Origin of the sequence: Nostoc sp. 106C, assembly GCF_002154725.1 — a bacterium.
GTDB lineage: Bacteria > Cyanobacteriota > Cyanobacteriia > Cyanobacteriales > Nostocaceae > Aulosira.
Genome location: NZ_MTAW01000221.1, coordinates 57,672 through 115,342, shown reverse-complemented (window position 1 = coordinate 115,342; position 57,671 = coordinate 57,672). Strand labels below are relative to the sequence as shown.

Genomic DNA, 57,671 nt, shown 5'->3' with positions numbered 1-57,671 from the left:
ATCACTCCAGCTACCAGCATAGAGTTTACCTTTTAAAATACCTGCTAGTTCTAAAGAAAGTAAATTCACGCAAGCAGTAACACCAGAACCACAATAAACTAGAATTTCCTCCGCAGTTGCTATCTTTTCCCAGCGACGGCGTTGTTCTATTGGGGAAAGTAAATATCCTGAAGAATTTGTGACTTCCTGCCAAGGATAATTAACAGCACCAGGAATATGACCAGCAATTTTATCAATTGGTTCTCGTTCACCTCGATAGCGATCGCTCTCTCTAGAATCTACTAAAACTATCTCTGGCAAATCTTTTTTATTTTTTATAGTTTTAATATCTACTACTTTATCTGTTTCGATTTGCGGAACAAAGCTAGCAGTCTGAAGTTGAGGAATAATATTTGTAACAGGATAACCAGCTTTTTGCCATCCGCTAAATCCGCCATCTAATACCGCCACTTTTTTATGCCCTAAATAGTGCAACAGCCACCATAAACGCGCTGCAAAAGCAAACCGGGAATCATCGTAAGCTACAACCAAAGTTTTTTGGTAATGCACTCCGATTTTTGATAACTTGTCAGCTAAATCGATGGTATTGGGTAAAGGATGTCTCCCACCATGCTCTCCTACAGGGCTGGAAAGATCCTGGTTCAAATCTAAATAGTAAGATCCCTGTATATGGCTTTGTTGGTACTGCTGTCGTCCTAGGTGGGGATCGGCAAGCGAAAAGCGACAATCGACAATCACAACTTGCGGATCGTTGAGGTGTTGCAACAGCCATGATGGCGAAACCACTATTTGGGAGTCAGACATAAACAATTACAAATTATTATCCGGTGAAAAATTATCATGCCAGACTTTGACATATTTGTACCACAACCAACGGCAGATGGTTCCTTCACCTTTACTTCTCAAGAGTTTGGCGAAGCTTTTCACAGTCATTATGGAGCCAAGCAGGAGAGTTTTCTCAAGTTTGCAGTACCTACTCAGCTGGCTGCGCGTGCTCAAAAACCAGTCTTGCGGCTGTTGGATATTTGTTATGGTCTAGGATACAACACAGCAGCGGCTTTGCAGACAATCTGGGAAGTGAATCCCAATTGTTATGTTGAACTTATGGCTTTAGAATTCAATCGGGCTGTGCCACAGGCTGCGATCGCCCATTACTTATTTGATAACTGGCACTACAAGTATACCGATATTATGACTCAGTTAGCTTTTGAGTACCAAGTGCAGCAAGAGCATCTGAAGGCTGAGTTAATCATTAGCGATGCTAGAAACTCAATTAAAATTCTCCGAGAGCGAGGTTTTCAAGCAGATGCAATTTTTCTCGATCCCTTTTCGCCGCCACAGTGTCCTCAGTTATGGACTGTGGAATTTATTCAGCAAATAGCTTTGTGTTTGCACTCAGATGGTATGCTCTCAACTTATTCCTGTGCTGCGTCTGTACGTACAGCTTTATTAACAGCTGGCTTAACGATAGGTTCTACCCCACCAGTAGGAAGGCGATCGCCTGGAACAGTAGCGGTTCATCAGGGATTTTCTGGCAACTTAGCACTTCCTCCACTTTCCCAGTCTGAACAAGAGCATTTGCTGACTCGTGCTGCTATTCCCTATCGCGATCCTCAATTGAATGACCCTGCTGATGTTATATTGATGCGACGAAAACAAGAGCAACAAGCTTCTTCACTAGAGCCTACCTCCCGTTGGCGAAAACGGTGGCTTTTTGGAAATACAGCTAAAAATTTTCGGGAAGCAGACTCGTAATTCGTCGTGCTTAGACGCAAAGCGGTGTTAGCGCAGCAGTAGCGACAGCATTGCGCTGGGGCGGGTTCCCCGACTTGTAGATTCCTCCGGGAGGCTTCCCGCAGGGTAGCAACTGCTGAACCCGTTCGTCGAAGACGTTCCCGTTCCCCGAAGGGGTTCCCGCAGGGTAGGGTAGGGCTTGTCCTCACCTTCAGGATGAAACAAAGCTAGGAATCGATTGAGTATTTATGCTTAAATAAAAATCGCTTTGTTAAGAGACATCGCAGGTATTCGCCTCATCTTTAATTTTCCACTACAAAAAAATTCATTTTTGATTCATGGGTTTTTTGCTATATAACTTGCCCTCTTTGCATAAAAATAGGCTTGAATTCTTGGCTTAGGTAAACTAGATTCTTTATAGTTGAAGAAAACCCACGGAGTCATTAGTCAGTGAAGCGACTTAATTTTTTTATAGTAATCAGGATCATTAATTTTTGTGTTCTAAATCACTCAACCATAGCTACTATTTAGTAGATAATGCACTAGACTCAATTGGCACAATTTTTTATATCTTTAGAAAGATATAAAAAATTTCAATTTTAGTCCTTACTTAGAAATAAATTGAGAAAAAATAGCAAGTTTTGAGAATGTTATCTTAACAAATCTCAGTAAAAACTTAAGCAATTTGCTTTTATGTAAATGAGAAGATTAATAGTTTAAAAACTATTTAAATTTTTTCAAAAATTATTAAAAAAATAATGTATCTGATGCAAAGAAAGATGGATATGATAATTACCTAAAGTTTGTGGACTATTCTTGGAATACAAACTACTAATAAACTTACAATTTAAAGAAATTGACACTGTTAACTTTTATTGAAAAAACTGGAGCAGTTTTGTGATTCAATGGGAACCCAAGCATACAAACTCTGTCGAAAAAAATGCTGAAGGGTCTAACCCCCTAAGCAAATTGACGAATATAAGTTCAAATCATGCCCTAGAATTACAAAATGTAGAGGGTGATTCAATGGGCTTATCTAAAGGAGAGTTTATGCTTGAAAAAACCCCAGCATTGCCTTCTTGGATGAAACAGCAAAATGTTAATACTGAGGAGGAATCATTAGACTCAAGATCGCTACAATTTCAAGGTTCTAAAGTGAATGGCTGGGATTGGGATCTGCCGAAAATTTTAGTAGTTGATGACCATGCTGCTAGCCGGATGACTGCTGTTGCACTATTGGGTATGGAAGGGTACGAAGTCATTGAAGCTGACAGTGGTTCTATGGCAGTGAATCTGGTTACAGACAAACAACCAGATCTGATTTTGCTCGATGTGATGATGCCAGGAATGGATGGGTTTGAAGTCTGCCAGATCCTCAAACAAAATGAGCATACCAGGCTAATTCCGGTCATTTTTATTACTGCTTTAAATGACAGGCGATCGCGTATCCGCGGTATCGAAGTAGGAGCAGATGATTTTCTCACCAAACCCTTTGATCGTGTAGAACTAGCAGCGCGTGTTAAATCCTTAGTACGGCAAAAGCGTTTGAATGAAGACTTAGACCATGCAGAACAAGTATTGTTTTCCGTTGCTAGGGCAATTGAAAGTCGAGATCCTAATACTGGCGACCACTGTGAACGGTTAGTAAAACTAGGACAAGCTTTTGGTGAATACCTCAATCTCTCACGTAACCAAATTAGAGATTTGATGTGGGGTGGTTATCTCCACGATATTGGTAAGGTAGGTATACCTGATGCTGTGCTACTAAAAAAAGGCAAACTCACTACCGAAGAGTGGGAGACTATGAGACTGCACGTTTCCATTGGGGAAAAAATCTGCCAGCCACTACGTAGTATGCGAGGTGTAATTCCGATTATTCGCCATCACCATGAGCGCTGGGATGGGTCCGGCTACCCTGATGGACTCAAAGGTGATGATATTCCCTACCTAGCACAAGTGTTTCAGGTCCTCGATATTTATGATGCGCTGACAAGCGAACGACCATACAAAAGGAGTTTTACCTCAGAGGAAGCACTTACTGTCATGCTAGAAGAAACTAATTCTGGGTGGCGGAATCCTGAACTCATGCTGCAATTTGCAGATTTTATCAAAACAAAAGGTTGTTAGTGGTACAAAGCAGTACCAAGAACAAGGGGCAAGGGAGCAGGGGAACAAATGACAAATGACTCAAACCTAGTTGCCCATTGTGCTATCAAGCATAGTAGCCCCACTAAGCTGTGTTTCATTCAGAACTCATATCGGATGACGCTACGCGTAGCTTGGTACAAGTTCTCTTTTGGAGTACGCTTAGCACAATCACAGGTGTTTAACTGGACATAATATCAAGTGCAATGAAGTCTAGGTTGAATTTAGCTTAGAGTATGATAAACATCAAAAAGTATTTCAATAAAACTTGATGGATTCTCTCTCCACTTTCACTTCCGATGCGATCGTTGCAGGCTTTCATGCTCTGTCTGAACCTTTGCGGCTGAAGGTCTTGGAACTGCTGCGCGAGCAAGAATTATGTGTGTGTGACTTGTGCTCGACTTTAGGAGTTACACAGTCAAAACTGTCTTTTCACTTAAAAACTCTCAAAGAAGCTGGGTTAGTGAGATCGCGTCAAGAGGGACGCTGGATTTACTACAGCCTGAATTTGGCTCAATTTGTTGTCTTAGAGCAATATTTATCCGATTATCGCCGCTTAATTAAAATCTTACCTGCCCGCCCCTGCTAAACTTCTCAAATAATCCATCAATTTTTTTTGATTAATTTTTATATACTGTAGTTGACATCAACCCTATATATCAACTTTTCTTGAAATAAGCGATAGACAAACTTAGCTACAACACATGGTGGAGATGTCAATGCAAGCAAAAGTTAAGCAATTGGCGATCGCGCTCTTGACGCTGGCTTTAGCAAGCAGTGGTAAGTTTCTGTGGAATAAGTGATGACGACGAAAACCATTTCCAAACAGCTTTCTTTTCTTGACCGCTTCCTGACCTTATGGATTTTTCTGGCAATGGCTGTTGGGGTTGGCTTGGGCTATTTGCTGTCTGGAGTCGAAGCATTTATTAATCAGTTTCAGGTAGGAACAACCAATATACCGATCGCTATTGGTTTAATTTTGATGATGTACCCACCCTTAGCCAAGGTGCGGTATGAAGAGTTAGGCGATGTATTTCGCAACGGAAAAATTCTCGGTGTGTCACTAATTCAGAATTGGATTATCGGGCCAATTCTGATGTTTGCGCTGGCGGCTATCTTCTTACGTAATTATCCAGAATACATGACGGGATTGATTTTGATTGGATTAGCCCGTTGTATTGCGATGGTAGTTGTGTGGAGCGATCTAGCACGAGGCAATACTGAGTACACAGCTGGATTGGTTGCTTTCAACAGCATATTTCAGGTTATTTTCTACAGTCCTTATGCCTGGTTCTTTATTACTGTGCTACCTCCCCTATTTGGATTGCAAGGTAGTATCGTTAACGTCAGTATTGCCGAGATTGCTCAAAGTGTATTCATCTATCTTGGTATTCCCTTTTTAGGCGGATTTTTGACTCGTTTCTTTTTAGTAAAGGCGAAAAGCAAGCGCTGGTATCACGAGGAATTTGTTCCTAAAATTAACCCCATCACATTGATTGCTTTGTTATTTACAATCGTCTTCATGTTCAGCTTAAAAGGGAATTTAATTGTTCAAATTCCCTTGGATGTGGTTAAGATTGCAATTCCGCTAATTATCTACTTTATCGTCATGTTTTTGGTCAGCTTTTACATGGCGTGGCGAATCAAGACGGACTATTCCAGAGCCGCAAGTGTAGCATTTACAGCCGCAGGAAATAATTTTGAGTTGGCGATCGCGGTGGCGATCGCAGTGTTCGGCATTAATTCGGGTGCGGCTTTTGCAGCTGTCGTTGGTCCCTTAGTAGAAGTGCCTGTATTGATTAGTCTTGTTAATGTTGCTTTCTGGTTCCAAAAACGTTATTTCTCAGCACCTGAATCCAGAACTTTATAAATTTAACGACATTACTAGAGGAATTGAAGCATGAAACGCGTCATGTTTGTCTGCAAAAAGAATTCTGCACGCTCCCAAATGGCGGAAGGCTTTGCCAAAACACTTGGTAAGGGAAAGATTGAAGTCACTAGCTCTGGATTAGAAGCAAGTCTAGTCAGACCAGAGGCGATCGCTACTATGAAAGAAATTGGCATCGATATTACCGATCAACAATCTAAACCTCTGAGTGACTTCCAAGCGGAAGACTTTGATGTCGTGATTTCTCTGTGTGGTTGTGGCGTGAATTTGCCGACAGAGTGGGTGAAGCGGGAAGTATTTGCAGACTGGCAATTGGATGATCCAGCCGAACAACCTGAAATTTTCCCCAGAGTGCGCGATGAGATTAAAGAACGAGTCACTCAACTAATTGAATCACTGACAGAAGAATTTACACCTGTTGGATAAGCAATTGCCATGACTCACCTATTTAAAGATAGGCTGACAGGATGACAAAGCGGCTGAAGCAAAATCTTTATGAAATTGTTTTAACCAACAATTGCTTAAATGCAGGCTTTTGGGAAATTCCACTTTTTACTAAAAAGGATAATAATAAATCTCTTTACTATCAAAATTGGTTTACTTTCCCTTTAGGACATTACAAAAATATCTTTGAAAATATCAATAAAATTTCTTATTGGTAGTATTGGTGGAGATTGGAACACTGGCAAGAACCAAGTGGTTCTATTATGAGAATTAATCTGCTGAGATAGGTAATTAATTAAAAAGAAGCTAATGTTAATTTTCCTTTGGATGAAAGGCTCATCTCATTAGGAGAGCAAAATAGAAAATCAGAACTACATTAACTAAAAACCTTATAACTTGGAGAGATTTTTATAGCAATCAACAAGAAATTAGATTTGCAGCTTTTCAACCACCTGGATTTTATAACTCTGACCAACCTTGGAATACTCAATACTGGAGAGTTGGTAAATTTGAAAAAGCGATTTTGAGGAATGTTAAGCCTGTTAATAATGATGAAAATTTACAGGAGATTGAGTTGTTATTCACTGATACCAAGATTGGTGAAAAAAACAGATTATTTATCAGTGGGATTAATTTTGAAGAGTTGCCTAGATTGCCAATTTCAGATGAAAGAAATACTTTAATTGCTCATTTTTTGGTGAATTTAGAATAAATATACCAATTCTAAAACCTTCGTGATAGACAAAATACCCGATTTCTTTGAGAAGTCGCGTATCTGTTGCTTTCATACGCAGTTTATTATAGCTATTTAATCAAATATTACTGGCTTTAGTAAAGCTATCCACATATCTGACGGATCTGCATAGTAATCAATTTCCTCAACTTTATAGCGATAATTTTGACAGCCATATTGCAAAATAATATAATCACTAGGTTTAATACCTTTTCCTGTTCCGGTCATATAACCCTCCAAGCCTCCTTGCAGTGTTTCAAATATGTAATCTTTTCCCCGAATTAATTGGCTATAATCGTGTATTTTATGCTTTTGTTTTGATTCATTTAATATAACTAGTACTGGTAATAAACCACTGAATAAACTGAAGCTAAAATTAATACCTGTCCTAAAAATAGACATAGTAAGTTCTCCAAAAGATTATGTTTACAAAAAGGGTTTTAACTAGGTGAATATTAGGTTATTACAGCAACTAAGCTAGAAAAGAGGTTGTGTAAAATCTAATTAGAGATAATAACTTTGAAAAACTTTAATCTAAATAAGAGTCTATCTAATTAGAAACAAGCAACTGCGCCTATATGTGCCAAAAACTGAACTAATACAGCTCAGTTAGTCCTGTTTATTTTTCAGATAACCCTTAACCCCTATCAAAGTTAAGGAATATAGAACCCAAGTCTTATCTGCACCCTATTGCAACATAAACTCAAAAATTATTAGCAGTTCTTTAGGAACACGCTCAAAAAGAATTCCAGGATTAGCATTTATAATTTGGAATTATTTTTTAACTTGAATTTGTGAATTTTTTAATTCTTAGTACATAAAATTTTTATTGTTGCTTATGCCCCATACATAATGGAAAATAAAAGTAGAAACCTATTACTAGCTAACTATATACCCTTCAAGATAAAGTGCAAGCTTAATAAATAGTTTACAGTAATAGCGATCTCACCGTCTACTGTAAAATTACTAAACTATTATGTGCAACAGATTCATATATAGCCTCATATTTGATTCGTGAAATTACTCGTAGAGGCAGGCAAGGGGAAACAAGGGAAACAACAGAAATAGATAGATGAGTAGGTCGCTTTTTTTTTAATTAAATAGGATTCCTCTATGCTTCTATCCTGGAAATTGACATATTGATTAATGTACTAATGTTTGATGTGTTTGGAACATTACTAGTATGTATTTTAAATAACAAAAAGACTTTATTTTGGGCTTACTTTTTCCAGGGCAGTATCTACTTGCTTTAGTAAATCTTCTAGTGTAGAGGAATTATCTAATACAACATTTGCACGAACCGCTTTTTCTGCGATAGGCATTTGGCTCTTAATCCGAGCTTCTGCTTGTTCTTGATTTAAGTGATTACGATGTATTAATCTTTGCAATTGCTGTGACTCAGAACAAAACACTACCCAAATTTCTGTAACTAAAATATCCATCTGTGATTCAAACAGCAGAGGTATGACTAATACTAATGTTGGCGCAGAGGATTCAGCAATTGCTTTCAAAAAGCGATCGCCTACATAAGGATGAATTAAATTCTCTACCCAATTTCGTTCATCTGGATGAGTAAAAATAATTTCGCCAAGCTTTTGGCGGTTCAAGTTGCCATCTGGGAGTAAAATTTGTGCGCCGTAACGTTGTGCGATCGCACTCAGAATAGGGGAACCTACAGACACTGCATCTCTAGCATAAATATCTGCATCCAAAATCGGCAGATTGTAAGCGCTAGCTAAATAATTAGCGACAGTGCTTTTACCTGTAGCAATACCTCCAGTTAAACCGATAATACGTTTACTCATTTGTCATTTTTATTTGTCATTTTTTCAATTTAATTTGTCATTTGTAGCCCATGTAATCAATGCTTGGGTTAACCCATCTAAAGTATATTCTTCTGCCTCTACATCTACTCTGCCGATTAAATCATGACAAGTTTTCGACGTTTGAGGGCCAATTGAAGCGATACCGACTCCGGCTAAGACATCCGAGTTATGTACAAATCTGTGGTTAATCAATTGGCAGAAAAATTGCACAGTTTTAGAACTAGCAAAGGTAATTATATCTACCGCTTGATTTTGCAGCGCTAATTCTGCGGTTTGAGGGATGCTGCTGGGACAACAAGATTGATATGCTGCAACTTCTATCACCTCTGCTCCCTTAGCAGTTAATTCCTTAACTAAAACTTCTCTTCCACCGCTTTCAACTCTAGGAAATAAAAGCTTTTTCCCAGATAGTGCTTCTGGAAAGTTTTCTACTAAAGAATCTGCGACAAAATTAGGAGGAATAAAATCTGGTTGCAAACCGCGTTTTTTGAGACTTTTGGCGGTTTTCTCGCCAACCACAGCAATTTTGACATGAGCTAATATCCGCGCATCCTTACCCTGTACGGTCAATCTGTCAAAGAAGTAATCTACACCATTAGTAGAGGTGAGAATTAACCAGTCGAAGTCAGCTAAATTAGCGATCGCTTCATCTAAAGCATCCCAACTCGAAGGCGGGCCAATTTCTAGGGTTGGCATTTCAATGACAGTTGCGCCTGCTGCTGTGAGGCGATCGCAAAATTGGCTTGACTGTCCGACGGCACGTGTGACTAAGATTGTTTTACCACGCAGAGGAAGCTGAGGGTTGCCTGACATAGTTGGAGGGCTGGAAGTTTTAGCTGTAGTTAAGTTCTCTGAGGATATTTTCTCAGGTTGTAAGTAATTGCGTAGTCCGACAACCTCACCAATAATAATCACCACTGGCGAAAGAGATAAGCCAGCTGTTTGTTCTAAAATATTTTCCAGTTGGGCTGTCCGAATTTCTTGATTGGAAGTTCCTGCCCAGCGGATGATGGCAATAGGTGTGAGGCGCGATCGCCCTTGCCGGATCAATCGATGTACAATTTCTGCTAAATGTTGCCCACCCATCAAAATTACCAAAGTTTCTAGGCGTGACAGCGCTTCCCAGTCTAAAGCATCTGGTTCATGAGCTGTCAGCACTGCAAAACAACGGCTCAAAACTGGATCTGTGAGAGGAATTCCTGCTAGTAACGGTGCTGCTAGGGCGGAAGAGATTCCTGGTACAACTTCAAATGCACAGCCAGATGCTTTCAATGCTTCAATTTCAGCAGTACAGCGCCCAAAGATAAACGGATCGCCTGACTTGAGTCTGATAACTTGTTTGCCTTGCTGGCAGTACTCTACTAATAACTTATTAATCTCAGCTTGTGGTGTACTGGGTTTACCACCACGTTTACCGACATCTAGCTTTAGACAATCAGGTCGTACACATTGCAACAATTGTTCATCTACTAGGGCATCGTATACCAATACCTGAGCTTGCTTCAAGAGATTCTCAGCTTTTACCGTTAGGTATGCCACATCTCCTGGCCCTGCACCTACGAGGTAAACTTTGCCCATTGCTTCATTCATGGCTATTTGTGGTTTGCCTTGAGCATCGAGTTTTAGGATTGATTTGATTTAGCGTTCATTTTATCTAGCAGTTGCGTGATTTTCTCAGCCTTTTCTGGTTGACGTTGTTTCCGCAATAACTCTTTAGCTTGTTGCAGATTAGTTTTAGCCGCTTCTGGCTGTTCTTGCTGCATCAGCACATTTGCTAAACGCAAATAAGCTTGAGGATTTTTAGGACTGCGACGAATTACATCTTCAAACCATTCTTTTGCTTCCTCAACTTTGCCTTGCTCTCTTAAAACATCTCCTAACAGCAAGCGAACCATATCATTAGTAGAGTTGAGAGAAATTACTTGCCGAAAAGCAGCTTCTGCACCTTGGTAATCTTGCTGTTGATAAAGATTGACACCTTTTTGGAAAAAATTTGAGGTAATCAAGGTTTTCCCAGCAAAATAAATGAGTAAAGCAATACTGGAAACTACGACAACAATGGCAAAGATATCATTTGTTTGAAAGGTTTCGAGCATTTTTTTAAGCCAAAAGGCAGGCAATTGGGAAAATCAAATATTCAATGAAAAAAAGTTTCCAAATAAATTGGTAGAACTGAGCGATCGCACTTTTTTCTTGCAAGTCTACTGCCAAACTCCGCACCCACATCAAACACAGCACTACCAAATGAGTAATCACTAAAAACAGTGAATTAACTGAGGCTAGATGCACCACTCCCACGAGAATCATCCCCAAATAGCAAAGAGTTAGCACCCAAAGAGCGAGATTAAAGACTGCTCGTGGCCCGAGTTGGATCGTCAAAGTATTGATATTGTATAAGCGATCGCCTTCCATATCGGGGACATCTTTAAAGATAGCGATCGCAAATGTAAAGACCAAAATAAATACCGTCAGCACCCACACTGGCGGTGGAATCGATAGGCTTTGTTGCGCTAGCCAACTAAAGTGCAGAAATAGCCCTAAATTAACAATGGTTCCCCGCACTGAAAAGATACAGAAAGCTGCCCAAAAAGGAAAACGCTTCAAGCGAACTGGTGGTAAAGAATATGCAGTGCCAATTGCTAGACTAATAGCCACCATCCCTAATAAAAAAGGGCCATTCAGCCAAGCTACTACCAGTGCCAAAACACCAGCAATGGCAACAATTAATTGTCCTTGTGTCTTTGAAAATTCTCCTGATGCTAGCGGTAGATGAGGCTTATTAATTTTGTCAATCTCAATGTCTTCCAATTGATTCAGCCCCACAATGTAAACATTGCCACATAAACAGGCAATCCAAGCTCCCAAAACAGGGAAGAGAGAGAAATGACGATTACCAACAGCAACAGCAATTAAATACAAAGCCAACACACTCAAACTGGTGCCAATAATTGTGTGTGGACGGGAAAATTGCCAAAAAGCATAAAACCAGCGACCCCACACACTAGAAGACTTTTGCCTAGAAAACTGATTCATGCTCTACTTATTCCCGCACAATAATCCAAACCGAATCAACCCGCGTTGATAACCCCGACGCATTAAACCTAGTGATAGCGCCCCAACAATCGTCGTCCAACCAGAAGTTAGTAACCCCCAAATAGCTTTGGGAGTAAATGCCGAATCAATCACAAAATCCCAAAATGGAGCTACAGCCCGTGACCAATCAGCAGTGCGAATATTTTGTAAGGGAAGTTGCGTGGCGATCGCGCTATACTCTGGAAGCGAAATTACATAAGGTAAACAATACACTCGATAAATTTCTTGCAAGTGTTTTTGTTCATCATCTGTCAGTGGTGTGCTATCAATCGGGCGATGACACCATGTCACCATAATCAACATGCCACCAGGTTTAAGCACTCGATAGCACTCGTGCATAAACTTGGTTTTATCTGGCATATGTTCGCCACTTTCCAAAGACCAAACCAAGTCAAAAGTGTTGTCCTCAAAAGGCATTGCTTGAGCATCTGCCACCAAGAATCGACTTCTAGCACTTAAATTAAGCTCTTGAGCACGTTCTGTAGCTCTAGCGGCTTGCACTGGACTCAGAGTAATCCCCGTGGCCCTAGCATGAAACTTTTCTGCTAGGTACAGAGAACTACCTCCAATACCACAGCCTACATCCAAGATATTCTCTGCTGTTTCTACCCCTGCCCAATCAAGCAGTTCTTCGATTAAATCAATTTGAGCTTGACGGCGGTCTTTTTTTTGCGTGCCATCTGGCCCGTAGTAGCCGTGATGCATATGTTCACCCCAAATGTCTTCCCAAAGACCAGAGGAGGCATCGTAAAACTGTTGAATTTGTTGGTAAAGTGTTGCACTCATGAAGAAAGCAGTGTTAAGACAACGCAGAATTTAAATAAACATATTCGTAGGCTACCATGTGTGTTTTTAATTAAATAAGGGTGTTTTTGATTTTAGGGAAGGTAAACGCCCTACATACCTCCTTAGCAAAATTTATGGATCTAACCTTGGTATGACTGTTTCCCGCACAATTTGTTTAGGATTTTTAGCTGTTATCACTGTGGGAACTATCCTACTGATGCTGCCTTTTTCAACTAGTAGTGGGAATTGGAATGACCCAATTGTGGCGTTATTTACATCAACATCCGCAGTTTGTGTGACTGGTTTATCGGTAGTTGATCCTGGCAGTTATTTCTCCTTTTGGGGTCAATTATTTATTGCGCTGTTGGTTCAAGTTGGTGGTTTGGGCTACATGACAACAACCACCTTTTTGATTTTGCTAATTGGGCGCAAGTTTGATTTACGAGATAAAATAGCGATTCAACAAGCTTTAGATCGACCAGGAATGAGTGGTAGTGCTCAAGTTATTCGCTCGATTATTGCCACCACCTTAATTTTTGAAATTACTGGCGTGTTTTTACTATTGCCAGCTTTTGTGCCCAAGTATGGTTGGAATCAAGGACTGTGGCTAGCAATTTTTCATAGTATTAATGGTTGGAATAATGCAGGTTTTAGCCTTTTCAAAGATAATTTGATTGGATATCAGTCATCTTTTCTAGTCGTTTTCACAATCACAACACTAATTATTTTTGGAGGCATTGGTTATCAGGTAATTTTAGAAATGTACCTCTGGTTACGCTTAGGTGCAAAGCGACTTATTAATAGACAACGCATACTTAAAAAAACACCTTATCAAGTATTTTCCTTAGATTTTAAAGTTGCAATTAGTACTACTTTACTCCTTTTATTTATTGGGACAATTGCTTTTTTAGTTATCGAGTTTAGAAACCCAGAAACATTTGGAAAAATGAATTTAAGTGAACAGTTATTATTAGCTTGGTTTCAATCTGTTACTCCTAGAACTGCTGGTTTTAACACCATTGATATAGGCAAAATGACAACTGCTGGTTTATTTATTACCATTGCACTGATGTTTATTGGTGCTAGTCCAGGTGGTACAGGTGGTGGCATAAAGACCACAACTCTGAGAGTGCTCACCAGTTGCACCCAATCAATTCTCCAAGGTAAAGAAGAAGTTTTATTATATGAACGTAAGATAGCAATAAATTTGATTTTGAAAGCTGTAGGTGTGTTAGTTGGTTCTGTGGCAACTGTGATTTTGTCTACTATTTTGATTGCCCTTACAGATCCAGAATTGGATTTTATTCAAATTTTATTTGAAGTAGTATCAGCCTTTGCCACAGTAGGTCTTTCAACTGGTATTACAGGAAGTGTCTCTATTGCTGCCAAACTCATATTAATTATCACAATGTATATTGGACGAGTTGGGGTTCTACTTATAATGTCCGCTATACTAGGCGACCCGCGCCCAACCCGAATCCACTATCCCGAAGAAAATTTATTAGTAGGATAATCACAATCAATATATTAATACCGAGATGATAATAATATTAAAGTGATAACCTGATAAAATTTACAATATTAGGCAAAAGTATATTTTTGAATTAACTCAGTATAACTTTTTTGCCCTAGACCTAGGGAGCGCTATTAAGGATAATACTTGTGAATCTGTCAGCATTAAGTTTTTTTCGCAGTTTACGTAAAGATAACGATCAATTTGCTGTGATTGGTTTAGGTCGATTTGGTCGCTCTGTTTGTGCGACAATGCATCAATTAGGTTACGAAGTCCTAGCAACAGATATTGATGAAAAGCGAGTATCTGAAGCACTGACAGAACAGATAGTTGCTCATGCTTTACAGTTAGACTCGACAGAACCTGCTGCACTAAAAGAAGCAGGAATTTTTGAATTTGATACGGTTATCGTGGCAATTGGCAACTATGTTCAAGAAAGTATCATCACTACTTTAAATGTAAAAGAGGGGGGTGTACCCCATGTAGTTGCCAAAGCTTCTAGCGAAGTTCACCGCAAGCTGTTGAAACGAGTGGGAGCAGATCACGTTGTTTTTCCTGAATACGAAGCGGGTTGTGCCCTTGCACGCACACTTACCAAACCATCAATTTTGGAGCGATTTGACCTCGATCCAGATAACAGTATTGTAGAGTTGATTGTTCCTGACGAATTTCACGGTAAAACTATCACCGAACTTCAACTGCGTAACCGCTATGGGTTGAATTTGCTGGCTGTGAGTCAGGATGGTAAATTTCTCATAAATCCTGACCCCACTAAGCGTTTAGAGCGTGGTTCGGCAATGGTAGTTATTGGCCACAACAAAGATATTAATCGCTTGCCAATTTAATCTAGAATATCAACTCTTGCCGCAGGCTATTTTTATTTACATAAGCAATTAAGCAGAATACACAAAATTAATTCCTAGCTTCATAAATATAAGCTTTGATTATCCAAACTAAACATCGATTAAGTTAAGGAAAATATATTTGCACAACTGCTTAAATAGTTTTTAAGGTCAATTAATCGTTGAAATCCTCAAATATGCATTCCTAAAACTTTGAAGTTTTGGGTGATTTTAAATTGACAAGTTTCACATAAATTGTGAAAAAATACTGCATATTGCACCAAGATTAATTTCGATTGAATATATACACTTCCATGACGCCAAAAAACAAGAGATTTATCAAACAGCGATCGCGGACGTTTTTATGTTGCTAACAATCCATCCACACCATCATTTTGTGGCAATAACATCAATGGATCTATAGTAATAAATATCATACAGAATCCAGATTTCTCTAACCTAACGCAAGCAACTGGATCTGGTACTCCATCTAACTCCTATAACTTTGTTCGCTTCCGCGCCAAGGTGAAATAATCATAAGAGGGAGCAGGGGGAAATTTATTCTTGTCTTCTTTATCCCCCTTCTCCTACCTGCCAAGCCTCGACATCCGATTAGCGGGGACTCATAGAAGTAGGTTGTGGTTCCAAAACTGGTACATAACCAGGATCGCTTTGAGTTGCTTGCGGAACTTCTGGTTGATTTGGCTGTTGTGGCTCAGTTTGTTTGAATAAGATAGTTCTCGTAGTTGCAGCCGCAGTAGGAGTAGATGGTTGACTAGCTTGAGCTTTTTGTACTGCTTCTTTTTGAGCAATTTGCAGCATTAATTGGTCAATTTTATCGGTTTGCGCTATTTGACCTTGGTTTTGGTACTCTTTGCGGGCACGTTTCAAGGCGCTGTTGGCTTGTTTCATATGACCTTGATTGTACAAAGTCACGCCCAAATTGTAGTAAGCCAAAGCATTTTTGGGATTCTGACTAATAGCTTGCTGGTAAACAGCAATAGCCTCAGATGATTGACCTTGAATTGCCATCAGACTTCCCAAATTATTGTAAGTTGCGGCATTTTCGGGATCTCGTTGCAAAGCTTGTTTGTAAGCAGCGATCGCTTCTTGCATTTGACCTTGCTGTTGTAGGGCGATCGCTAGGTTAAAATAAGCATTCCCATTGCTGCCATTGAGGTTGATTGCTTGCTGGTACGCGGCGATCGCTTCTGGGATTTGCCCTTGTTCGTAAAGTGCCAAACCTAGGTTATACTGGGCTGCTGCCATTGTTGGATCGATTACCAAGCTTTGACGATAAGCGGTAATAGCTGCTTCTCTTTGACCTTGTTGGTGCAATGCTAACCCTAAGTTATAATAAGCCTCGCCGTAATTAGGATTTAAGCGAATCGCCTCTGCATATTCTTGTACAGCAACATCCAGACGGTTTTCCTGTAAGAGAATATTACCCAAGTAATTCCTTGCTATTCCCAGGTTGGCATCTCGCCGCAGCGCTTCGCGGAAGGCATATTCTGCGCCTTGTAAGTCTTGGCGGTTATAACGCATGACTCCCTGTTGGAAAAAGCTAGCTGCTTCCAGATCCTTACTGACAACGTTCTGGGCCAAAAGCTTGCTTCCTGGTAAATTAATCATTGTTGGTGCAGCTAATACCAAAAATGCAACGGAAGTCGAAAGCAACTGCCGATGAGCACTCCGGTGCAGCGCTACTTGAGAAAAACTGCGAAACCACTGGCGAAGTTGATGTTTGTTAAACATGAGTGGCAGGCCTGTACTTATTGTTAGATCCTTATAAGTCAGAGTACCCACCACAACATGAAAAATTAAAAGTCAAATTTAAAGATTTTAAATACCTCACTCAGAACTTGAATTTCTGACTGCTTCTGGCAAAATTAACATGGCATCGCCAAAAGAATAGAAACGATACCGAGCAGCGATCGCTTCTTGGTATATATTTAACAATTTTTCTCTACCAATCAAAGCACTCACTAACATCAACAAGCTAGAGCGTGGCAAGTGAAAATTAGTAATTAAACCATCTACTACCCGCCATTGATAACCAGGATAGATAAATAAGTTTGTCTTACCACAATATGGTTGTAATGTCCCAGATTGCGCTGCCCCTTCTAAAGCTCGTACTGCCGTTGTGCCCACAGCAATAATCCGACCACCTGCTGCTTTAGTAGCCTTAATCTGCTCTACTGTTGAGGCGGGGACTTCAATCCATTCTTCATGCATGTGGTGGCTAGTGACATCTTCCACTTCCACTGGGCGAAATGTTCCCACCCCAACGTGCAGTGTAATAAAAGCTTGATTAATGCCGCGATCGCGCAACTTTTCTAGTAATTCTGGGGTAAAGTGTAGTCCTGCCGTTGGCGCTGCGATCGCTCCTGGATATTTGGCATAAACAGTTTGATACTGTTCGTCACCAGCTTCAGATGCACTGATGTAAGGCGGTAAAGGTACTTCACCAAATACCTCTAACAATTGCACTAAAGAAACTCCCTCTGGCACTTCAAATTGCAATAGCCGTCCCCCAGTCGCCGGATCTGTTTCTAGTACCGTAGCTGTGAGGGAAGAAGGGGATGAGGCAGAATTTGCTCCCCCACCTCCTCTTGGTTCAAAAATAATCTTTGCGCCTTTTGTGAAGCGTTTTCCTGGTTTGACTAAAGCTAACCAACAGTTATACTGCCGTTCCTCTAACATTAACACCTCAATTTCCGCACCAGTAGATTTACGACCATATAGCCGAGCCGGGATAACTTTTGTATTGTTCATTATCAGTAAATCGCCTGGCCGTAAAAATTCTGGCAGATCGCGGAAAAGATGGTGTATACTTCGGGAATTTACTACTAGTAACCGGGAGCTATCTCTAGGTACTACTGGATTTTGGGCAATGAGTTCGGGCGGAAGTTCGTAGTCATACCCAGCTAATGAACAGTCTAAGTTCACATTTTCGACTTCTCTTTTCGAGGTATAGTTCAAATTTTCCTGTGTTATTTGTTGCTTCATTGAGATTGAGTCTGCATTCATAAGCCTGTTTGAGCTTTCCTGATTGATGAAACTCCTGGGGATCGTTGCTCAATTTAATTCCTAGATTTTAAGATCGATACTATTACGTAACACGGAAACCCCGATATAAAAATTGGGTAAAACTCCCTATCTAAAAACGGGGGCTTTTACCCTACCGGGATCTAGCATTTATTGACGAATATAGAGATGTAGGATTGGCTTTGATCCCAAGCACCAACATGGAATACTTGTATTACCTGGCAAATGCCAGTCTAACTCTGAGGGTCGTTCAATACCTGCATGGCAGACCCCAGATGCCTGTTTCCTTCGTCACCGTAATTCATCAAATAGATGGCTGGGTGGTGAGGATCAAACTCAAAGGTCAAGTCTCACCTCAGGTTGATGGTGACTTTCGCGCTTTTCTCAATGAGTTAGGAATTAGCTACGAGCCACCAATGAGGGTGCAAATGGCACTTTGGAGTTTAGAAGCGGGGCAGTGTCCTGTAGACGTAATGCGTCGCTACCAAGTAGCCATTGTTTCTCATGGTAGCCCAGAAAGAGAGGAAATTGAGGCATTCCGGCAACAGTTTGTTCGAGGATTAGGCTACTGTCCCGAAACATTAGCGTAATCACCTTTGACTATAAGGAAATACCACAAAATAAATTAATCCACAAGTAGGGGCACGGCATCTCAAGACTTCGTTTATATAGATATCTTATTTACGCCGTGCCCCTACAATTTGGGGAGCAATTACGCGTTATCAACTACAGAGTCGAAAGCGGCAGGAATGTATTCTTGGAGTAGGAACTCGTAACCAGCTACTAATGAACTGGCTAGAGCTTTCTGGGTAAATGTTACTTCAGAAAACTTGTTTGTAATCCTTTGGCAGCAGACAATAGCAACGTCAAATCTGCATGAGTAATCTGCCTTTTCCGGGTAATTAGCTAAAAACATCTCAGCGGTACGCCAAAGTTTTGTTTGCTTTTTGGGAGTGATAGCACTTTTTCCCCCTAAATCCCAATTACCTGGACTACGAGTTTTAACTTCCACAAATGCCAAGGTTGAGTGATGGAGAGGGACAGAGTTAATTGGCTCCTGTATTCCATCATATTGGGCAATAATATCGATTTCTCCCCAACGGCAAAAAAAGCGACGATGGAGAATTAACCAACCTGTAGATTGCAGCCATTGTGCTACTAGGTCTTCACCTAGGTCACCAATGTCGGGATAATGAGATGCAGGAGGGTTCGCCATTGTCTGAAAATATGATGAATAAGAGATTAAGTCTTCGGATCTGGAAAAGTGTACTCAGTGTAGTGCTTTGGGGATTACTTGGCATCACCGCAATTATAGGTTGTGCGCCCACAGCTTTGGCGCTCGAATACAACAAAGAAATTTTGGTAGAATCTGATTTCTCTGGACGAGATTTAACAGACTCTAGCTTTACTAAAGCTAATCTCAAAAAGAGCAACTTCAGTAAAGCCAACTTGAGCGGTGTTAGCTTTTTTGCCGCTAATCTAGAATCAGCAAATTTCGAGGGAGCTAATCTCACCAATGCTACTTTAGATTCGGCTCGCTTTATTAAAGCAAATTTGACCAATGCAGTATTGGAAGGTGCTTTTGCAGCGAATGCTAAGTTTGATGGTGCGATCGTTGATGGAGCAGATTTTACTGATGTACTGCTGCGTCCGGATGAGCAAAAAAAATTATGCCGGGTAGCTAAAGGTGCTAATCCCACAACAGGGCGGGATACTCGTGATACTTTGTTTTGTCCTTAGTAGTTGATTTAATTAATTTTGATGGGCTGCGAGATTCTCGACTTCTACCCATAGGCTAGCCACCTTTCGGGTGTCAACAAGAAGTTAGAAATCTAACTTGGGAAATATAAACACAGAAGCGGTCTATCAAGAAATTTACAAATATGTCAAAAAAGAATGAAACCACCCTTCTTTTGCTAGCTTTTGTAATTACGATTGGGCTAGTTGGAAGTGGTTTTTGGTGGTTTGCCAAATACTCTGGTATTGCCACCAGTCTACTAAAAACCAGCAATAATACTTCAACTGGGTCAACTCATTCCCAATTATCTAATCCTCAGACCTTTGCTCAAGTTCAAAATGTTCCTAGGGGTTTAATTAGCTACGGTGGTAGTACCACTTGGGCACCTATACGTAAAGAAATTGACCCAGTAATTCAAAGCGTCTGGCCGCAGTTTCAGTTACGGTATACTAACCCTGAAAAAGAAGCACCTAGTTCTGCAACAGGAATTTCAATGTTGCTGAAAAGTCAACTGGAGTTTGCCCAATCTTCTCGTCCACTGGCCAACAATGAGTATGAAGAAGCGCAAAAACGTGGCTTGAAGTTGAGAGAAATTCCAGTGGCTATTGATGGACTAGTAGCAGTTGTCCATCCTAGTTTGGACATTCCTGGTCTGACTGTAGATCAATATGACAATATCTTTGCTGGCAAAATTACCAATTGGCGAGAAGTTGGCGGGCCAGACTTGAAAATCCAGCTTTATGGCAAACAGGGCCGAGATAGTGGCGATCGCTTCAAACTTACACTCACCACAACCGAGGCTATACGTAAAGTCGCTACCGATCCGGCTGGGATTTATTGGTCTTCTGCAACGCTATTAGTACCACAGTGTGGTGTTAAACCATTACCGATAGGTCGTCAATCTAGCAAACTGACTCCCCCCTACAAACTCCCTTTAGTATCAGCTTCGGAATGTCCAGGGAAGCGTAATCAAGTAAATAATGATGCTTTTCGCAATGGTGAATATCCCTTTAGCCGCCGCTTGGTGGTGGTTGTGAAAGAAAATGGACAATTTGAACAACAAGCAGGGGAAGCTTATGCTAACTTGCTATTGACAAATCAGGGACAAGAGTTGCTCGATAAAGCAGGATTTGTCAGACTTCGCTAAAATTGCTGTTCTGAAAATGGCAGCGATCGCCTTAAACCAAGCGAAAGATAAACGGGTAGCGATACAATACATCGCGATCGCTCAAAATTTTGACAATAGCAATAATTGGCATGATGATACTGATAGCCCACAAGGCAATCAACAGCACAATCCCAATCCCCACCAGAGTCAGCAATCCAAAGATCAGTGCATAAATATAAAGGTTGATGTGAAAATTCAGAGATTCTCTGGCATTGTCTTTCACAACGGGGTCGTTGCTGATTAACAAAATTGCAATTGGTATGCCAATAGATACAATCGTAGAACTAAAAAATATCGCTCCATGACTGAGAGCAGATAACAGCTTGCGTTGCGGGAAGTCTTCCATGACACAATCCCTCCAGTTTGGCTAACCCCTCGATTTTACGATCACAACTTGCGATCGCCATCATTCTGTCAGAATATATCTTTAACTAAAGCATCTAAAACTATACCAAAGGATTTAATTTTTTCTGCCAAAACCACCCCAATACACCTAAACCTAACAACAAGGGTGTCAACCAATCACCCCACCGCACATATAAAGTTTGGGTTTGCCGTTGATAAATAGTTTCAGCATGGGTTTGGTAGCTATTATATCCAGATATCCACAAAGTTCTACCGTGAGGATCGATAAACGCTGAGTACCCTGTATTAGTCGCCCGCACTGACCATCTATCGGTTTCAATTGCTCGCATCATATCCTGTGCATGGTGCTGAAATGGCATTGCGGCAGTATAATGAGCATCATTAGAGGAACTGAGGATAAATTGCCCACCCGCAGCCGCTTGACGGCGAAATTGTGCCGAAAAAGCTGAGTCGTAACAAATACCAGCGATCGCTCGACCAAAAGGAGTATCAAATAGCTGATTGGGTGAACCCGGAACTTGGTGTTCATCCAGTGGTGACAAGCGCTGAATAATTTGACCTAAAATCGCCTCAAAGGGGATATATTCGCCCAAGGGTACTAGCTTGGTTTTGTCGTAGCGGCTAAAAACTTCTCCGTTACCAGTATAAGTAAACAAGCTATTTGTATAGCTGCGTCCTCGTTCTCCAAAAGCACCAATCCAAGCAACCACGCCTTTTTCCCGGATTGCTGAAACAATCGGAGTTTCGCTCAAGTTACGCTGGAAAAAAGGTAAGGCTCCTTCTGGGGTAAGGACTGCATCTACACCTTGATCTGCTAAAGTTAAATAGCCATCGGTGTAACCTGCGATCGCCCGACGCAAACCTTCTGGTCGCAGTTTAATGATGTTAGGAATATTACCTTGAACAATTCCTACTTTTAAAGCTTTTTCTGGGGATTTGCTGAGGGGAATACTGTATAAGCTAAAACCGATGAGGTGTAAGGTAATGAATAATCCAACAGCGATCGCTAAATATTTATGAGAGTAACTCTTCGCTTGCTGGCGGTGAAGCCACGCCTCTGCAATTAAGCCATTCACGGCAACAATTGCGGCTGTAATAGCACTCGGTCCAGTCAGTTGACCCAGGTGTAAAATTACTAGATTATGCGGACTTTGTGTATAAGAAAGAGAACTCCACCATAAAGCACCAGCACTCCAAAGTCCTTCTAGCGCGCACCAGATAGCTGTGCCAATCAGCACTCGCAAAAGTGGTTTTGAGCTAGCTAAACGAAGCATTAAAGCCGCCCAAACAGCGACTATTGCTGCCCCCCAAAGAGTTACGAATGTCCAACAGAAAACGGTAATTGCCAAACTCGCCAGCCAAGGAACACCCAACCAATTCATCGGATGGATGCCTGTAATCCAAAATAAAGCTAACCCGTGATAACCAATACCCCACAATAAAGGTAAAAGGAAGAACTTTCGCCTTTTTCCTTCTAATTGCCTACTTTGTTGAACAACTAAAACCCAAAGGGGGGCAAGGGCAATCCAAGCTAGGAACCAAGCACCCACAGGGGCTACAGTCAGCCCCATCAATACCCCAGCGATCAAGGATAAAGCGTAAAGGTTAAAGGATAAAAATAGTTTTTTTGCTTGATACTTCATAATATTTCTTGCAAAAATCCGAATAAGAATAAAAAACCACAGATGAACACCGATCTTTATCTGTGTTCATCTGTGTTCATCTGTGGTTCGATATCTAAAAAATCGACTTATGCCAAAGGTCTATACTTCATTCTGCCTCTTCTAATTCACCAGTATCGCCAGTATCAGGAGGAACTATTGCTACTCCGGTGATGGCATCATCTTCGTCTAGACGCTGTACTCTCACGCCTGTTGCCGATCGCGATTGTATGGAAATCGCATTTACTGCCTGGCGAATAATAATACCGCGATTTGTGACCATCATGATTTCATCATCGCTGTTGACAATCTGCAAGGTGGCTAATTTGTCTTTGGTTTTGCGGTTTTTGAATTTGGTTGCCATTAAGCCTTGACCGGCTCGATTTTGCAAGCGGAATTGGGCAACTGGTACGCGCTTTCCATATCCACCCATCGTAATTACCAAAACCCAAGGTCCAGTACTAGCGTTAGCTGGGACTTCTGTGGATTCTTCAATTTCGATTTCTTCGATTTCGATGATTTCTTCGATGTCGCCTTCTGTTTCTGTAACTGTACTCAAGGTATCAAGAATTTCTGCTGGGAGGATATCCATACCCACCAATTCATCCCCAGCTTTCAGTTTCATGGATTTTACACCACGAGTCGCCCTACCTAGAGGACGCAGTTGTTCATGGTTACAGCGAAAGTGAATTGCCATCCCATGACGAGAACCCACAATTACACTGTCTTCTACCTTAGCGCGTCGTACCCAGCGTAGTTGGTCGCCTTCTTCTAAGGAAATCGCAATTAAGCCGTTGGCCCGGATATTACTAAATGCTTCCAATACCGTTTTCTTGATATTGCCACCTTTGGTTAGCATCACCAAGAATTCTTCGCTGCTAAATTCGTCAACTGGGACAATGGAAGTAATTTTTTCTTCCTTGGGAATCGGCAACATTTGCACAATTGGCGTACCGCGACTAGTACGAGAACCCACAGGAATTTGATAAGCTTTCAGGCAGTAGACAACTCCGCGATCGCTAAAGAATAAAATACTGTCGTGATCGCAGCAAGTGAGGAAATGTTCAATGGTGTCATCATCTTTGACCTTGGCCCCGGCTTTGCCTCTAGTAGCACGGCTTTGGGCTTCAAAGGTGTTGACTGGCATCCGTTTGATGTAACCTTGCTCTGTTAGCAAAATGATCGCTTTTTCATTTGCTATCAGGTCAAGATCGTCTAATTCTCCTTCCGCATGGGTAATTACTGTGCGTCGGGGTGTGGCGAAGCTAGTTTTGATTTGCGAAACTTCGTCTTCAATGATTGTCAGCACTCTTTCCCGTCGTGCCAAAATATCTTGCAGATCGGCAATTTGGGCTTGTAAATCTTCGTGTTCTTGACGAATTTTATCTGCTTCTAAGGCTGTTAACCGCCGTAGTTGCATCTGTAAAATTGCATCTGCTTGGACTTCCGAAAGCCCATAGGTTGTAATGAGTTCACCTTTGGCTGTGGGTGCATCAGAAGCATGACGAATCAAGTTAATAATTGCATCTAAATGCGCTAGGGCAATTAACAATCCTTGCAGGATATGGTCGCGTTCTTCAGCTTTCCGCAGTTCGTAGCGTGTGCGTCGATTAATCGATTCAATCCGGAAATCTAGAAAGACTTCTAAGAACTGCTTAATGGCGAGAGTTTGGGGTTCCCCATTCACCAACGCCAGCATGTTGGCCCCAAAGTTTGCTTGCAGTGGGGTTTGCTTGTAGAGGTTGTTGAGTACTACTCTCGGATAGGCATCGCGCTTGAGTTCGATAACGATTCGCATTCCATCGCGATCGCTTTCATCCCGAATATCTGCAATTCCCTCGATCCGTTTGTCATTTACCAACTCGGCAATTTTTTCAATTAATGCTGCTTTATTGGTTTGATAAGGCAATTCTGTGATAATAATTGCTTCTCTTTCCGGACGGCCTCTTTGTTCAATCGTTTCGATGTTAGCCACGCCGCGCATGGTAATCGAACCGCGCCCGGTGGTGTAAGCTTCTTTAATCGCCGCCGTCCCCAACACCTGGGCCCCAGTGGGAAAGTCTGGGCCGTGGATATACTGCATTAACTGGAGATTGGTGATTTCTGGATTGTGAATCAATGCCACTAATCCATCAATCAATTCACCCAAATTGTGCGGTGGGATATTAGTTGCCATCCCCACAGCAATCCCTGAGGAACCATTCAGCAGCAACTGCGGAATCCGTGCTGGCAAAACTGTTGGTTCTTGTTGGGAACCATCGAAGTTATCGATAAAATCTACGGTTTCCGATTCGATGTCGTGAAGTAAGGCTGTGCCAGTTAAGGCTTGCAAGCGACATTCTGTGTATCGCATTGCTGCTGGCGGATCGTTATCTACGGAACCGAAATTACCATGCCCGTTGATTAAAGGCGATCGCATGGAAAAATCCTGTGCCATCCGCACCAACGCATCATATACCGCCGTGTCACCGTGGGGGTGATATTTACCCAACACTTCCCCAACCACACGGGCGCATTTACGAAACGGGCGATCGTGAGTTAAACCCAGCTCGTGCATTGCGTAGAGGATGCGACGATGCACAGGTTTCAGACCATCCCTGGCATCTGGCAGCGCCCGACCCACAATCACACTCATGGCGTATTCCAGATAAGACCGGGACATTTCGTTCCGCAGATCTGTCGGGATAATCCTCTCCTGTGAGGTTGTCATAACCTAAAAAACTCCAAAAATCGCAGATTTTAGCCCGTCTAGTTGACAAAATGCAAAATTATTCCAATTTACTCTTGAATAATTGCTATATTTTGGTACAATTCTATCACATCTTGCTTTTTGTTGCCGGGAGAGCTAACTCTTAAGGCTAAAAAACACCTTACTAGAGAATGGTAAATGACTGTAGCTGAGGGGCTTTTGGCTGAGAGTTAAGTGCATCTAACTAAAAAGCCTGCCAAATATAAGCAATTCAAAATTCACAACTCAGAAGTAAAAATAATCATTACACAGTAAGCATTATAGCTACTACGTGCACGCCAATTAAATGTTTGATAGAGGATTCAGATGGAATTAACTATAGACATCACGAAGCAAATATAAGATAACGGTGTAGATTATTTCCATCAGTTTCTACTTCTATAACCGTTATTTTCTATAATCATCTGAGAATTCTATGACTTTTAAACAATTACGAATTGGCGATTACTTTCGGATACCTGGTATAAGTTTTAATTGTGTGTATAGAAAGGCTAGCAATTCATCTTGCAGCCTGAATTCTCTATTACAGCCTATTCGTCCAGGAACAACAGTTATACCTTTAAATCGAGCACAAATTGCTAAATATATGGCAGAAAAGCAAGATTTTTGGAAAAGCTTACAGCAATAGTAGGTTTAGTGGCTAAAGATTCGTAAAAAGAGGGATTTGAGGCTCGGTACTGGGGAATCAAAGAAATGTTAATTCGGGAAGCAAACCTGTTAGCAAAACATCGTTACATCTTCACCACGCTCATCTGCTAAATAACTTAAAGCTTTGAAACGTAGCTCAACTAACTGTTCGTAGAAAGGATTGAGCTTACATAGAGGCGGAATGTGAACAATAGTGCAATCGCAGAGTTTAATTTCTCGTTCAAAAGGACAACTGGCCGGAATAATCTTGCAGAGTAATCGCGCTAATCGGTAATTTTCTATTTTGAAGGATTCAAGGCGTTGACGGACTGGTTGTAGTAGAACTTTGGGAAATTGAATTGAAGCGAATTTACTGGTAAACATCATTTTGTTAGTGAATGAACTTGTTTGGGAGTTAGTAAGACTTTTTCAATTAAGAGTCTATCTGAATCGGAAGTATCTGACGTGATTACTGTTTTGGTATTTTCATGCATTAAAATTTTACCTTGAGCGTCAAAACTAAAGTCTTGGCTAGGAATAAATCCTTTTTCAATAAGTTTTTTGAGAACAAATCTAGTAACTGCTGCTAGTAATTGAGCGTAGGGTTTCCAGCCATGCAAGTTATCTAAAACCCAGTGAAATGTCTCAGTATTAGTTATAGACAATTCAAGAACTGCTGCTGTTAAAAAAGATTCTGTATATTGAAAACCCATGCTACTGTGAAGCTGGGTTACCCAACATTCTGCTAATTTTTTATCTTGAAAGTTTAAAATGTAGATTGCTCTTTCAAGGTGAAAGTGAAATAGCTCTAAATCTTCCATATTGCACCTATGAGTTACAGCAAATAAAACCTAGTCACCTAATCAACTCGCTTTAATAAAAAGAGGGAGCTTAACTTTTTACATCTTCAAATGAGAGGAAGTAGGGTAGAGGTGAATTTGTACTCCACCCTGAGTTAAGGTGTTATCAAGTTAGTGGTTTTCTAGTTGCTTTTAACTTTAAAACTCAAAAATGCAGAAATTGTGGAGATGAAAAGAATTTAGAAAAAATTTTTAAGTCTACCAGTTGAGAGCCGCTGCAATTTGAGCAGGCAATTTCATGGCTTTGAAAGGCTTAGTAATTACTGCTCGGACTGCTAGTTCAGCAAATCGCCGTTTTTCGGTAGCTTGTGCTTTCGCCGTCAGCAAAATAACGGGAATTGACTTAGTGGCGGGATTTGCTTGTAACGCTTGAAAGGTAGCGATTCCGTCCATATCAGGCATCATAACATCCAAAAGGATCGCATCTGGCTGTTCGGCAACTGCCTTAGCCACTCCCTCGCTACCAGAAGCAGCCGTTGAAACTTGCCAAGCACCTACCGCTTTCAAGGCGAGTTCAGCTACTGCCCGGATATCATATTCATCATCAATGATGAGAATGCGTTTTGTAGTCATTTGTCATTGGTACAGATACGAAATTTTGCGTCTGTATAATAGTCAGTTGTCATTTCTCCGTATCTCCCTTTCATACATGGCGATGAAAAAATTTTCATCAGGACTGCTTTGTTCACTCTTAACTGACTTCACTATTATTGCCAATCATCCGGTTGAGCAAGTTAATTACTCGCTGTTCAAATTCTTGGGGAGTAATGCGTCCTTTGGTGAAGAATAGGGTTTGTCCTAACTTTAAGCGATCGCGATCGCTCTCATCTAAATCGCGCGCTGTATATACAACTAATGGTACTTGGCACAAACGTTGATGTTGGCGGAGCCAATCGACAACTGCAAAACCATCATTTTCTGGCAAGCCTAAATCCAGTACCAACAAGTCAGGCAGAATGTTCTGGCTAATCTGGATAGCTTCCCTTCCTGTTTGGGCGTAAAAGGTAGTAATGCCGTGACGATTGAATAAGGCAATAAGTACCTGTGCTAAATCTAAGTCATCTTCGATAATTAAAACTTTGATACATGGATTTTGCGTAGCAGTAGCTTTTTCTAAAGCTTGACACAACAATTTGGGATTGGGTGGTTTGACAATCCAATCGCTAACACTTTGCGCAAGACCTTTATTAGCATCAGGTAACAAACCGCTAAGAATAATTACAGGGATATTTTGGGTGTGTGGCTGCTGTTTGAGAATTGCCAGGGTTTCCCAACCATCCATACCCGGCATCATTAAGTTGAGAATAATTGCATCCGGATGGTACAACTTTGCCTGCTCTACAGCTTCTTGTCCCGATGCAGCTGCCATGACGCGATAACCTTGTCGTTCTAACATAGTTTGCACTACCACTCGAACAGAAGGATCGTCATCGCACTCTAGTACTAGAGGCGAGGCTAAGGATGCGGTGATTGGAATCAGCACGGATGGGGAGAGATTTTCTTGATTCTCTGCGTTCCTTTGTCTGGTTTCATCTTCGGAAAGCAGTGGCAAAGTAAAGAAGAAAGTGCTGCCTTCTCCCAAAGTACTTTCCACCCAGATTTGCCCGTTATGATGTTGCAAAATACTGCGACAAATCGCTAAACCTAAACCTGTTCCTCCCTTTTGGCGGGAGTCGGAAGCATCAACTTGTCCAAAGCGCTCAAATACAGATTCCAGTTTCTCAGTGGGGATACCTCGACCTTGGTCTTTGACTTGGAAGCGGATTTGTTTTGCTGCGAGAATTTCAGCACTCAACGAAATTGTTGAATCTGGTGGAGAAAATTTAATTGCATTGCTGAGTAAATTGGTGAAAACTTGAATAATTCGGTCAGGGTCGGCCCAGATTGGCGCTGATAGGGGAGAAACGGATATTGTCACCCCTGCTTGCTCTGCCATTTCCTCAACAATTTCTACTGACTCAGTCATTAACTCGCTAGCATCGCAGATTTCCGGAGTCATCTGTACCTTACCGGACTCGATGCGCTCAATATCCAAGATGTCATTAATCAGGCGCACCAAACGGTCTGTATTACTAGCCGCAATGTTTAACATCCGTTGCGCTTCTTCTGGTTCGGCTAAGAGAACGCCACCTGCCAATAAATCCAAGGCACCTGCAATAGAAGTGAGGGGTGTGCGTAATTCGTGACTAACTACCGAAACAAATTCATCTTTGAGGCGTTCGATTTCGCGGCGCTCGCTAATATCTTTCATAAAGCAATAATGCCCGATGAATTGCTGCTGGCGATCGTAGGCTTTGACCATCACCACTTGTTTGTCAAAAACCGATTGATCTTTGCGCACGCCTCTAGCTTCTACATCCACCTTGCCGTTAGTCAGCATCAATTGATAGGCTGCATTCAATGTTTCTAGATCTTCTGGGTGGACGGTTAATACCCATTCCATGCCAATCAATTCCTCTGGTTGATAACCAACGGCGTTGGCATAAGCTGGATTGACTTTGATATAACGTCCCTGAGTATCTAATTGGGAAATACCTTCAACTGCACTTTCTAAGGCCAAACTGAGATGGCGAAATTCTTCTTCGGCTTGTTGACGCTCGGTAATGTCGTTATTAATCTCCAGAGTTCTCTCAACATTACCTTGCTCGTCGCGCTGCAATGCCCAACGGCTGGCCACGACAACAGGAGTACCATCACGTTTACTGTGTACGAGTTCGCCTTCCCAACGCCCTGTTTCCAAAAGTTGAGCTTCGATTTCTGCTAACGGCTGGGGAAATTGGGTTTGCAGGAATTCATGAGAAATTTGGCCGATTGCTTCTGCTTTCGACCAACCGTACATCTCCTCTGCACCACGATTCCAAAAGGTAATCCTGGCATTGGCGTCGCGGACTATGATAGTGTCGTGAGTTAAGTCGAGGAGAAATGCTTGCTGTTTTAGCTCTTCTTCATAGTGCTTGCGATCGCTAATATCTTCAACTATGTAGGAAAATCGGGGACGATCAGTGCGATCGCTATTAATTGCCGAAACTGTCGCTGACAGCCATTTTTTATCTGTAGGCGTTTCGTGCGCGTACTCAAAGCGAACTGGAGCATGGTTGCGTTCGGCTGCACGGTAATATTCAATCCACTGGTTGATATAGTTTTGTGGCGCACCCATTTCACTAGCTAGCCGATTTTGCATGGCGGCTGGTGTCTGTCCATAAAATTTCGCGGCGGCTGCATTATCAGAAATATGTAGCACGTCATCGTCTAGCACCTCTACAACTCCCATCAGCATTGGTGCGCTGTCAAAGAAACTGCGCAGGGTGGCTTCACTCTGGCTTAGTGCTTCCCGTGTAAGTTTGCGATCGCTGATATCGTTGCCAATCCCTAGAAAGCCTGTAATATTGTTTTTAGCGTCACGTAAAGCTGTGACTGATAGCAATACCGGAAAGCGCGAACCATCTTTACGGATATAAGTCCATTCGCGCTCGTGTACTTGTCCGCGTCGCGCCTTAGCCACAAATACCTCAAATCCCGGCTCAATAGTTACGCCCAGTTCTTGAGATAGTTCTTGCGCCACTCGCACAATTTCATCCGAGTCATGGATGATTGCTGGAGTTGTTTTCCCAACTACCTCATGGGCAGTATACCCCAGCCATCGTTCTGCTGCTGCATTAAAAGTTTGAATGATGCCTTCTGCTGTGGTGGAAATAATTGTGTAGTTAGCACTATTTAAAATTGCGCGTTGCAGTGTTGTCGTATTTCGTAACTCTGATTCTATGCGCTGGCGTTCATTAATTTCCGCCTGCAATGCTTCATTAACTGCTAATAACTCTGTAGTTCGTTCTTGAACTCGAATTTCTAACTCATCGTGTGCCCTGCGTAACGCGGCTTGTGCTTGTTTGCGTAAGCGCAGCTCGTAGTAGACAGCGCTAATATCACGACCTTCAGCGATGAGTATGACTACTTTCCCAGCTTCATCAAACACAGGCTTGAGGGAAAAATCAACCATTGCTTGTGTATCTTCTGCACCCCTGAGATCGACTTCATAACGGACGAATTGACCACATGCTGCTTGAGCGATCGCGGTTTTTAAGCGGTTTTGGATTTGCGGGGATATTGTCCACCAGCGCGTCTCCCAAAAGGGGCGATTGATAACATCAGCATGAGTCAGCCCACCAAAGTTGAGGGCGGTGCGGTTGACTTCCACAAGTGTGCCATTTGGTTGCAGTAGCCCGATAAATTGGAAAGTCTGGTCAAAGATAGCCCGAAATCGTCTTTCGCTATCGCGTAGTGCGGCTTCTATTTTTTGGCGTTCAATAATTTGCTGTTGCAGTTTTTGGTTAGTTACTTCTAACTGGACTGTACTGAGTCTTTCTAGTGCTCTGGGCAACAATTTCACTAGTACAAGCGCTGCATAAACCGAAGTCATTGCTGTCACCGCTTTCACAGCACCAGATACCCAATAATTTGGATACCAGAGCGTCCAAATTGACATGAGATGAGTTGTGCCGCAAGCGATGATAAAAGCGCTAAATAACAGAAAAATAGTTTTAAAGGGAAAGGTGTTGCCCTTGTAGACGAAATAAAGCAACGTCAAAGGAATAAAATAATATGCCAGGACAATGAGGAAATCAGATAATACATGTAACCATACCAGCCCCGGATTCCACAGATAACAATGCCCGTGTGGGATAAAGGGGCTTGAGGTTAAAAAGGTATGTAACGATTGCAACATAATATTCTCCTATGGGCATGGGGCATTGGTTAAGTAGCAAATAGTTTATTCTTTCTTCCCCCTGCTCCCCTTCGGGTTCGCCACTTTGCCATCGTGACGGGAACCGCCAAGACGGCAAGTGGACTCACCTGCTCCCTGCCCCCCTGCCTCCCCCAAGGCTGCATCAGCCGCTTGATAAAGTGCTTGCAGATTAGCGCCATCTTGAGGATACTCAACCACAGCGGTACTAAAGCTGGCATGAAACTTCTGGCCATTAGCAACGGTAAACTCAATTTGACGCCAGTTTTTGAGCAGTTCTGAAAGCCGTTGCACTCCATCGCTTTTGGTCATACCTGCCATTCCTACTACAAATTCTGAACCTCCCCAACGCCCGACTACATCCTGAGTGTGAAACGTCTGGCGTAAGAGTTCCCCTAGTTGAGATAACACGCGATCGCCTACAGCATGACCGTACTGGTGATTAATTTCTTTGAGGTTGTCTAGCTCAACAATAGCGAAGCAGAAGGGCTGTTGATGACGCTCGCTCGACTGAAGATAGCGATTTAAATCTTCAGTAGACTTGCGACGATTGGCAACTAAAGTTAAGCCGTCCAGTTCTGCTAAATTTCGCAGCCAGCGCGATCGCTCTAGGCGATTGAGTATGCGTGTAATCAGTTCTGGTTCTACAATCGGCTTGCTGATGTAGTCGTCTGCACCTGCTATAAATACCTGCTGTCTAGTTTTGGTATCGTTATGCGCAGTCAGAAATAAAATCGGCAAGCCACTCCATTGCGGATCGTTTCTAATAACTTGGCATAATTCTATACCACTTACTTCCGGCATTTCCACATCTAAAATTATGAGATCTGGTTGAGCTATCGCTATTGCTTCTAAAAACCGTAGGGGGTTCTCTAGAGTGTAAACCTTTAGCCCCCAAGGCATGAGTAAATTCTGGAGTGCAGCCAAGATGTGAGGATCGTCATCGACAACCATCACCTTTGCTTGGGTGGAGCGATTACGCTGTAATATTTGTGTCACAGTCTCTAGAATTTGGTTTGGGGAGACAGGCTTTTGTAAAACACCGCTTCCTCCCAAACGCGCCACTTTTACGCGATCAAGTAAACTGTCTTTATCTGTTAAAACGATCACTGGTATGGGGGATTTACGGGCGTTGAGTTCTGTTAGGAAAGCGAGAGTATCTTCCGTAGAGTTGCTAGCACAAAGGTCGAGCAAGACTACATCAGGAGAATTTTTGGCGATCGCTTCTCTAGCCGCGATCGCATCTTTGGCAATTTGCGATCGCATCGCCCAACTATTTGTTTCTTTAGCTAACGCTTGGGCTAAATCTCTATCCTGGTTAACAATCAACAGCAAAGGACGTTCATCTACTAGTTGATTGTCACAGAGCAATTCCTGCTTATACTCAGAGTTCAACAGTTGCAGTTCTTGATGCAACGCCACAACCAATTGCGATATCTGCTGTCTTGTATCTGGCTTTAGCTTAATACCACTGTCCCACAACGATTCTATTTCTTTAGCAAGACGCGAACCTTCATCAGATCCAAACATCCCCAGAGAACCAACTAGCTTATGAGCCTCCATCTTTGCTTTTGACTGCATTTCCTTGGAAAGTTTACCTTGTAGCAACATGGTAGAGGCTTGCTCAATCGTCGCCACTCGCTCTTCGAGTTTCTGTGCTACCTCTTCCCAAACTTTGCCAACTCTAGTCACAACCTGATTTTCAACATTGAGTTGCGGCTTCCCCACGTTGTCGTCAGTGGCGTCATATTGGAGCCACTCGCGTGTAGAAGTTTCGTCCCTTGTAGCCGCCTGTGGTGAGACTTTCTCTATTGTGCTCACTGGAGATTGGGGTTGTTGCTCTTTGAGTTTCTGTCGCCCATCATTACCATTGATTGAAGACTTTGATTTTCCTTTACCTACGCCTTCTCTATCTGTTGGCTTGAGTTTATATCCAATCCCATAAACTGTTTCAATTGGATCTTCTGCAACACCGCCAGTTTTAAGTTTTTGCCGTAAACCTTTCATGTGAGATCTAACCGTGTCATCTGTAGGAGGTTCTTCAAATGACCACAGATGATCGATCAACGCACTACAACTAAATATCCGGTGAGTGTTGCGCAGAAAAAGCTCAAGTAGACCGTATTCTTTGGGAGTCAAATGCAAGAGTTTGCCGTCACAAGTGACTTCGCAAGTGCTAGGGTCAAGCCGCAGGTTTTTCCAGTCCAATAAAGGCGGTAAAGCAGAACCGCCTCGACGTAATAAAGCACGAACGCGAGCTAACAACTCCTGAAAATCAAAAGGCTTGGCAACATAATCATCAGCACCAGCATCCAACCCCATGACTTTATTTGTGCTGGTGTCTTGGGCTGTTAATAAAAGAACAGGCGTTTGATTGCCATTGGCTCGCAATCGCTGACAGAACTTAATACCGTTAAGCTTGGGCAGCAAAACATCTAGCAAAATCAAATCATAAGTAAATAACTCTGCCAAATCCCAACCTTCTTGGCCATCCTTGGCGACATCAACAGCATAGTGCTGGTTTGTTAGGGCTTTGCTAAGTGATTCAGCAATGAGTTCATCATCTTCAACTAATAGAATTCTCATAGCGGTTGCTGACCGCAAATTAATAGTTATTAGCGGAAAGATACAAATGTATACAAAATTTTCTTAAAACATCATCTTTAGGGTAACTTATATTTTTCTGTGGTTTTACTTGTGTTTGTAAATGTAAACATTGCGATCACTGCTATTTCGTAGTCAAAAGCTAGAGATTAGCAGTCATTTAGCAATCCGATTTGATTTTTTTTAATTTAAGTATTTGTAGGGACTATTTTAAAGGTCAAGCGATCGCATCGAGTGACAACTCTGAGAGTACGGTGGAATGTCACTTACTTTAGCGAGATTTAGATCCCCGACTTTTTGAAAAAGTCGGGGATCTGGGCAGCAACTTTTGCTTAAGTAAGTACCATTCGAGAGCACGGTGTCTTAAATTATTAGACTTGTGCTAATTAACCGTTTCTGTTTGATTCTTGAGTTGAGATGCAATCAAAGGCACTTTAGGCGCGAAGAAAAATCCCATCAAACTAGCAAAGAGTATGGGTGTGAACGGACTGAAGTTAGTTAGTTTAGATAGTAGCAAAGTTGTACTGATCGGTGTACGCGTCACTGCTGCATTAATAGCAGCCATTGTACAAATCATCGCCAGGGCAGGATTGACTCCCGGAATTAAGATTGCTACTGCTTTACCTACACAAGCACCCGTAAAAAATAGGGGAATAATAAATCCACCACGCCAGCCACCTGTAACTGTCATGCTGATCGCAGCCATTTTACCTAAAGCTAGCAGCAACAGAAAAATAGCAGGAAAGTTAGTATTAACGAGAGATTCTAATTCTTCATGACCAAAATAACGGGTAAGTGGCAAAACTGCTGCTAAACTGCCAAGCCCCAAGCCTGCGACTGTGGTACGTACATAGATTGGCCCGGGGATATGGGTAAATAAGTGATCGCAACTCCGAAAAATCCCCATAAAAATCCATCCCACTACGGCCCCTAAAATACCGAAAGCGATCGCCAAAGCAAAATCATCAATGTTCGCCAAGTTGTATTGGGGAAAATTCCAAGTCGGTGCAATTCCTAAATGGGTAATTGTGGCAAATACCAAATAACTTGCGCAACTAGCCACAATCGCAGGCATCAAAGCTTCGTAATATTCCACAATATGCTGATGGTGCAAAATCTCTAGGGCGAACATCGCACCACCAAGGGGTGAGCCAAACAAGGCAGTGAACCCCGCCGCCATCGCTGCTAAACTCATAGATCTGAGGTCTTCTCCTTGGAGTCTTAGGCGATCGGCTAGCCAAGTTCCAAAAGAACCCGTTACTTGTACTAATGGTGCTTCTGGCCCCGCACTACCACCTGCTGAGATGCTGACTAGAGAAGCAAGAATCATTGAGGGATTTTTTCGAGTATCAAGCCTTCCGCCACGAAAGTGAATATTATCAACAATCACAGCGATTTCACCGGGATTTCCCAAAAAATGAATCACTAACCCAATCAATAAACCGCTTATTGGCATTACCAAAAGCAGAGTCGGACCTTGAAATTGTCGCAGTCCATGAGTAATCAGCTCTAAAACATTCCAGTAGAAACCAGCAAAAAGACCACTAACAGTCCCCACAGCAGCCCAGCATAAAACCCAGCGTGAAATCATTAACGGATTACGCTTTGCCAAGCCAAAAAGTTGAGAAAATGTCCAGCGTTGAGTTTGATTGCTAGCCGGGGGCTTATTTGGTAGCACTGCTGATTTCCTATTTTGAAACGAAAGTTACAGAATATTTACATCTTCTATAGTAAAAGCTATTGGCTAGCTAAATCATCTTTAGTTCCTATAAAGAGTATTTAAGTCTCTAGATAGTGTGTGCTTCGCAACTGGAAAATCTAAGCTTGGCGTAGAAGTTTGGGGAAATAGTCATGAATAAAGAAACTGTTCCTAGTCAAGCCGAAAAGATGAATCCCGAAGGTGATGCATCACAATTAAGCCCAGAGGTACTAGACAAAATTAAACACCCTCCGAAAATGGACGATGTGATCCGAGAACAATCAGCAGAAGAACGTAGATCTAACCCAGCTTTAGTACCAGAAATGCTGGATGAACCAACTGATGAACTCATTGGCTTCACTAAAGAGTAGAAAAACAGCTTAGTTAAGGCGGTTACAAACCGCCACTACACAAACAAAACCTGCCGACTCAGAGCATAGTAAACATCAGCTAAATATTAAAAATACGTGAGTTCGATGAACCTCTCCCCAACCCCTCTCCGTCTCGGAGAGGGGCTTCAATATCCTGAGTTGGGCACGAGAAATTAGGTTCTAAGCCTCTCCCCGCTTCGGGGAGAGGTTTGAAGAAGGTTTCTATAGAATCTGTCGAACTCACGTTAAAAATAGTAAATACTAAACGTTTAAGCCTTGGGAAGCCATTTCTTGTGGCTTTCTCTATCTTGAGAAAGTCGTTTAGTTCATTAAGAAGAAATTAGTTTCTATCTATAGTAGTAACTTTTAACTGTCTTAGGAAACAGTTTTTTCTTTCTTGAAGAGACTGCTGTATTTTTCCGAATTTTTCCCAAACTTTTACGCTTATTTACAATAAAGCTGCTTGTTTTTAAGCGAGCTTAATTTTAAATTTTATTTATTATTTAAGTATTTTGCTAAAAGGTAACTTAAAATAATCTTTTTTAAGATATTACGTCTTTTCATTTTCTAATAATTATTAAGACGAGCGATCGCTACATTGATAATGTTGTACCGCAAGCCAATAAACAAGCTGCAAAAATTCATCCAAAAACAAAGTTTTTTGCGTATAGGGGTTTTTCTAGCAACTCTGTTAGGCATCATATTGTTCAGTTGGGTAGCACTCTCACAGCAACCAGTTACCCTCAATCTGTTAATGACTGCTCCTGATGCGCAACCTTGGAGACAGGGTTTAATTAGAGACTTTGAGGCTGAGAACCCAGGCATTCGCATTAACTTGGTTGAAGGGCCGAATGCCACAAATTTGCTCGAAGACCTATATACCTCATCTTTTATCTTGGGTGAATCTGCTTATGACCTGATAAATATGGATGTCATCTGGACATCCAAGTTTGCTGCTGCTGGATGGTTGCTACCTTTAGGCGATCGCATTTCTAAGGAGGATTTGGCAGCGTTTTCGCCTAAGGATGTCGAAGGGGGACGTTACCAAGACAAGCTGTACAGAATTCCCATACGTTCCGATGTGGGAATGCTCTACTACAGAGAAGATTTAATCAAACAAGCAGGACTAAAGCCGCCGGAAACCTTTGAGGATTTGATGCGAATTTCCCAAACCTTGAAGAAGCAAGACAAGGTGAATTGGGGTTATGTTTGGCAAGGTCGCCAATATGAAGGACTCGTGGCAATGTTTGTGGAAGTCCTCAATGGCTTTGGTGGTTTCTGGGTGAATCCCAATACGCTGGAAGTTGGGCTAGATCGACCAGAAACATTACGAGCCATTGAGTTTCTGCGTAATACTGTTAGTGAGGGCGTTTCTCCTCCTGGAGTGACGACCTACCAAGAAGAAGACACCCGGCGCTTATTCCAAAGTGGTCAAGTGGCATTTTTACGTAGCTGGCCCTATGCGTGGCCTTTAGCCCAAGCAGAAAATTCGCCAATCCGGAGCAAAATTGCAATTAAACCGATGGTTCATGCTCCTGGTAAGACTGGGGGGGCTTGTCTAGGAGGCTGGGGTTTAGGAATTGCTAAATCTTCTAGACATCCTGAAGAAGCTTGGAAAGCAATTCAGTATTTTACCAGTCGCAAAGCACAGCGTCGATTCATTTTGACCGCAGGTTATGTGCCCAGTCGCCGAGAACTGTTTACAGACCCAGAGATTGTTGCCAAATATCCTCACTATCCGAAGCTATTGGAGGTTGTAGACAATGCAGTTTTACGTCCGCCAATCGCCCAATACGCTCAGACCTCAGATATTTTGCAGCGTTATCTCAGCGCTGCGCTATCCGGTCGGATGAATCCTGAACGAGCAATGCAAGCTGCTGCTGCGGAAACGCGCCGACTGTTAGAAGCGGGGAGGAAAGGATGAAGGCAGGGAAGGGAGTGTGGGGAGAAACAAAGGCGGTTAGGGAGACAAAGAGACACGGAGACGCGGAGAATGACAAATGCCCAATGCCCAATGCCCAATGCCCCATGACCAATAACAAATGACAAATGACAAATTTACATACACTCCGAAGTCGGGAACAACGAACAGCTTGGATATTACTAACACCTGCATTGCTGCTGCTGTTATTCGTATTTGCTTACCCGATTTTACGAGCATTCTGGTTAAGTGTATTTACTAGGAATCTGGGAACTGAGCTACAACCAGTATTCTCTGGTTTAGACAATTACGTGCGGATGGCGGGGGATGGTCGTTTTTGGCAGAGTTTATGGGCGACGACGGTGTTCACAACATCATCAGTAATTTTAGAACTACTGCTAGGACTGGGGATTGCGCTGGTTCTCAATCAGGCGTTTTTTGGCCGGGGTATAGTGCGTACAACCGCCATTCTACCTTGGGCTTTGCCTACCGCTTTGATTGGTCTGGCATGGGCTTGGATTTTTAACGACCAGTTTGGGATTGTAAACGATATTCTGCGACGACTAGGGTTGATTAAAACTGGAATTAACTGGTTAGGAGATCCAACGCTGGCGATGATAGCAGTGATTTTTGCCGATGTTTGGAAAACTACGCCCTTTATCAGTATCCTGCTGCTAGCTGGGTTGCAGTCGATATCAAAAGACCTCTACGAAGCCTACTCTGTCGATGGGGCAAGTGCTTGGCAAAGCTTCCGCAATATTACCCTGCCACTGCTGCTGCCGCAAATCTTAATTGCAGTGCTATTTCGGTTTGCTCAAGCTTTCGGGATTTTCGACTTGATTGCTGTGATGACTGGGGGTGGACCTGGTGGCGCTACGGAAGTGGTGTCGCTGTACATTTACTCTACGGTGATGCGCTACTTAGATTTTGGTTATGGAGCAGCCTTAGTAGTAGTGACATTTTTAATACTAATTGCTGCGGTGGCGATCGCTAGTTTCTTGCTTACCAAATACCGTGCCAAATCAGGAGCCGTTTAACCGATGAGTGTAGTTCCACAAGCAGTTCCAACGACAAAACGCACAGGGAGAACCAAGTTTTCTCTAAAAAATATCTTGCTGCTAATCACAGTTGCATTAGTCGTGCTATTCAGCTTAGCGCCAGCTTTATGGCAATTGCTGACATCATTTAAAGTCAATGAAGATATCGCCGCCGTTCCTACTGTTTATTTTCCGACGCGATTTACTTTTAATCACTACATTGAGTTATTCACTCGTCGTCCGTTTTGGCGCTACATCTTCAACAGTGCCTTAGTATCGATTATTTCCACAGCTGTATCTTTAGCAATCGGCGCACCTGCTGCCTATGCTCTGGCACGATTACGCCCTTGGGGTGGACAAGTTATCCTCGCCGCTGTTCTAATTGTGACTTTATTTCCGGGAATTCTCTTATTCTTGGGACTGTTAGAAATTATCCAAGCGCTGAGACTGGGCAACAATTATTTGGCGCTGATTATACCCTACACCGCAATTAATTTGCCGCTAACAATTCTAGTACTCAGAAGCTTTTTCCAACAATTACCCAAAGACTTGGAAGATTCCGCGAGAGTCGATGGTTACAACACCTTTCAACTTTTGTGGCAAATTGTTTTACCCATGACTCTTCCCGCCTTGGTGACTACTGGAATTCTCACTTTTATTTTCGCTTGGAACGAGTTTATCTTCGCCCTCACGTTTATGACTCGTGAAGAATTGAAAACAATTCCCGTAGCGGCTGCTCAATTGGGTGGTGCATCAGTATATGAAATTCCCTACGGCCCCATCGCCGCTGCAACTGTCGTGGGGACTGTGCCCTTAGTTTTACTAGTTTTGTTTTTCCAGCGCCGGATTGTCCAAGGTCTTACCGCTGGGGCTGTCAAAGGATAAAAGAAAAATGGCTAAACTTGAACTCATAAATTTGAATAAAACCTATAATCCCAAAGTCGTCCCGGTCAAAGACGTTAGCTTAACTGTAGATAACGATGAGTTTCTTACTTTACTTGGCCCTTCCGGCTGTGGCAAATCCACCGTCCTACGCATGATTGCAGGTCTTGAAGAACCTACTCGCGGACAAATCAAAATTGGGGATGTAGATGTTACTCATAAACGAGCAAGCGATCGCAACATTGCAATGGTATTCCAAAGCTATGCACTTTATCCTCACATGACGGTGTACGAAAACCTCGCTTCTGGGCTGAAGCTGAAAAAAGTACCATCAGTAGAAATTAAACGACGAGTAGCAGAAGTCGGAGAGGTTTTGGGATTAGGAGAGTTAATGAACCGTAAGCCAGGCCAAATGTCTGGCGGTCAACGCCAGCGGGTTGCAGTCGGCCGTGCTTTGGTGCGTAATGCTGATGTGTACTTGTTGGATGAACCTTTAAGTAACCTGGATGCACTACTGCGAGAACGAGTTCGAGCCGATATCAAGCAAATTTTTGCAGCCCAAAAAGTACCAGTTGTCTACGTCACCCACGACCAAACAGAAGCGATGACGCTCTCTACAAAAGTTGCATTGCTCAACGATGGCTATGTCCAGCAACTCGATCCACCCGATCGCATCTATAACCATCCAGCTAATCTATTTGTGGCTGGATTTGTTGGTAGTCCGCAAATGAATTTACTAACTTTACCTTGTCAGGGACGATATGCGATACTGGGTGACTTCCAAGTGCGTCTGCCAGATATCCCAACTGTACCACCCGAGATTGTTCTGGGAATTCGTCCAGAAAATGTCCGCATTGCTCAACCAGGTGATACTCAGACTATCCAAGGGCGAGTGTTTTTAGTGGAAAACTTGGGTATGCACTATTTAGTCAGTGTCAGGGTTGAGGGTTCACAAACTGGAGCAATTAAGGTACGTGCTTTATTGCCAACAGACCAAAATTGGAACAGCGAGGATATTACACTGGCATTGCCCCCTGAAGATATTCACTGGTTTGATGTGCAATCTGGCGATGCTCTTGTTAGGAGGCAAATGTTAAATGTGAGGGGCTAGCGAAGAATGCAGAATTCAGTATACAGAATACAGTATCTATTAGTGAAGGATTCAGAAGAGCCACTAATTGTAGACTACTAAATCTTCTCCTGTCGGAGACGCTACACGAACGACTTAGGGGGAATTAAATCCGCTTATTAATACACCAGTCGCACTCAGGTAAATTCTGAATTCTGGCTCCTAAATCCTGAATTCTTTGTGGTTAAAATTTTTCTGGTAATGCAGGGGGATGAGTATTAAACCATTTTTGGTAAATTTGCTGATAAGTGCCATTAGACAACAAAGTGGCTATGCCTTTGTTAATTGACTCTATATAAGGAGAATCTTGAGGTGTCGCAATCCCGTAGAATTCTTCTGTCAGCAAATTAGCAACAACTTTAATACCTTTGAGATTGCCGTTTTTAATGGCATACAAAGTCGCAAAGGCATCGCTCACTACTGCATCAACATTACCATTGAGCAAGTCTTGAAAGAAATCTGGGCCAGAGTTATATGTACTAATTTTGGCATTGGGGATTGTTTTGGCAAAATCTGCCCCAGTTGAGCCTATTTGCACACCTATCTTTTTACCTTGAAGGCTATTGAAGTCTTGAATATCTTGATTGCTTTCCCGAACTGCGATCGCCAATCCAGCTTTAAAATAAGGTCGTGTAAAGGAAATTGTTTTTTGGCGTTCGGCAGTAATTGTGATCCCACTAATTGCAGCATCAACTGTTTTGGCTTGCAAAGTAGAAATCATCCCGTCAAAAGGTAGGCTTTCCCACTGAACTGTTAAACCAGTTACTTTAGCGATCGCATTCATCAGATCAATATCAAAACCTTCCAGATTACTATTTACATTTTTCATCTCGAAAGGTACAAAAGTTGGATCTGTAGCCACCTTCAAAGCTTTTAATCCTGAGTTTGGACTTATGGTACTTGTATGGCTTAAACCATTACAAGCAATCACTAATAGCAGACAGCTTAAGCCCAAAATTAGTTGCCGCCATTTCCACTTCATCAATTTCACGTTACTCAAATGCAGAAAGTACAAAATTTATTTAGGTTAATTGCCTAGAAACCTATACAAAGCTGTACTCAATAATTTCGGATTTTCTCACATTCGGTATATGGTTGGCAACAATTGAGACTAATAATATCTACAAAAACAACTTACGCATAAAGCGTAGAACATAAATAATGTAATCTATCTGAGATTTAGTTTTAGCTGTAGACTTGATTTCCTGTAATATTTTTTGCATTTCAGCTAGATTTGCTGGCTTAATTCCAATAATAGTTGCTCTGATAATCGCTGCTCTTACACTATTCAAAGTATCTTTGCATTCATGAACTGCATCTCTTAGCTTATTGACTTGCTCCCAGTTCTTTTCATCTTGGGCATTGAATAGTGCAAACTGAAGTTGAGGTAGAATATTTTGTAATTCATCCTCTGTATTATTTAAATGTGGTACATCTATTTGATTGCTTGGTATTGCTTTTAGCTGAGAAACTATTTCTTGCAATTTTTCTAAAATCTCATGGCTATCTGTTATTTCTATATTTGAATTATCTGCGTCACTCATAAATGCTCTCATTAACCCTGACATAATTTTGTATCTAAAGGTTGTGAATTTATTCTTCTCAAAGATACTTGTCTCAAGAATTCTTTTAAAGTTTTATCTTCGTTAATCGATTGCTCTATACTATTCATCTTCGAGATGATTGAACTGTAGTCTCTACCAGTAAAATTTGCTACTCCCACAATATTAGTAACTCTAATCGCAATAGCTTCAAAGCTCAGAGTGGGATATTCGTCAATCAGTTTTGAGAGTTTTCTGCCAGTATCGGCTGCTATTAAAAGTCGAGAGGTAGACTCATTGAGTATTTGCTGTTCAGTCGCATTAACTTTTACCCACTCATCTATTTGTTCAGCAACTTGACGCTTAATTTCTTCTGTACCAATTTGTGAAGATGTATTTGGATTATTATACTTTTTACGAAGCTGTTGGAGCTTCAACCCGATAAGTACCCTTTGGGGATTGTTGGGTTTTGGTGGTTTTTCTTGAATTTGTTTAGCTAAAAGTAGCATCTTTACTGTTAAGCATCTTGCAGGTTTAGCAGTTTGAGCTACTATTCTGGCACTTCCGTAGTCTATCGTTTCTAAGTTGTTAAAAATCTCTACAGCTGTGTCGTATTCTGCTTGTAAAGCATCAAGTTCTCTATCAAAATCTGATGGCTGATTGTTTGATTGATTTTCTCCTGAGATAATTTTATCTATTTCTCTAGGGTCACCAAAATTGATTGTGCGATCTGTTAGTAATTGCTCAACAATAAAATCACGAGATACTCTAGCATCTATAGGTAACTCATCAAGTTGATAAATTTTCTTGACTGAAGTTATAGCATCAACCGCTTGATTACGAAAATTTTCTGCGGTTACTCTGAGCATTGTTCTTTTTTCTGGTGTACAACTGCTGAGAGTAGCACTAAGACTAAAAGCTACTATACAAACTCTCCATAAAGAGAATTCATTAATCCGCGTAACTTTCATATTTATGTTTAAAACCCATTCCTAGACAAAATTATCTCACTAGATAAAGGGTAGTTACAAAAAGCACTTAATTCTTAATTAATTACTGCGGTAAAAAAGCCAAAATTTATAACCAGACTCATTAACATGAAGATGAATTAACTAAAATTTATTTTTGATTTGTCAGGCTCCACAGATTAAGGCATAAAGCTTGATGAGTCTTAAATATTTTGCCTTAATATTTTTAGCTTTACTTGCGGATAAGGTATGCAACTAACCTAAGCAGGTAAAGCACCATCTTTAGTCTCATTGATGGTGCGTTAGGCGATCGCCATAACGCAACATCAATGAGATATTTTTGTAATTGAAAGTCCCTAAGTATTTTTTCTGCCTAAACTACCGCCAAAAATTTCATCTTATTTAGAAGGCGATCGCTTACAAGTTTCTCAGTATTATCATCGTCAGAGAACTTAGCTTTGTCATTGCACCTTTGAGCTTCATTATCCAAGCTCAGAACACGGAACGCCGAGCTTTTTACTCAAAACTTCAAGTTTGGAACACGGAACGCCGAGCTTTTTACTCAAAACTTCAAGTTTGGAACACGGAACGTCGAGCTTTTTTCTCAGAACGCCAAGTTCGGAACACGGAACGTCGAGCTTTTTGCTCGGAACGCCAAGTTCGGAACTCGAAACGTCGAGCTTTTTGCTCGGAACGCCGAGTTCGGAACTCGAAACGCCAAGCTTTTTACTCGGAACGCCGAGTTTGGAACTCGAAATACCAAAAACGAAAGCGATCGCACTCACTTAAAGATGCGATCGCCTATAAAGTAGGGTGGGCAATGCCCACCAAAACCCGGATATGATGGGCATTGCCCACTCTACACTACTTATTAAGCAGCAACAGGCTCTAACAACTTGATGTTAGAGAAGATAAATTCCTGAGTTGATACTTTCCCTTCTGTCTCGGTGCGAATCTCGCGACGATTAAGAATGAAATACTTACCGACTTTTTCATATTCATCGGTAAACTCGCTTCTACCACCCTTTTGTTCGCCCGTTTTGGGGTCATTATATACAGAGTCGTAGGTGTGAGACAGATAGCCTTCCCCAGTCTGATGGCTGCTAAAGGTGTCAATTGTCACAAAAGTACCGTGAATAAGACGGTGAACGTGGCTCACCTCATTATTGCGGACTTTGTATTTATCGCCCTCAGCTTTACCACCAACTAAAATCTCAACCGCACCATTTTCGTCTGTAGCACCATAGCTAAAACTATTTGCACTGTGAGTATCTTCAAAGGAACGACGGACGCGGTGAATTGCGATTTCCCAAGCTTGGTTGTGAATCGCCTTGCTTGCTTGTTCGTCCTCTACATCTAATACTTCTGCCTTGAGATTGGCGCTGATAATTACTTTACCTGTAATAACTCGATCGTCATGCTTAAAGGTGATATCAGCCGTGTAGCCAGGAAAATTCTTGTCCCAAGTGTAACGGTTTTCATAAGCAGCCCGGAAAAGTTCCTGAGCAGAAATTTGTGTAACTGTCATGCGTTCACCTATAGCGACTAGTGATATTAGCGTTTTATCTTAGCTGGTATTAGCATAGAAGTAATTGTGAAGCCCCGCATAGTCCCCAACTGGGTACACTTATGGCTAATTCTCTTCATGCTGCATTTGCTGCGATCGCCAACGTCCGCAATGAGCAAGAACTTAAACAAGCTCTGATGGACACGCTTGGCGAGCATTTTGGCGTGCAACATTGGGGTCTCTATCTCATAGATGACCAGTCAAAGACTGAGATTGATGTTCCTGGTATTCCAGCTGTATGCTTACAAGGCAATCCGGTAGGACGCTATGTGGCTGAACGTCACGCTCCTGCTCATGAGCAATTAATATTATCTCCAGAAGATTGGAAGGATATTTGCCCCCGCCATGACCACGAACACGTGATGACTGGTCCAATTATCTGTGATGGTCGTCTTGTAGGAACGCTAAACTTGGCTCGTGCTGAGGGAAGTCCAGCCTTTGACGGTAACGATTTAGCCGATTTGAGTGCCTTATGCATTCACATATCAGCAAAACTTGCTACCCTGCGCGCGAAACCAACAACTTTTAAATCTTCTTTACCTAATCCTTTAACACCGCGTGAATTAGAAATTGCAGAATTAGTTGCCCAAGGTTTAACTAATGCGGAAATCGCTGGTAAGCTTTGGATTACCCAAAATTCCGTCAAGCAAGCCCTCAAAAGAATGTTCCGCAAGCTTGGGGTGTCAGCGCGTACAGAGATGGTAGCAAAGCTGCATTCGATATCTTCCCCTCCACCCCAATAAATCATTAGATTCCCAGCAATTTAGCAGTCTCCTTTGTCTGTTTTAAGGATGCCGCAATTAGCTGTTCACCAATTTTTTGTACCTGCTGAACTAACACCTGACCAGCATTTTCCGGTGAGCCAACATTAAAAGGTGGTGCGGGGTTATACTCCATCAATAACTGAATTATTTTAGCTGTTTGTTCACCGCATAAATGAGCAGCGATCGCTAGTCCAAAATCAATACCAGCAGTCACACCACCGCCAGTAATCCGGTTGCGATCAATCACTACTCTTTCAGTTACCACCTCAACACCCAGAATGGCTAACTGATCGCGAAAAGCCCAATGACAAGCAGCGCGATAGCCTTGCAGCAATCCAGCCGCAGCCAGAATTAAGGAGCCAGTACAAACTGAGGTGATATATTTGGCTGTCTGGCTTTGTTGTTGCAGAAATTCCAGTACTTCCGCATCTCTCATCATCTCAACCTGTCCAGGCCCGCCTGGTACACACAAAACGTCCAAAGGTGGAGAGTCCGCAAAAGTGGTACTTGGCAAAATAGTTAGACCATCGCTACTAGTGACTGGCTCTAGAGTCTTCCACAACCAATAAACTTTAGTGTTGGGCATCAAACTAAAAACTTGCTGTGGCCCAGTAATATCTAATTGCGTCATCCCAGGATAAATTAGCAAACCAATTTTGTACTCTGCTGGACTATCCATAACTCTGATTTCCCTATACTTCGCGTTTGGATTTCATCACTGCTAGAGTAAGATTGACTACTGAGCTATGCCTAGTCCTCGATCGAGTACACTTTGTTGAGTGAAAATGGCTAATTTGCAAAGTTTATTTCATGCTATAGCTTCTGCCAGTGATGAACGCAAATTACGGCTAGCTTTCATGGATGAAGTTGGAAAGTATTTTGGTGTGCAACGTTGGGGTATCTATCTTACCGATGAACAATCCCGTCTAGCTAGTGTTGATGTTCACGGTGTCCCTGATTCTTTGGTAGAGCGCTATGAGCAAGTAGGTAGAGCCGTAGATCCAGTCATGCGCTACGTCGTCAAGCGCCATGCGCCAGCCCATGAAGAATTGGTACTTCCCCCAGGCGGCTGGAAGCAATGCGAATTGTATCAACATTGTTGCGCGTACTACGACCACGAACACATCATGACAGGCCCCATTGTTGGTGGTGGTCGCCTAATTGGTACTATTAACTTTGCTCGCGTCGGTAATACACCCGCTTTTAATGTAGAGAATCTTGCTGATTTGAGCGCTTTATGTCTTCATCTGTCAGCTTGTTTAGCTATGCTCCAGCAACAACCGCAAAGATTTTACTCAACTCTAACCAATCGCTTGACCCCCCGTGAACTACAAATCGCAGAGTTGGTAGCCCAAGGTTTAACTAATGCTGAAATTGGTACAAAACTTTGGATTACAGAAAATTCAGTTAAGCAAGCCCTGAAAAGAATGTTTCGCAAGTTAGAGGTTGTCAATCGTGCCGAAATGGTAGCAAGATTGCAAGATGTTTTGAGTGCATAGAGGATACTTTAATGAACCGTCCACACATTCTGCAACCTGGTACAAGCTATACATTTAGCAAATATTTTGAATTGCCTTATGCACCAGCTGACATCCTGGCAGAATTTAATTGTACTTATGAACGCAAGCGGCTTGATTTACCAAAATCTCTAGGCGAACTGAAATGTTTAGATTTTTTGAGCCGCTATTTGCAAAGAAATTTAGCCTACGTTAACCCGATCAGTGAAATGGCAAGGAGGGAGGTATTAATTGCCCCTACCTTATTAGAAATTTGTGCCGAAACTCAAACCCAATTAAATATTGAATATCCGATTAATGTTAACGAACAGCTAAAAGGTAGCTTTGATTACTATATAAATAGTAACGTGGGAATGTTAGTAGTTGAAGCTAAACAATCTGATTTAGGTCGGGGATTTACTCAACTAGCAGTGGAATTGATTGCACTTGACCAATGGATACAATCAGAAACGCCTCTACTTTATGGTGCTGTAACCACAGGCGAAGATTGGCGGTTTGGCATATTTTACCGTCAAGAAAGACTGATTTTTCAAGACTTGAAACTCTATCGCGTTCCTGAAGAATTAGAAGAATTACTGCGAGTTTTAGTAGGGATTATTGTTGCCCCTATGTCATTATCAAACTAACTCTCTCGCGCTATCTTAGTTGAGACAGAATGTAGGGTGTGGTGAGATTCCTACACCCCTATTCAAATAGAGTAGCAGCAGGTATTTTAAGACCTTTGTGCTACACTCACACCTTCTACTTTGGCTGGTATGATAATGCCATAGTAAAGAGCTGCAATCGCAGCTAGGAAATTCACCCAAACATCATTACCAAATAGTGGCATAAAACCGAAGAAGGTTTTAGCAAATGGCAACAATCCCATGATTGCCAGCACAATATAAGCTATGGCAAAACCACGATTAAAAATGCGAGAACTACTAGCACTGAGAAAAGAAGAAATTCCCCACAAGCCTACGCCACAGCGTACTATGTTATGCAAGAAATTGGTGGGAAATAACCCAAATATATAGCCAAATCCCGCAGCATAAGCGGTAGGAGATTCATTAAGCGGGATATAAGATGTATCAGTTCCTGGTACTGATACTAAAGCTGGGATAAATCCAGCTAAACCTAACAGTAAATAGCTAATTCCAATGCCCAAAGCACAATAACGCTCTGCCATTTTTGCCGCGTTCGTGTTTTCCATCTTCTGTTTCCCCTCTAATTCCTGAAATGCCTCACAGAATTTAATCTGTTAATTGCAATATCACTGCCACCAACTTTTTGAAAGAATAAAAATTAGTTCTCTCAATTCAGTAGGTTTGCAAGATCTAACTCTTTCTATTCAACTTAGATTCTGTAAGGTTATCTCTATCGGAAGGAGGGATTAAATATTATTAGCTAGATAAATCTTACTTGTTACTTGGACCACGGTAAATCTTAATTAAATAAGTATAAATGCTGGAAATTAATTGGCGATCGCGCAAAAGCGCAAAGATGAATGAAGCTGCTTTGCTCCAGTTTTTTTGGAGTCAATCATAAACTGTCAACTAAAAGCTTGATTTAATAGATAAATCGATTAAGTGGTTTCTGCGCTGTTTTCTAACCCAAAGCCTGCCGTTCAGTGGTTGGAGCTTTCAATCTACAACATCAACTCGCTTTAATGCAGCCGTCAATTCTGTCATAAACTCAACAAAGACGCGAACTTTAGCTGAGAGATAGCGTTTTTGCGGATACAATACTGCGATTGGTAATCCAACTTGGGTCGCGTAGGATTGGAGAATTGGTTGGAGGTCTCCACGCGCGATCGCTTTCGCTGCTATAAATTTGGGAAATTGAACTATACCGGCTCCTTGAATGACCGCCTCTAAAATAACTTCTGAATTATCGAATCGCAGATAACTGTCAACAGAAAGCTCAATCAATTTTCCGTCTTGTTCAAACTTCCATTTAGGCTCTCGCCCAGTCTGTGGATAGATAAAGTTGACACAGCGATGCTGTAACAGTTCTGTGGGCGTTGTGGGTGTACTATACTGGGCGAGATACTGCGGCGAGGCACAAGTGATGTAGCGTGCAGTTGCTAGGTGGTGCATGATTAAACGGCTATCGTTACTTATTCCAATCCGCACAGTCGCATCAATACCTTCCTCAATCAGATCGATCAAGCGATCGTTAAAAGAAACATTCAGATGTAGCTTAGGATATTGTGCAGCAAATCGCAGCAGAGACGGAGCGATATGCATTTTGCCAAATACAAAGCTCAGATCGAGCCGCAATGTTCCAATCGGCATTAATTGCGATTGTTTGACTTCGAGTTCGGCTTCTTCCAAATCGTTGAGAACTTGCTGACAGCGTTGATAAAATCTATTGCCATTTTCGGTCAGTGTCAAACTGCGAGTCGTCCGCTGGAGCAAGCGCACCCCCAATTCATCTTCTAAACGCAATACGGCTCGACTCACGGCTGAAGGAGCCATTCCTAACTGTCGTGCTGCTTCCGAAAAGCTGCAATATTGAGCGGAGCGCATAAAAATTATGAGGCTTTTCAGCTTGTCCATTAGCGCCAACGCATTTTTGAATTTTTTGCATAACTGTTTTGAATTTTAACTACTTTTTCTTTTTTTCTGTACAAGTTACTGTTTAGACAAGATAAATTTCAAATTCACAAACAGTATTGAGAAAACAGATATGACACAGCAAACAACCGCAGAACGGATTATCTTAGTCACCGGAGCCACGGGAAATCAGGGCGGTGCGGTAGCGCGTCATCTTTTAAAGCATGGAAACTTCAAGGTGCGTGCCTTTGTGCGTGATCCAAACAAGCCCCCTGCCCAAGCACTCCAACAAGCGGGGGCAGAACTTGTAGTAGGAGAGTTTGGCGATCGCGCTTCCCTTGATCGTGCGCTGCAAGGTGCTTATGGTGTTTTTTCGTTGCAGACCTTCTTTCAAGGCGGATTAGAAGCCGAGATCCGAGATGGCAAGGCGGTCGCAGACGCGGCGAAAGCAGTGAGCATTGAGCATTTCGTCTACAGTTCAGTAGGGAGCGCAGAACGCAACACGGGCATAGCGCATTTCGACAGCAAGTTTCAAGTCGAAGAATACATTCGATCGCTTGATTTGCCCTACACGATAATGCGTCCGGTTTTCTTCTTTTACAATTACAACGCGATGCGTTCAATGATTGAGCAGGGAAAGCTTTTCCAACCGCTCAGTCCTGACAGAAAATTGCAGCAGATTTCCGAAGAAGATTACGGGGAAATGGTTGCCGAAGTGTTCGAGCGTCCCGCAGATTTCTTGAATCGCGAAAAGGAAGTCGCAGGTGTAGACATGACCATGACGGAAATCGCTGCCGCATTTAGCCGCGTTCTAGGCAAACCAGTCAGCTACCAACAAATTCCGTTTGAAGCGTTTGAGCAGCAAGTCGGAGAGGAAGTAACCACGATGTATCGCTGGTTTGAGAACGTTGGCTACGGAGCAAATTTAGCTCAGTTGAAGCGCGATTTTCCTGAACCGACCGACTTTGAATCCTATCTGCTCGATCGGGGCTGGGCAAAACCAGATGACAGCGTGTCCGACGTTGGGTCCAAAATGTGAACTCACAATTACAACCCAATTAGACCGGAACCTGCTAACTTTTCTAAAAGAGCAAACGATGGATTCTTGAATAAATTTGTAACTTTTACTGGTGTCGCTGGAGGAATTGGTGGCGCAATCACGCACCGCTTTCTGTCGGATGTAGCTAGCAAATGGTAGGTCTGACCCCTCAATGGCGAGCCAAACGGTTTTCTCGCATACCCGACATACCACTCGCAGGCTTGAAGCCTAAGGCTATTCTTACAAAGCCCACCTTGGTAGGTTGAATTCTTTAAGTTAAAATCTTGTTTTACTTTTCCTAAAGAGAAGTTTCTATAAAACATAGACTTTCTCCCGTTAATTCCCCTCTCCTGAAACTAGAAGAGGGGATAGGAGTGATATTACGCCGGATAAATCCTTAAGCGACGATTTGGTTCTTCACCAAAACTATGGGACTTGAGCCGATAATGTTCTACCAACTCATGCTGCATTTTGCGGACTTGAGGAGAACGGGGCAATAACTCAACTGGCTGTCCTTTGGGAATAACTATCTGTTCTACTGCCAGCCTAGCTTCTTCTAGGGCGTCCATTTCGTCATCGCTACCACTGTGTAAAAACAGTTGCAGTTCTCGGTCATCGGCTATTTCTGGGTCATCAATGTTCAGTAACCGCCGCAAGCCACGGGTAATTTGCGGTATAGTACTGGACTTGATCATGTGAATCGGCACATGACGAGCTTTGGCCATTTGCCTGAGTTTGGCATGGTTTTTGACATGCGATCGCAGTGCCAAAATTGCATCAGCACTATCGATATCTTTTGTCAATACCACTGGCAAAGATAGCACGCTGATTACCTGCTCTAGTTGGTGGCGGCTAACGCCATAGGGGTAAACGTGCAGTGGCAAATCTTCGCCATTTGGTCCCGGCTGTTTGCTGACACTAAAATCAATGGTATCTGCGTAATTAAAAGATTCATCCAGCAAGCGGTCAAATTCACTGCGTCCAGTAACTCTTTCCCGCTCTACAGAAGGGGGTGGCAAGGCTACCATTTGTCCGGATGAACGCCAGCCATTAGCTTGTCGAGATCCAGCAAAAGAATCTTCCCCACCTGCTTGATGTCCACCACCGCGACCATTGACTACTGACAGCTGGCGGGTAACTGATATCTTGCCTTGCTCGTCAACAGTTCTAGTTTGCGGGCTAGGCTGGCGTCCCCTCAGTAGAGTATCTACCGTGTCAGCCACGCTTTCGTGGACTACCCAGCGTTGCCGTTCTAACATTTCCACAGCAATCTCAAATGTAGGAGGGGCTTTGCGTTCCAAAACAGTCTTTTGACTGCCTCGGCGTCTTGCTTCGTCATCTCCTAAAGTCACCGCTTGGATACCCCCCACCAAATCAGAAAGTGTGGGGTTTTTAATCAGGTTTTCTATCTGGTTGCCATGAGCTGTACCTACTAGCTGCACACCTCGTTCCGCAATGGTGCGAGCTGCCAAGGCTTCGAGTTCTGTGCCAATTTCATCAATCACGATGACTTCTGGCATATGGTTTTCTACTGCTTCAATCATCACTTGATGCTGAAGCTCTGGATGAGCTACTTGCATCCTTCTGGCGCGACCAATAGCGGGGTGGGCAACATCACCATCCCCAGCAATTTCGTTGGAGGTATCGATAATTACTACTCGTTTATTGAGTTCATCTGCCAAAACACGGGCAATTTCCCGTAAGGCAGTAGTTTTACCGACTCCTGGCCGCCCCAGCATGAGAATCGATCTACCAGTTTCTACCAAATCGCGAATCATGCCGATGGTACCGAAAACCGCCCGACCAACCCGACAAGTCAAACCAATTATCTTACCCGTGCGGTTGCGGATGGCGCTGATCCGGTGCAAAGTTTGCTCAATTCCTGCCCGATTATCTCCGCCAAAGGTTCCGACTCGCTGAATGCAATCATCTATCTGTTCTTGAGTTACGGGCTGTTCGCTCAGATACTCAGCTTGATTTGGAAAGCGAGCCTCTGGGCGACGACCCAGATCCAAGACTACTTCAACTAAACTGTCTCGTTTAGGATGATCCTCTAGTACTTGTCGTAAGTCTTGGGGCAAAATGTCTAACAACTTTTGGAGATCGTCTGTAATCGTCATGCTTTCTATGGTGACGTTTTTAGAGATAACGAACGAGCGATTAGCGCTCCTGTTGTGACTTGAGCTGGGAAACGAGAGAATGGGCAAGCTCTACAGCCTGCCAGAGTAATATATCGTCTTCTTCCAGGCGGACAGTCGCCTTAACATTGGTATTACTCACCTCCTGATGTTCTAACTGTTCAAGAATCGGTGACAGCAGTACGCGGGCGTAGCTACCGTAGGCCACTCCAGAAATAGATGGGGAGAGGGGGGGATAAGGGGAGGGGGAGACAAGCGGAGAATTTTCTCCTTGTCTCCTTGTCTCCTTGTCTCCTTGTCTCTTACCCTTCAACAGTTCCATTGCCTTTAACTTGGCAACGGTATAGCTATTGGTGCCACCGGCTAACTGCACATATCCCGGTAACTTAGCTGCCAAAACTTTTTGTCCTAATTTCACCGCTGCTAAAGTAGTGCCGTCGCCAATATCTCCACTCATCGGACGGCCATCTGTCTGCCAAATTAAGGCTTTAGGACGCGGGTGAATAAGGTCATTCAGTGCATGAAGGTAATCAATCATCCCTTTGCCGTCGGGACAGCTAATCGCCACTACTTTTAATTTATCTACCCAAGGTGAAATTGCTTGCCATAGTCGCTGAAACTCTGCATAACGCCCTACCTGTGTATGAATTTCTACAGCATCTACTCCTGTTGACATTACTAATGGTGCGATCGCTCCCGGCGTTGACATATATGAGCTTGTATAAATTATATCATATGGACAAATTGGTATGCAACGACCACAGCCGTAGCACTTTTGTGATACCACACCTGAGTAGTTATCTTTTATACTGTTAAACACAATTGCTTGTGCTGGACAAATTTTTTCACAGGGACGAGGGCAGTCTTTGGGGCACTCAGTAGCATTAAACTCTGCTTTGCGAAAATGGGGGTCTTCTCCATCATTTAGGCTGACCATCAAAAATGGTAAGTTTCCTTTATAACCAAAGCCACGCTCCTGAGCCTCCCGATCTAGATTTCTGGCGACTTGTAGCGCTTCTTGCGCTGCGGCAATCACCGCCGGATCAGCTGCCACATCTATACAGTCAGCGCCCGCCAAAGTGTAGGCTAATGTTAAACTTCTGACCGCAGGCAGATGCTGGAAACTGGCTCCACAGATGAGCTTGAACCAGTGACCTTCTTTGAGGGATTGTAAAGGGGTAAACATATCAGTCACACTTCTATTATGCTTTTATGCGACTGAAAAATGTAGTCTCTTATAAATAAAAAGTCCCGATTTCCTCATTTTTACTTCTGAGGCATTTTACCTATTAATTGCAGGTTAGACTGTCAACCCTTGCTATAAACAGATTTGACTCTGACTTCAGTATGAAGTGTACCACTTGGTTTTGATTACGAAACATCAACAAAAGGTATCAGCAATTCAAAACTGCAATGACACAAGGTGGTTACACCCACGATCAGCGCTACTGAATTCTGTTTTAAGTGATGAGTAACAACTTAGTATTCAGGTTGTTCTATAGGAATTTCTAGCACAAACTCTGCTCCTTGTCCTGGCGATGAGGCACAAGTTATCTGTCCTTGATGCTTTTGCACCACAATCTGATAGCTAATTGATAATCCCAGTCCACTGCCTTTGCCTACAGTTTTCGTGGTAAAAAATGGATCAAACAAACGCGATCGCAACGACTCTTCTATACCAGGGCCATTATCTGCGATCGCAATCTTGACTGTATTTGCCGCTGTTACCTCTGTATGAATTTGAATTTGTGGATTTTCGGTTGATAACGAAAAGATGCGATCGTGCTCATACTCTTGGTGGTCACTTGTTTGATGATTTATCGCCAACCCATCTAATGCATCGATCGCGTTATTCAATAAATGCATAAATACTTGGTTTAATTCACTAGGATAGCAAGTAACTAAAGGCAAAATTCCGTAATCTTTAACTATAGTAATAGCAGGACGATCCACAGCTTCTCGAAGCCGATGTTGTAGCATTACCAAAGCACTATCGATACCATCATGGATATTGACTTGCTTCATCACAGCTTCGTCGTGTCTGGAGAAGTTTTGTAGTGCTATTACAATGTCTCTAATTCGATCTGCACCTCTAGACATAGCACCCATCAAAGTTTGCAGATCCTTGGTGACAAAATTTAAATCTATCTCTTTAACAATTTGCTCAATCTTAGCATTAGGTTGGGGATATTCCTGTTGATATGCAGCAATAATATTGACTAAATCTTGCACATATTGACCAGCATATTGGAGATTGCCATAGATAAAACTAATTGGGTTATTAACTTCATGGGCTATACCAGCTACTAACTGCCCTAGCGCCACCATCTTTTCGTTTTGAATTTGTTGAACTTGAGCAGCTTTCAAACTATCAAGAGCCTCTTCTAATAAAAGATTTTTTTCTTGAAGTTTTAGTTGGAACAAACGCAAATTAATTTGATTTTCGATTCGCAATATAACCTCTGCTCCATGAAACGGTTTAGTAATATAATCAGCGCCTCCAACATCAAAAGCTTTTACCTTATCTAAAACGTCATCCAAAGCACTAATAAAAATTACAGGAACTTCAGCAGTAATTTTGTCACTTTTAAGTTGTTGACATACTTGATATCCATCCATCTCTGGCATATTAATATCAAGCAAAATCACATCTGGTAAAACTATTCGACATGCAGTCAGTGCCATTTTTCCATTTAAGGCTTTGCGAACTTCATAACCTTGCGCTGTTAACATCGCTGATAAAAGACGCAAGTTATTTGGCGTATCATCGACCACCAAAATATTGCCTTTATGATTTTTTTTATTATCTAAATGCATTTTTAAATAAACTCTAAGCTAAGAATAAAAAATACAATATTAAATACAAAGTTTTGCAAATTGTTAAGATAAATCGAAGAAAATAACCGACCTATAGCAGAAAGCGTTTAAGAGGGGTTTGAATCCCTTGCGTAACCAAAACCAACAAATTAAAATTTGGTAGGGGACTTAAAACTAATTGGGCAAAGAAAAAAGTGTAGTCTCAACCAAGAATTTTTGTGATTCAGCGTAGCTATTTTCTGCCCATATCCGCCCTAAGAGTAGATAAATTATAAATTGTAAAAATAACTCTGAATACACTTTGCATTCCGAAGCTTTCAAATATTCATAAGTTTTAAAAGTAATGAAGTGTGTAACAAATAAGTATTGTCGCCAGCCTTAAATCACAAAATATTCTTCCATGCGCTGAGTCACAAAGCACGGAAAAATCTCAGGATGTAAATAAAAATTAAGCTATCATAATTACTCCAGTTGTGCTTGTGAAAAGCATAAATGAAAAATGACAAAAATTTTTCATTAGTCTTAGCCTATGCAGTACATAATCGCTACTTAATAAATTTAATTTGACCTACTGATTATAAATTATTACCATTGAGGCGCTGCCGTGAGTAAATTAAGAACTGATTGCTGTTCTATCGGTCTAGAAAATAAAAATCCTTGAGCGAATTCACAGTTTAAACTTCTCAATTGAGCTAACTGTTCTATAGTTTCGACTCCTTCAGCGATCGCCCTCATACCCATTGAGTCTGCAATCCCAATCATAGCGGGAACTAAACCTAGATCTTCTTGATTTTCTTGCATCCGTTTGACGAACGACTTATCAATTTTCAGCGCATTCAAAGGAAAACTATGCAGATAACTTAAAGAGGAATAACCTGTGCCAAAATCATCCATAATTAACTTAATTCTTCGCTCTTGTAATTGCTGAAGAATTGTTTTGACTGCATGACTATTTTCCATAATTACACTTTCTGTAATTTCCAGTTCTAAGTTTTCTGGATTTACTTTAGTTTCATAAAGAATTTCATCAATTTGTGCTATTAAATTAGGTTGAGAAAACAACCGTGCACTCAAATTGACGCTGATAGTTAAGGTCTCCGGTATTGCTGGGTCATGTTGCCATAAATGTAATTGTTGACAAGCCGACTGCAACACCCAGGTGTTAATAGCATTAATCAAAC

General features: G+C 42.1%; 52 protein-coding genes (2 of these 52 cut by a window edge). 22 read left to right on the top strand and 30 right to left on the bottom strand.

From position 1 onward, the window contains the following. Nucleotides 1–804 carry the 5' portion of a sulfurtransferase gene (locus tag BV375_RS32740; protein WP_086768323.1) on the bottom strand. It extends 18 nt beyond the left edge of the window, so the window shows 804 of its 822 coding nt (coding positions 1–804); its start codon is at nucleotides 802–804; its stop codon lies off the left edge, out of view. Between the two features lie 36 nt (nucleotides 805–840). Here BV375_RS32740 and BV375_RS32735 point away from each other — a divergent pair, with 36 nt between their 5' ends. The 6 genes from BV375_RS32735 to BV375_RS37830 all read left to right on the top strand — a co-directional run bounded on the left by BV375_RS32735 (nucleotide 841) and on the right by BV375_RS37830 (nucleotide 6,923). After that, nucleotides 841–1,755 (top strand): MnmC family methyltransferase, encoded by a 915-nt coding sequence (locus tag BV375_RS32735; RefSeq protein ID WP_086768321.1) that lies wholly within the window; start codon nucleotides 841–843, stop codon nucleotides 1,753–1,755. An 876-nt stretch (nucleotides 1,756–2,631) separates the two neighbouring features. After that, complete coding sequence (locus tag BV375_RS32730; RefSeq protein WP_086768319.1) at nucleotides 2,632–3,861, top strand: two-component system response regulator; 1,230 nt, start codon at nucleotides 2,632–2,634, stop codon at nucleotides 3,859–3,861. Between the two features lie 289 nt (nucleotides 3,862–4,150). Continuing rightward, nucleotides 4,151–4,468, top strand: a complete 318-nt coding sequence (locus tag BV375_RS32725; RefSeq protein WP_086686760.1) for a metalloregulator ArsR/SmtB family transcription factor — start codon at nucleotides 4,151–4,153, stop codon at nucleotides 4,466–4,468. 213 nt (nucleotides 4,469–4,681) lie between these two features. Beyond that, nucleotides 4,682–5,749: an ACR3 family arsenite efflux transporter gene (arsB, locus tag BV375_RS32720; RefSeq protein ID WP_086768317.1), complete on the top strand. Its 1,068-nt coding sequence runs from the start codon at nucleotides 4,682–4,684 to the stop codon at nucleotides 5,747–5,749. Nucleotides 5,750–5,779: 30 nt separating this feature from the next. Continuing rightward, nucleotides 5,780–6,193 carry an arsenate reductase, glutathione/glutaredoxin type gene (gene arsC, locus BV375_RS32715; protein WP_086768315.1) on the top strand — a complete coding sequence of 138 codons (414 nt, stop codon included), beginning with the start codon at nucleotides 5,780–5,782 and terminating at the stop codon, nucleotides 6,191–6,193. Between the two features lie 541 nt (nucleotides 6,194–6,734). Continuing rightward, the gene (locus BV375_RS37830) at nucleotides 6,735–6,923 is read left to right on the top strand and encodes a hypothetical protein (RefSeq protein WP_086768311.1); all 189 of its coding nucleotides are present in this window, start codon (nucleotides 6,735–6,737) and stop codon (nucleotides 6,921–6,923) included. A gap of 96 nt (nucleotides 6,924–7,019) precedes the next feature. Here BV375_RS37830 and BV375_RS32700 read toward each other — a convergent pair whose 3' ends face one another. The 6 genes from BV375_RS32700 to BV375_RS32675 form a co-directional block, all read right to left on the bottom strand. After that, the gene (locus BV375_RS32700; RefSeq protein WP_086768309.1) at nucleotides 7,020–7,346 is read right to left on the bottom strand and encodes a hypothetical protein; all 327 of its coding nucleotides are present in this window, start codon (nucleotides 7,344–7,346) and stop codon (nucleotides 7,020–7,022) included. Nucleotides 7,347–8,152: 806 nt separating this feature from the next. Further along, the gene (gene coaE, locus BV375_RS32695; protein WP_086768307.1) at nucleotides 8,153–8,749 is read right to left on the bottom strand and encodes a dephospho-CoA kinase; all 597 of its coding nucleotides are present in this window, start codon (nucleotides 8,747–8,749) and stop codon (nucleotides 8,153–8,155) included. A gap of 24 nt (nucleotides 8,750–8,773) precedes the next feature. Continuing rightward, nucleotides 8,774–10,360, bottom strand: a complete 1,587-nt coding sequence (cobA, locus tag BV375_RS32690; RefSeq protein WP_086768304.1) for a uroporphyrinogen-III C-methyltransferase — start codon at nucleotides 10,358–10,360, stop codon at nucleotides 8,774–8,776. Between the two features lie 32 nt (nucleotides 10,361–10,392). Further along, nucleotides 10,393–10,866 (bottom strand): tetratricopeptide repeat protein, encoded by a 474-nt coding sequence (locus BV375_RS32685; protein ID WP_086768302.1) that lies wholly within the window; start codon nucleotides 10,864–10,866, stop codon nucleotides 10,393–10,395. 4 nt (nucleotides 10,867–10,870) lie between these two features. Further along, nucleotides 10,871–11,803, bottom strand: a complete 933-nt coding sequence (locus tag BV375_RS32680) for a homogentisate phytyltransferase (RefSeq protein ID WP_086768300.1) — start codon at nucleotides 11,801–11,803, stop codon at nucleotides 10,871–10,873. 3 nt (nucleotides 11,804–11,806) lie between these two features. Then, the gene (locus tag BV375_RS32675) at nucleotides 11,807–12,649 is read right to left on the bottom strand and encodes a methyltransferase domain-containing protein (protein ID WP_086768298.1); all 843 of its coding nucleotides are present in this window, start codon (nucleotides 12,647–12,649) and stop codon (nucleotides 11,807–11,809) included. Nucleotides 12,650–12,800: 151 nt separating this feature from the next. On the opposite strand from BV375_RS32675, the gene BV375_RS32670 reads away from it, so the two are divergent. Beyond that, nucleotides 12,801–14,162, top strand: coding sequence for a TrkH family potassium uptake protein (locus BV375_RS32670; RefSeq protein ID WP_086768296.1), 1,362 nt, complete (start codon nucleotides 12,801–12,803; stop codon nucleotides 14,160–14,162). A gap of 149 nt (nucleotides 14,163–14,311) precedes the next feature. After that, nucleotides 14,312–15,007, top strand: a complete 696-nt coding sequence (locus BV375_RS32665) for a TrkA family potassium uptake protein (RefSeq protein WP_086768294.1) — start codon at nucleotides 14,312–14,314, stop codon at nucleotides 15,005–15,007. 609 nt (nucleotides 15,008–15,616) lie between these two features. Here BV375_RS32665 and BV375_RS32660 read toward each other — a convergent pair. Continuing rightward, the gene (locus BV375_RS32660) at nucleotides 15,617–16,759 is read right to left on the bottom strand and encodes a tetratricopeptide repeat protein (protein WP_086768292.1); all 1,143 of its coding nucleotides are present in this window, start codon (nucleotides 16,757–16,759) and stop codon (nucleotides 15,617–15,619) included. 96 nt (nucleotides 16,760–16,855) lie between these two features. Beyond that, nucleotides 16,856–18,013 (bottom strand): tRNA preQ1(34) S-adenosylmethionine ribosyltransferase-isomerase QueA, encoded by a 1,158-nt coding sequence (gene queA / locus BV375_RS32655; protein ID WP_086768388.1) that lies wholly within the window; start codon nucleotides 18,011–18,013, stop codon nucleotides 16,856–16,858. A 239-nt stretch (nucleotides 18,014–18,252) separates the two neighbouring features. Here queA and BV375_RS32650 point away from each other — a divergent pair, with 239 nt between their 5' ends. Then, nucleotides 18,253–18,642: a hypothetical protein gene (locus tag BV375_RS32650; RefSeq protein ID WP_045868874.1), complete on the top strand. Its 390-nt coding sequence runs from the start codon at nucleotides 18,253–18,255 to the stop codon at nucleotides 18,640–18,642. Nucleotides 18,643–18,764: 122 nt separating this feature from the next. Here BV375_RS32650 and BV375_RS32645 read toward each other — a convergent pair whose 3' ends face one another. After that, nucleotides 18,765–19,268 (bottom strand): YraN family protein, encoded by a 504-nt coding sequence (locus tag BV375_RS32645; protein WP_086768290.1) that lies wholly within the window; start codon nucleotides 19,266–19,268, stop codon nucleotides 18,765–18,767. A gap of 14 nt (nucleotides 19,269–19,282) precedes the next feature. On the opposite strand from BV375_RS32645, the gene BV375_RS32640 reads away from it, so the two are divergent. Both BV375_RS32640 and BV375_RS32635 read left to right on the top strand, forming a co-directional pair. After that, complete coding sequence (locus BV375_RS32640; protein WP_086768289.1) at nucleotides 19,283–19,792, top strand: pentapeptide repeat-containing protein; 510 nt, start codon at nucleotides 19,283–19,285, stop codon at nucleotides 19,790–19,792. A 143-nt stretch (nucleotides 19,793–19,935) separates the two neighbouring features. Further along, entirely contained in the window at nucleotides 19,936–20,937 is a 1,002-nt protein-coding gene (locus BV375_RS32635) for a substrate-binding domain-containing protein (RefSeq protein WP_086768287.1), read from the top strand. 31 nt (nucleotides 20,938–20,968) lie between these two features. On the opposite strand, the gene BV375_RS32630 is transcribed toward BV375_RS32635, so the two are convergent. The 3 genes from BV375_RS32630 to gyrA form a co-directional block, all read right to left on the bottom strand. Then, nucleotides 20,969–21,304, bottom strand: a complete 336-nt coding sequence (locus BV375_RS32630; protein ID WP_086768285.1) for a DUF4870 domain-containing protein — start codon at nucleotides 21,302–21,304, stop codon at nucleotides 20,969–20,971. A gap of 100 nt (nucleotides 21,305–21,404) precedes the next feature. Next, nucleotides 21,405–22,967 (bottom strand): apolipoprotein N-acyltransferase, encoded by a 1,563-nt coding sequence (lnt, locus tag BV375_RS32625; RefSeq protein WP_086768283.1) that lies wholly within the window; start codon nucleotides 22,965–22,967, stop codon nucleotides 21,405–21,407. A 127-nt stretch (nucleotides 22,968–23,094) separates the two neighbouring features. Next, nucleotides 23,095–25,695 (bottom strand): DNA gyrase subunit A, encoded by a 2,601-nt coding sequence (gyrA, locus tag BV375_RS32620; protein WP_086768281.1) that lies wholly within the window; start codon nucleotides 25,693–25,695, stop codon nucleotides 23,095–23,097. 454 nt (nucleotides 25,696–26,149) lie between these two features. Here gyrA and BV375_RS32615 point away from each other — a divergent pair, with 454 nt between their 5' ends. Continuing rightward, the gene (locus tag BV375_RS32615) at nucleotides 26,150–26,362 is read left to right on the top strand and encodes a hypothetical protein (RefSeq protein WP_086768279.1); all 213 of its coding nucleotides are present in this window, start codon (nucleotides 26,150–26,152) and stop codon (nucleotides 26,360–26,362) included. 89 nt (nucleotides 26,363–26,451) lie between these two features. Here the strand turns inward: BV375_RS32615 and BV375_RS32610 are convergent, their stop codons facing one another. From BV375_RS32610 to BV375_RS32585, 6 genes are all read right to left on the bottom strand, one after another. Then, nucleotides 26,452–26,748 carry a Mo-dependent nitrogenase C-terminal domain-containing protein gene (locus BV375_RS32610; protein WP_208099226.1) on the bottom strand — a complete coding sequence of 99 codons (297 nt, stop codon included), beginning with the start codon at nucleotides 26,746–26,748 and terminating at the stop codon, nucleotides 26,452–26,454. Next, nucleotides 26,745–27,182 (bottom strand): hypothetical protein, encoded by a 438-nt coding sequence (locus BV375_RS32605; protein ID WP_086768275.1) that lies wholly within the window; start codon nucleotides 27,180–27,182, stop codon nucleotides 26,745–26,747. Before BV375_RS32605 ends, BV375_RS32610 begins: the two co-directional genes overlap by 4 nt. Before the next feature lie 237 nt (nucleotides 27,183–27,419). Next, nucleotides 27,420–27,794, bottom strand: coding sequence for a response regulator (locus BV375_RS32600; RefSeq protein ID WP_086768273.1), 375 nt, complete (start codon nucleotides 27,792–27,794; stop codon nucleotides 27,420–27,422). Between the two features lie 118 nt (nucleotides 27,795–27,912). Then, nucleotides 27,913–31,941, bottom strand: coding sequence for a PAS domain S-box protein (locus BV375_RS32595; protein ID WP_086768271.1), 4,029 nt, complete (start codon nucleotides 31,939–31,941; stop codon nucleotides 27,913–27,915). A gap of 45 nt (nucleotides 31,942–31,986) precedes the next feature. Next, a complete protein-coding gene (locus tag BV375_RS32590) occupies nucleotides 31,987–34,545 on the bottom strand; it encodes a response regulator (RefSeq protein WP_086768269.1) in 2,559 nt (852 codons plus the stop codon). Nucleotides 34,546–34,945: 400 nt separating this feature from the next. Then, complete coding sequence (locus BV375_RS32585; RefSeq protein WP_208099225.1) at nucleotides 34,946–36,241, bottom strand: chloride channel protein; 1,296 nt, start codon at nucleotides 36,239–36,241, stop codon at nucleotides 34,946–34,948. A gap of 173 nt (nucleotides 36,242–36,414) precedes the next feature. Here BV375_RS32585 and BV375_RS32580 point away from each other — a divergent pair, with 173 nt between their 5' ends. The 5 genes from BV375_RS32580 (at nucleotide 36,415) to BV375_RS32560 (ending at nucleotide 41,584) form a co-directional block, all read left to right on the top strand. Further along, nucleotides 36,415–36,633: a hypothetical protein gene (locus BV375_RS32580; protein WP_086768266.1), complete on the top strand. Its 219-nt coding sequence runs from the start codon at nucleotides 36,415–36,417 to the stop codon at nucleotides 36,631–36,633. A 604-nt stretch (nucleotides 36,634–37,237) separates the two neighbouring features. After that, nucleotides 37,238–38,557 (top strand): ABC transporter substrate-binding protein, encoded by a 1,320-nt coding sequence (locus BV375_RS32575; protein ID WP_086768263.1) that lies wholly within the window; start codon nucleotides 37,238–37,240, stop codon nucleotides 38,555–38,557. Between the two features lie 125 nt (nucleotides 38,558–38,682). Continuing rightward, nucleotides 38,683–39,591 (top strand): sugar ABC transporter permease, encoded by a 909-nt coding sequence (locus BV375_RS32570; RefSeq protein WP_086768260.1) that lies wholly within the window; start codon nucleotides 38,683–38,685, stop codon nucleotides 39,589–39,591. A gap of 3 nt (nucleotides 39,592–39,594) precedes the next feature. Further along, the gene (locus BV375_RS32565; RefSeq protein WP_086768258.1) at nucleotides 39,595–40,476 is read left to right on the top strand and encodes a carbohydrate ABC transporter permease; all 882 of its coding nucleotides are present in this window, start codon (nucleotides 39,595–39,597) and stop codon (nucleotides 40,474–40,476) included. Nucleotides 40,477–40,483: 7 nt separating this feature from the next. Then, the gene (locus tag BV375_RS32560) at nucleotides 40,484–41,584 is read left to right on the top strand and encodes an ABC transporter ATP-binding protein (RefSeq protein WP_086768256.1); all 1,101 of its coding nucleotides are present in this window, start codon (nucleotides 40,484–40,486) and stop codon (nucleotides 41,582–41,584) included. Between the two features lie 202 nt (nucleotides 41,585–41,786). Here BV375_RS32560 and BV375_RS32555 read toward each other — a convergent pair whose 3' ends face one another. From BV375_RS32555 to BV375_RS32545, 3 genes are all read right to left on the bottom strand, one after another. Beyond that, nucleotides 41,787–42,584: a basic amino acid ABC transporter substrate-binding protein gene (locus BV375_RS32555; RefSeq protein WP_086768254.1), complete on the bottom strand. Its 798-nt coding sequence runs from the start codon at nucleotides 42,582–42,584 to the stop codon at nucleotides 41,787–41,789. Between the two features lie 139 nt (nucleotides 42,585–42,723). After that, entirely contained in the window at nucleotides 42,724–43,146 is a 423-nt protein-coding gene (locus tag BV375_RS32550) for a hypothetical protein (protein WP_086768384.1), read from the bottom strand. An 11-nt stretch (nucleotides 43,147–43,157) separates the two neighbouring features. Next, nucleotides 43,158–44,012: a hypothetical protein gene (locus BV375_RS32545; protein WP_166507586.1), complete on the bottom strand. Its 855-nt coding sequence runs from the start codon at nucleotides 44,010–44,012 to the stop codon at nucleotides 43,158–43,160. Between the two features lie 571 nt (nucleotides 44,013–44,583). Between BV375_RS32545 and BV375_RS36360 the strand changes: the two genes are divergently transcribed. Beyond that, nucleotides 44,584–44,955 carry a hypothetical protein gene (locus tag BV375_RS36360; protein WP_143842281.1) on the top strand — a complete coding sequence of 124 codons (372 nt, stop codon included), beginning with the start codon at nucleotides 44,584–44,586 and terminating at the stop codon, nucleotides 44,953–44,955. A gap of 27 nt (nucleotides 44,956–44,982) precedes the next feature. On the opposite strand, the gene BV375_RS32540 is transcribed toward BV375_RS36360, so the two are convergent. After that, complete coding sequence (locus BV375_RS32540; RefSeq protein WP_086768250.1) at nucleotides 44,983–45,639, bottom strand: DUF3386 domain-containing protein; 657 nt, start codon at nucleotides 45,637–45,639, stop codon at nucleotides 44,983–44,985. 101 nt (nucleotides 45,640–45,740) lie between these two features. Between BV375_RS32540 and BV375_RS32535 the strand changes: the two genes are divergently transcribed. Then, nucleotides 45,741–46,421, top strand: a complete 681-nt coding sequence (locus tag BV375_RS32535; RefSeq protein ID WP_086768247.1) for a LuxR C-terminal-related transcriptional regulator — start codon at nucleotides 45,741–45,743, stop codon at nucleotides 46,419–46,421. A 4-nt stretch (nucleotides 46,422–46,425) separates the two neighbouring features. On the opposite strand, the gene BV375_RS32530 is transcribed toward BV375_RS32535, so the two are convergent. Further along, nucleotides 46,426–47,121 carry a DJ-1/PfpI family protein gene (locus BV375_RS32530; protein ID WP_086768245.1) on the bottom strand — a complete coding sequence of 232 codons (696 nt, stop codon included), beginning with the start codon at nucleotides 47,119–47,121 and terminating at the stop codon, nucleotides 46,426–46,428. Between the two features lie 106 nt (nucleotides 47,122–47,227). Between BV375_RS32530 and BV375_RS32525 the strand changes: the two genes are divergently transcribed. Next, complete coding sequence (locus BV375_RS32525) at nucleotides 47,228–47,941, top strand: LuxR C-terminal-related transcriptional regulator (protein WP_086768243.1); 714 nt, start codon at nucleotides 47,228–47,230, stop codon at nucleotides 47,939–47,941. 11 nt (nucleotides 47,942–47,952) lie between these two features. Continuing rightward, nucleotides 47,953–48,585, top strand: a complete 633-nt coding sequence (locus BV375_RS32520) for a hypothetical protein (RefSeq protein ID WP_086768241.1) — start codon at nucleotides 47,953–47,955, stop codon at nucleotides 48,583–48,585. 86 nt (nucleotides 48,586–48,671) lie between these two features. Here BV375_RS32520 and BV375_RS32515 read toward each other — a convergent pair whose 3' ends face one another. Together BV375_RS32515 and BV375_RS32510 are read right to left on the bottom strand one after the other, a co-directional pair. After that, nucleotides 48,672–49,151: a DUF4383 domain-containing protein gene (locus BV375_RS32515; RefSeq protein WP_086768239.1), complete on the bottom strand. Its 480-nt coding sequence runs from the start codon at nucleotides 49,149–49,151 to the stop codon at nucleotides 48,672–48,674. Nucleotides 49,152–49,581: 430 nt separating this feature from the next. Further along, a complete protein-coding gene (locus BV375_RS32510; RefSeq protein WP_086768237.1) occupies nucleotides 49,582–50,499 on the bottom strand; it encodes a LysR family transcriptional regulator in 918 nt (305 codons plus the stop codon). A 130-nt stretch (nucleotides 50,500–50,629) separates the two neighbouring features. Here BV375_RS32510 and BV375_RS32505 point away from each other — a divergent pair, with 130 nt between their 5' ends. Next, on the top strand, nucleotides 50,630–51,535 hold the full coding sequence (locus BV375_RS32505) for an NmrA/HSCARG family protein (RefSeq protein ID WP_086768235.1): 906 nt from the start codon (nucleotides 50,630–50,632) through the stop codon (nucleotides 51,533–51,535). Between the two features lie 380 nt (nucleotides 51,536–51,915). On the opposite strand, the gene BV375_RS32495 is transcribed toward BV375_RS32505, so the two are convergent. The 4 genes from BV375_RS32495 to BV375_RS32480 form a co-directional block, all read right to left on the bottom strand. Continuing rightward, a complete protein-coding gene (locus BV375_RS32495) occupies nucleotides 51,916–53,655 on the bottom strand; it encodes a R3H domain-containing nucleic acid-binding protein (protein WP_086768231.1) in 1,740 nt (579 codons plus the stop codon). Nucleotides 53,656–53,695: 40 nt separating this feature from the next. Beyond that, nucleotides 53,696–54,868, bottom strand: a complete 1,173-nt coding sequence (locus BV375_RS32490) for a circadian clock protein LdpA (RefSeq protein WP_086768229.1) — start codon at nucleotides 54,866–54,868, stop codon at nucleotides 53,696–53,698. A 284-nt stretch (nucleotides 54,869–55,152) separates the two neighbouring features. Continuing rightward, the gene (locus BV375_RS32485) at nucleotides 55,153–56,490 is read right to left on the bottom strand and encodes a response regulator (protein WP_086768227.1); all 1,338 of its coding nucleotides are present in this window, start codon (nucleotides 56,488–56,490) and stop codon (nucleotides 55,153–55,155) included. A gap of 585 nt (nucleotides 56,491–57,075) precedes the next feature. Then, nucleotides 57,076–57,671: the final stretch of a GGDEF domain-containing response regulator gene (locus BV375_RS32480; RefSeq protein WP_086768225.1), read on the bottom strand. The gene runs 1,240 nt beyond the window's last position; the window shows 596 of its 1,836 coding nt (coding positions 1,241–1,836); its start codon lies off the right edge, out of view; its stop codon occupies nucleotides 57,076–57,078.

Bases quoted from the DNA above. Each gene is read 5' to 3' on its own strand.
- BV375_RS32510 (WP_086768237.1), bottom strand. From the start codon at position 50,499: ATGGACAAGCTGAAAAGCCTCATAATTTTTATGCGCTCCGCTCAATAT.
- BV375_RS32580 (WP_086768266.1), top strand. From the start codon at position 36,415: ATGAATAAAGAAACTGTTCCTAGTCAAGCCGAAAAGATGAATCCCGAA.
- BV375_RS32660 (WP_086768292.1), bottom strand. From the start codon at position 16,759: ATGTTTAACAAACATCAACTTCGCCAGTGGTTTCGCAGTTTTTCTCAA.
- coaE (WP_086768307.1), bottom strand. From the start codon at position 8,749: ATGAGTAAACGTATTATCGGTTTAACTGGAGGTATTGCTACAGGTAAA.
- BV375_RS32535 (WP_086768247.1), top strand. From the start codon at position 45,741: ATGGCTAATTCTCTTCATGCTGCATTTGCTGCGATCGCCAACGTCCGC.
- BV375_RS32515 (WP_086768239.1), bottom strand. From the start codon at position 49,151: ATGGAAAACACGAACGCGGCAAAAATGGCAGAGCGTTATTGTGCTTTG.
- arsB (WP_086768317.1), top strand. From the start codon at position 4,682: ATGACGACGAAAACCATTTCCAAACAGCTTTCTTTTCTTGACCGCTTC.
- queA (WP_086768388.1), bottom strand. From the start codon at position 18,013: ATGAAGCAACAAATAACACAGGAAAATTTGAACTATACCTCGAAAAGA.
- BV375_RS32700 (WP_086768309.1), bottom strand. From the start codon at position 7,346: ATGTCTATTTTTAGGACAGGTATTAATTTTAGCTTCAGTTTATTCAGT.
- BV375_RS32520 (WP_086768241.1), top strand. From the start codon at position 47,953: ATGAACCGTCCACACATTCTGCAACCTGGTACAAGCTATACATTTAGC.
- arsC (WP_086768315.1), top strand. From the start codon at position 5,780: ATGAAACGCGTCATGTTTGTCTGCAAAAAGAATTCTGCACGCTCCCAA.
- gyrA (WP_086768281.1), bottom strand. From the start codon at position 25,695: ATGACAACCTCACAGGAGAGGATTATCCCGACAGATCTGCGGAACGAA.
- BV375_RS32565 (WP_086768258.1), top strand. From the start codon at position 39,595: ATGAGTGTAGTTCCACAAGCAGTTCCAACGACAAAACGCACAGGGAGA.
- BV375_RS32645 (WP_086768290.1), bottom strand. From the start codon at position 19,268: ATGGCGAACCCTCCTGCATCTCATTATCCCGACATTGGTGACCTAGGT.
- BV375_RS32670 (WP_086768296.1), top strand. From the start codon at position 12,801: ATGACTGTTTCCCGCACAATTTGTTTAGGATTTTTAGCTGTTATCACT.
- BV375_RS32725 (WP_086686760.1), top strand. From the start codon at position 4,151: ATGGATTCTCTCTCCACTTTCACTTCCGATGCGATCGTTGCAGGCTTT.
- BV375_RS32680 (WP_086768300.1), bottom strand. From the start codon at position 11,803: ATGAATCAGTTTTCTAGGCAAAAGTCTTCTAGTGTGTGGGGTCGCTGG.
- BV375_RS32685 (WP_086768302.1), bottom strand. From the start codon at position 10,866: ATGCTCGAAACCTTTCAAACAAATGATATCTTTGCCATTGTTGTCGTA.
- BV375_RS32525 (WP_086768243.1), top strand. From the start codon at position 47,228: ATGGCTAATTTGCAAAGTTTATTTCATGCTATAGCTTCTGCCAGTGAT.
- BV375_RS32635 (WP_086768287.1), top strand. From the start codon at position 19,936: ATGTCAAAAAAGAATGAAACCACCCTTCTTTTGCTAGCTTTTGTAATT.
- BV375_RS32570 (WP_086768260.1), top strand. From the start codon at position 38,683: ATGACAAATTTACATACACTCCGAAGTCGGGAACAACGAACAGCTTGG.
- BV375_RS32560 (WP_086768256.1), top strand. From the start codon at position 40,484: ATGGCTAAACTTGAACTCATAAATTTGAATAAAACCTATAATCCCAAA.
- BV375_RS32600 (WP_086768273.1), bottom strand. From the start codon at position 27,794: ATGACTACAAAACGCATTCTCATCATTGATGATGAATATGATATCCGG.
- BV375_RS32605 (WP_086768275.1), bottom strand. From the start codon at position 27,182: ATGGAAGATTTAGAGCTATTTCACTTTCACCTTGAAAGAGCAATCTAC.
- BV375_RS32675 (WP_086768298.1), bottom strand. From the start codon at position 12,649: ATGAGTGCAACACTTTACCAACAAATTCAACAGTTTTACGATGCCTCC.
- BV375_RS32505 (WP_086768235.1), top strand. From the start codon at position 50,630: ATGACACAGCAAACAACCGCAGAACGGATTATCTTAGTCACCGGAGCC.
- BV375_RS32545 (WP_166507586.1), bottom strand. From the start codon at position 44,012: ATGCTCAGAGTAACCGCAGAAAATTTTCGTAATCAAGCGGTTGATGCT.
- BV375_RS32575 (WP_086768263.1), top strand. From the start codon at position 37,238: ATGTTGTACCGCAAGCCAATAAACAAGCTGCAAAAATTCATCCAAAAA.
- BV375_RS32495 (WP_086768231.1), bottom strand. From the start codon at position 53,655: ATGACGATTACAGACGATCTCCAAAAGTTGTTAGACATTTTGCCCCAA.
- BV375_RS32590 (WP_086768269.1), bottom strand. From the start codon at position 34,545: ATGAGAATTCTATTAGTTGAAGATGATGAACTCATTGCTGAATCACTT.
- BV375_RS32485 (WP_086768227.1), bottom strand. From the start codon at position 56,490: ATGCATTTAGATAATAAAAAAAATCATAAAGGCAATATTTTGGTGGTC.
- BV375_RS32595 (WP_086768271.1), bottom strand. From the start codon at position 31,941: ATGTTGCAATCGTTACATACCTTTTTAACCTCAAGCCCCTTTATCCCA.
- BV375_RS32550 (WP_086768384.1), bottom strand. From the start codon at position 43,146: ATGAGTGACGCAGATAATTCAAATATAGAAATAACAGATAGCCATGAG.
- BV375_RS32735 (WP_086768321.1), top strand. From the start codon at position 841: ATGCCAGACTTTGACATATTTGTACCACAACCAACGGCAGATGGTTCC.
- BV375_RS32640 (WP_086768289.1), top strand. From the start codon at position 19,283: ATGAATAAGAGATTAAGTCTTCGGATCTGGAAAAGTGTACTCAGTGTA.
- cobA (WP_086768304.1), bottom strand. From the start codon at position 10,360: ATGAATGAAGCAATGGGCAAAGTTTACCTCGTAGGTGCAGGGCCAGGA.
- BV375_RS32650 (WP_045868874.1), top strand. From the start codon at position 18,253: ATGGAATACTTGTATTACCTGGCAAATGCCAGTCTAACTCTGAGGGTC.
- BV375_RS32610 (WP_208099226.1), bottom strand. From the start codon at position 26,748: ATGATGTTTACCAGTAAATTCGCTTCAATTCAATTTCCCAAAGTTCTA.
- lnt (WP_086768283.1), bottom strand. From the start codon at position 22,967: ATGAAGTATCAAGCAAAAAAACTATTTTTATCCTTTAACCTTTACGCT.
- BV375_RS32630 (WP_086768285.1), bottom strand. From the start codon at position 21,304: ATGGAAGACTTCCCGCAACGCAAGCTGTTATCTGCTCTCAGTCATGGA.
- BV375_RS32615 (WP_086768279.1), top strand. From the start codon at position 26,150: ATGACTTTTAAACAATTACGAATTGGCGATTACTTTCGGATACCTGGT.
- BV375_RS32555 (WP_086768254.1), bottom strand. From the start codon at position 42,584: ATGAAGTGGAAATGGCGGCAACTAATTTTGGGCTTAAGCTGTCTGCTA.
- BV375_RS32530 (WP_086768245.1), bottom strand. From the start codon at position 47,121: ATGGATAGTCCAGCAGAGTACAAAATTGGTTTGCTAATTTATCCTGGG.
- BV375_RS32540 (WP_086768250.1), bottom strand. From the start codon at position 45,639: ATGACAGTTACACAAATTTCTGCTCAGGAACTTTTCCGGGCTGCTTAT.